Source organism: Streptomyces sp. NPDC014894, from assembly GCF_043080985.1.
Taxonomy (GTDB): Bacteria; Actinomycetota; Actinomycetes; order Streptomycetales; family Streptomycetaceae; genus Streptomyces.
In genome coordinates, this window is the sequence record NZ_JBIBWD010000003.1 from 227,758 (window position 1) to 285,428 (window position 57,671).

General features: G+C 72.8%; 42 protein-coding genes and 1 pseudogene (1 of these 43 running past the window's edge). 31 read left to right on the top strand and 12 right to left on the bottom strand.

Annotated elements, in window-relative coordinates; genetic code table 11:
• The 6 genes from ACF089_RS08980 to ACF089_RS09005 all read left to right on the top strand — a co-directional run.
• A protein-coding gene (locus ACF089_RS08980) for a GntR family transcriptional regulator (protein ID WP_392023867.1) crosses the window boundary here: on the top strand, window positions 1-130 show its 3' end. It extends 629 nt beyond the left edge of the window; 130 of the gene's 759 nt are visible here — the last part of the coding sequence; its start codon lies beyond the left edge, outside the window; its stop codon occupies window positions 128-130.
• Window positions 131-310: 180 nt separating this feature from the next.
• The gene (locus tag ACF089_RS08985) at window positions 311-1,150 is read left to right on the top strand and encodes a serine hydrolase (protein WP_392023870.1); all 840 of its coding nucleotides are present in this window, start codon (window positions 311-313) and stop codon (window positions 1,148-1,150) included.
• Between the two features lie 175 nt (window positions 1,151-1,325).
• Window positions 1,326-2,279 carry a serine hydrolase gene (locus ACF089_RS08990; RefSeq protein WP_392023872.1) on the top strand — a complete coding sequence of 318 codons (954 nt, stop codon included), beginning with the start codon at window positions 1,326-1,328 and terminating at the stop codon, window positions 2,277-2,279.
• Window positions 2,280-2,302: 23 nt separating this feature from the next.
• On the top strand, window positions 2,303-6,166 hold the full coding sequence (locus tag ACF089_RS08995; RefSeq protein WP_392023875.1) for an ABC transporter ATP-binding protein: 3,864 nt from the start codon (window positions 2,303-2,305) through the stop codon (window positions 6,164-6,166).
• 129 nt (window positions 6,167-6,295) lie between these two features.
• Window positions 6,296-6,820 carry a hypothetical protein gene (locus tag ACF089_RS09000; protein WP_392023878.1) on the top strand — a complete coding sequence of 175 codons (525 nt, stop codon included), beginning with the start codon at window positions 6,296-6,298 and terminating at the stop codon, window positions 6,818-6,820.
• 138 nt (window positions 6,821-6,958) lie between these two features.
• Window positions 6,959-8,416: an aminopeptidase gene (locus ACF089_RS09005; RefSeq protein ID WP_392023881.1), complete on the top strand. Its 1,458-nt coding sequence runs from the start codon at window positions 6,959-6,961 to the stop codon at window positions 8,414-8,416.
• Window positions 8,417-8,553: 137 nt separating this feature from the next.
• On the opposite strand, the gene ACF089_RS09010 is transcribed toward ACF089_RS09005, so the two are convergent.
• Window positions 8,554-10,386, bottom strand: a complete 1,833-nt coding sequence (locus ACF089_RS09010; protein WP_392023884.1) for a glycoside hydrolase family 3 protein — start codon at window positions 10,384-10,386, stop codon at window positions 8,554-8,556.
• Between the two features lie 531 nt (window positions 10,387-10,917).
• A complete protein-coding gene (locus tag ACF089_RS09015; RefSeq protein ID WP_392023887.1) occupies window positions 10,918-11,823 on the bottom strand; it encodes a LysR substrate-binding domain-containing protein in 906 nt (301 codons plus the stop codon).
• An 88-nt stretch (window positions 11,824-11,911) separates the two neighbouring features.
• Here ACF089_RS09015 and ACF089_RS09020 point away from each other — a divergent pair.
• Window positions 11,912-12,862, top strand: a pseudogene (locus ACF089_RS09020) (EamA family transporter); the annotation flags it as partial.
• Here the strand turns inward: ACF089_RS09020 and ACF089_RS09025 are convergent.
• Together ACF089_RS09025 and ACF089_RS09030 are read right to left on the bottom strand one after the other, a co-directional pair.
• Window positions 12,744-13,529: a sugar phosphate isomerase/epimerase family protein gene (locus ACF089_RS09025; RefSeq protein WP_392023890.1), complete on the bottom strand. Its 786-nt coding sequence runs from the start codon at window positions 13,527-13,529 to the stop codon at window positions 12,744-12,746. The pseudogene ACF089_RS09020 and the gene ACF089_RS09025 overlap by 119 nt on opposite strands.
• A 761-nt stretch (window positions 13,530-14,290) precedes the next feature.
• Window positions 14,291-15,349, bottom strand: coding sequence for a LacI family DNA-binding transcriptional regulator (locus ACF089_RS09030; protein WP_392023892.1), 1,059 nt, complete (start codon window positions 15,347-15,349; stop codon window positions 14,291-14,293).
• Window positions 15,350-15,454: 105 nt separating this feature from the next.
• Here ACF089_RS09030 and ACF089_RS09035 point away from each other — a divergent pair, with 105 nt between their 5' ends.
• From ACF089_RS09035 to ACF089_RS09065, 7 genes are all read left to right on the top strand, one after another.
• On the top strand, window positions 15,455-16,615 hold the full coding sequence (locus ACF089_RS09035; protein WP_392023895.1) for a Gfo/Idh/MocA family protein: 1,161 nt from the start codon (window positions 15,455-15,457) through the stop codon (window positions 16,613-16,615).
• Window positions 16,612-17,775, top strand: coding sequence for a dihydrodipicolinate synthase family protein (locus ACF089_RS09040; protein ID WP_392023897.1), 1,164 nt, complete (start codon window positions 16,612-16,614; stop codon window positions 17,773-17,775). Before ACF089_RS09035 ends, ACF089_RS09040 begins: the two co-directional genes overlap by 4 nt.
• The gene (locus tag ACF089_RS09045; protein ID WP_392023900.1) at window positions 17,772-18,602 is read left to right on the top strand and encodes a sugar phosphate isomerase/epimerase family protein; all 831 of its coding nucleotides are present in this window, start codon (window positions 17,772-17,774) and stop codon (window positions 18,600-18,602) included. The genes ACF089_RS09040 and ACF089_RS09045 overlap by 4 nt, the downstream gene beginning before the upstream one ends.
• A 427-nt stretch (window positions 18,603-19,029) precedes the next feature.
• Entirely contained in the window at window positions 19,030-19,584 is a 555-nt protein-coding gene (locus ACF089_RS09050; RefSeq protein ID WP_392023902.1) for a SigE family RNA polymerase sigma factor, read from the top strand.
• A complete protein-coding gene (locus ACF089_RS09055; RefSeq protein WP_392023905.1) occupies window positions 19,581-20,303 on the top strand; it encodes a hypothetical protein in 723 nt (240 codons plus the stop codon). The genes ACF089_RS09050 and ACF089_RS09055 overlap by 4 nt, the downstream gene beginning before the upstream one ends.
• 311 nt (window positions 20,304-20,614) lie before the next feature.
• Window positions 20,615-22,822, top strand: coding sequence for an ATP-dependent RecD-like DNA helicase (locus ACF089_RS09060; protein ID WP_392023907.1), 2,208 nt, complete (start codon window positions 20,615-20,617; stop codon window positions 22,820-22,822).
• 285 nt (window positions 22,823-23,107) lie between these two features.
• On the top strand, window positions 23,108-24,397 hold the full coding sequence (locus ACF089_RS09065) for a citrate synthase (RefSeq protein WP_392023910.1): 1,290 nt from the start codon (window positions 23,108-23,110) through the stop codon (window positions 24,395-24,397).
• Between the two features lie 1,086 nt (window positions 24,398-25,483).
• Here the strand turns inward: ACF089_RS09065 and ACF089_RS09070 are convergent.
• Window positions 25,484-25,804: a heavy-metal-associated domain-containing protein gene (locus ACF089_RS09070; RefSeq protein WP_392023913.1), complete on the bottom strand. Its 321-nt coding sequence runs from the start codon at window positions 25,802-25,804 to the stop codon at window positions 25,484-25,486.
• A 158-nt stretch (window positions 25,805-25,962) separates the two neighbouring features.
• Window positions 25,963-26,601: a TetR family transcriptional regulator gene (locus ACF089_RS09075; RefSeq protein WP_392024747.1), complete on the bottom strand. Its 639-nt coding sequence runs from the start codon at window positions 26,599-26,601 to the stop codon at window positions 25,963-25,965.
• A 676-nt stretch (window positions 26,602-27,277) separates the two neighbouring features.
• Here ACF089_RS09075 and ACF089_RS09080 point away from each other — a divergent pair.
• A complete protein-coding gene (locus ACF089_RS09080; protein WP_392023916.1) occupies window positions 27,278-29,647 on the top strand; it encodes an MMPL family transporter in 2,370 nt (789 codons plus the stop codon).
• A gap of 249 nt (window positions 29,648-29,896) precedes the next feature.
• On the opposite strand, the gene ACF089_RS09085 is transcribed toward ACF089_RS09080, so the two are convergent.
• Both ACF089_RS09085 and ACF089_RS09090 read right to left on the bottom strand, forming a co-directional pair.
• Window positions 29,897-30,094 (bottom strand): helix-turn-helix transcriptional regulator, encoded by a 198-nt coding sequence (locus tag ACF089_RS09085; protein ID WP_392023917.1) that lies wholly within the window; start codon window positions 30,092-30,094, stop codon window positions 29,897-29,899.
• Between the two features lie 215 nt (window positions 30,095-30,309).
• Window positions 30,310-31,221, bottom strand: coding sequence for a sugar phosphate isomerase/epimerase family protein (locus ACF089_RS09090; protein WP_392023920.1), 912 nt, complete (start codon window positions 31,219-31,221; stop codon window positions 30,310-30,312).
• 134 nt (window positions 31,222-31,355) lie between these two features.
• Here ACF089_RS09090 and iolC point away from each other — a divergent pair, with 134 nt between their 5' ends.
• From iolC to mmsA, 5 genes are all read left to right on the top strand, one after another.
• A complete protein-coding gene (gene iolC, locus ACF089_RS09095; RefSeq protein WP_392023922.1) occupies window positions 31,356-32,462 on the top strand; it encodes a 5-dehydro-2-deoxygluconokinase in 1,107 nt (368 codons plus the stop codon).
• Window positions 32,459-33,343, top strand: a complete 885-nt coding sequence (locus ACF089_RS09100; RefSeq protein WP_392023925.1) for a deoxyribose-phosphate aldolase — start codon at window positions 32,459-32,461, stop codon at window positions 33,341-33,343. Before iolC ends, ACF089_RS09100 begins: the two co-directional genes overlap by 4 nt.
• A gap of 86 nt (window positions 33,344-33,429) precedes the next feature.
• Complete coding sequence (gene iolB / locus ACF089_RS09105; RefSeq protein ID WP_392023928.1) at window positions 33,430-34,335, top strand: 5-deoxy-glucuronate isomerase; 906 nt, start codon at window positions 33,430-33,432, stop codon at window positions 34,333-34,335.
• On the top strand, window positions 34,332-36,398 hold the full coding sequence (locus ACF089_RS09110) for a 3D-(3,5/4)-trihydroxycyclohexane-1,2-dione acylhydrolase (decyclizing) (RefSeq protein WP_392023930.1): 2,067 nt from the start codon (window positions 34,332-34,334) through the stop codon (window positions 36,396-36,398). The genes iolB and ACF089_RS09110 overlap by 4 nt, the downstream gene beginning before the upstream one ends.
• Window positions 36,399-36,484: 86 nt before the next feature.
• On the top strand, window positions 36,485-37,987 hold the full coding sequence (gene mmsA, locus ACF089_RS09115; RefSeq protein ID WP_392023932.1) for a CoA-acylating methylmalonate-semialdehyde dehydrogenase: 1,503 nt from the start codon (window positions 36,485-36,487) through the stop codon (window positions 37,985-37,987).
• A 98-nt stretch (window positions 37,988-38,085) separates the two neighbouring features.
• Here the strand turns inward: mmsA and ACF089_RS09120 are convergent, their stop codons facing one another.
• Window positions 38,086-39,279 carry a S8 family peptidase gene (locus ACF089_RS09120; protein ID WP_392023935.1) on the bottom strand — a complete coding sequence of 398 codons (1,194 nt, stop codon included), beginning with the start codon at window positions 39,277-39,279 and terminating at the stop codon, window positions 38,086-38,088.
• A 360-nt stretch (window positions 39,280-39,639) separates the two neighbouring features.
• Here ACF089_RS09120 and ACF089_RS09125 point away from each other — a divergent pair, with 360 nt between their 5' ends.
• Entirely contained in the window at window positions 39,640-42,402 is a 2,763-nt protein-coding gene (locus ACF089_RS09125; protein ID WP_392023938.1) for an alpha/beta fold hydrolase, read from the top strand.
• A complete protein-coding gene (locus ACF089_RS09130) occupies window positions 42,399-43,259 on the top strand; it encodes an ABC transporter permease (protein WP_392023939.1) in 861 nt (286 codons plus the stop codon). The genes ACF089_RS09125 and ACF089_RS09130 overlap by 4 nt, the downstream gene beginning before the upstream one ends.
• Before the next feature lie 199 nt (window positions 43,260-43,458).
• On the opposite strand, the gene ACF089_RS09135 is transcribed toward ACF089_RS09130, so the two are convergent.
• The gene (locus ACF089_RS09135) at window positions 43,459-44,169 is read right to left on the bottom strand and encodes a DNA-binding response regulator (RefSeq protein WP_392023941.1); all 711 of its coding nucleotides are present in this window, start codon (window positions 44,167-44,169) and stop codon (window positions 43,459-43,461) included.
• A gap of 261 nt (window positions 44,170-44,430) precedes the next feature.
• Here ACF089_RS09135 and ACF089_RS09140 point away from each other — a divergent pair, with 261 nt between their 5' ends.
• Complete coding sequence (locus tag ACF089_RS09140; protein WP_392023943.1) at window positions 44,431-46,236, top strand: von Willebrand factor type A domain-containing protein; 1,806 nt, start codon at window positions 44,431-44,433, stop codon at window positions 46,234-46,236.
• Between the two features lie 221 nt (window positions 46,237-46,457).
• A complete protein-coding gene (locus ACF089_RS09145) occupies window positions 46,458-47,003 on the top strand; it encodes a DUF1772 domain-containing protein (RefSeq protein WP_392023945.1) in 546 nt (181 codons plus the stop codon).
• Here the strand turns inward: ACF089_RS09145 and ACF089_RS09150 are convergent.
• Window positions 46,984-47,775, bottom strand: a complete 792-nt coding sequence (locus ACF089_RS09150) for a class I SAM-dependent methyltransferase family protein (RefSeq protein WP_392023948.1) — start codon at window positions 47,773-47,775, stop codon at window positions 46,984-46,986. The genes ACF089_RS09145 and ACF089_RS09150 overlap by 20 nt on opposite strands.
• Before the next feature lie 461 nt (window positions 47,776-48,236).
• Here ACF089_RS09150 and ACF089_RS09155 point away from each other — a divergent pair, with 461 nt between their 5' ends.
• The 7 genes from ACF089_RS09155 to ACF089_RS09185 all read left to right on the top strand — a co-directional run bounded on the left by ACF089_RS09155 (window position 48,237) and on the right by ACF089_RS09185 (window position 56,449).
• A complete protein-coding gene (locus ACF089_RS09155; protein ID WP_392023950.1) occupies window positions 48,237-48,713 on the top strand; it encodes a hypothetical protein in 477 nt (158 codons plus the stop codon).
• A gap of 47 nt (window positions 48,714-48,760) precedes the next feature.
• Window positions 48,761-50,239 (top strand): sensor histidine kinase, encoded by a 1,479-nt coding sequence (locus tag ACF089_RS09160; protein WP_392023953.1) that lies wholly within the window; start codon window positions 48,761-48,763, stop codon window positions 50,237-50,239.
• A complete protein-coding gene (locus ACF089_RS09165) occupies window positions 50,142-50,801 on the top strand; it encodes a response regulator transcription factor (protein ID WP_392023956.1) in 660 nt (219 codons plus the stop codon). The genes ACF089_RS09160 and ACF089_RS09165 overlap by 98 nt, the downstream gene beginning before the upstream one ends.
• A 465-nt stretch (window positions 50,802-51,266) precedes the next feature.
• Window positions 51,267-51,869: a carbonic anhydrase gene (locus ACF089_RS09170; protein WP_392023959.1), complete on the top strand. Its 603-nt coding sequence runs from the start codon at window positions 51,267-51,269 to the stop codon at window positions 51,867-51,869.
• 119 nt (window positions 51,870-51,988) lie between these two features.
• On the top strand, window positions 51,989-54,100 hold the full coding sequence (locus tag ACF089_RS09175; protein ID WP_392023963.1) for a SulP family inorganic anion transporter: 2,112 nt from the start codon (window positions 51,989-51,991) through the stop codon (window positions 54,098-54,100).
• Complete coding sequence (locus ACF089_RS09180; RefSeq protein WP_392023964.1) at window positions 54,097-54,438, top strand: hypothetical protein; 342 nt, start codon at window positions 54,097-54,099, stop codon at window positions 54,436-54,438. Before ACF089_RS09175 ends, ACF089_RS09180 begins: the two co-directional genes overlap by 4 nt.
• Before the next feature lie 421 nt (window positions 54,439-54,859).
• Window positions 54,860-56,449, top strand: coding sequence for a flavin-containing monooxygenase (locus ACF089_RS09185; protein ID WP_392024749.1), 1,590 nt, complete (start codon window positions 54,860-54,862; stop codon window positions 56,447-56,449).
• Between the two features lie 133 nt (window positions 56,450-56,582).
• Here the strand turns inward: ACF089_RS09185 and ACF089_RS09190 are convergent, their stop codons facing one another.
• Window positions 56,583-57,503, bottom strand: a complete 921-nt coding sequence (locus tag ACF089_RS09190; RefSeq protein WP_392023966.1) for a diiron oxygenase — start codon at window positions 57,501-57,503, stop codon at window positions 56,583-56,585.
• Between the last annotated feature and the right edge of the window lie 168 nt (window positions 57,504-57,671).

Sequence of the window (57,671 nt, forward strand, 5' to 3'; positions counted from 1 at the left end):
CCTGCCGGCGGGCACCCCCGTCGTCCTCATCTGCCGTACCGCCTTCACGGCCGAGGGATGGGCCGTCGAGGTCAACGACATGATCCTCGACTCCTCCGCCTACATCCTGGAGTACGACTTCACGCCCTGAGCCCGGCCGCCCGGGCGGGCCCCCGCCCGGACCGCCCCGCCCGGACCGGATCGTCCAGCCCCCGGACCCGGCCACCCCGCCCAGTCCTCGGACCCGGCCCCCGCTCACCCCGCCCCGCCGAACCCCCGCGCGTTCACAGGTACCCGTGCGTCAATGTCCCTCCGACCCGAGGGGGGACCCATGACACACCGGTACCGGTTACCGCGCACCGCCGCCCTGTTCCTCGCCGCTCTCCCGTTCGCCCCGCTGCTCACACCCGCCCCCGCCGCCGCCGCGGAACAGCTGGAAGTCGCCTGCACCTCCATGGACGTCGAACTCGCCTACCGCCTCGGGCGGGACATACTCGCCGCCGTCGGCGACCATGCCTCGACCACCGCCGTCTACGTCCACGACCGGGTCACGGACACCAGCTGCGAGGTGGGGGCCGACCGCCCCTACGACTCGGCCAGCGTCGTCAAGGTCACCGTCCTCGGGGCGCTGCTGCTGGACGCCGAGAAGCAGAAGCGGAAGCTGACCACGAGGGAGCGGGCGCTCGCCCGGTCCATGATCACGGCGTCGGACAACGCCTCCACGGCCGCCCTGTGGCAGCAGCTCGGGACCGCCCGCGTCCAGCGCTTCCTGGACGCCGCCGGGATGACGGCCACCTCGCCGGGCGAGGGGGGCTACTGGGGGCTCACCCGGATCACCGCCCGCGACCAGGGCCGGCTGCTCGATCTGCTGGCCGGCGCGAACGACGTCCTCGGCGACTCCTCCCGGGCGTACGCGCTGGGGCTGATGGGCGAGGTGATCCCCGCCCAGCGCTGGGGCACCCCCGCCGGAGCCCCGGCCGGGACCGCCGTCCATCTCAAGAACGGCTGGCTGCCGCGCGCCGCGCACGGCTGGCGGGTGCACAGCGTCGGCGCCTTCACCGGCCCCGGCCGTGACTACACGATCACCGTGCTCACCCAGGACAACGCGGCCATGAACGACGGCGTGACGACCATAGAGGCCGTCTCCCGGGCCGTGCACCGCCATCTCTGACCGGCCGGCCCGCCGGGTCGCGTATTCACGTGTCACCGGACACGTGTCACCGATCCGTAACCGTTCCCCCGGGCCGGGGATTGTCGTACAACCATCTCGTCCCTCGCGAGTCATGAGTGGCGGGTGCACCGAAATGGCGCGCCCGCACCAGGCACCAGGGGACGAGGAACCCGCCATGACTCACCACCGAACGGCCGTGCGCGGACGGGCCGTCGCCGCCGTGCTCGCCGCGGCCGTGCTCGTACCGACCGCCGTGGCCGCCGCGCCCGCCGCCGCCGCGGCGCCGAAGGTCAGCTGCACCTCGAAGAAGGCGGGGCTCGCCGCCAAGCTCACCAAGGACCTCACCGCCGCGCTCAAGAACCGCAAGGGCACCATCGCCTTCCAGGTCGACGACGCGACGAGCGGGACCAGCTGCGCGCTGCGCGCGACCCAGAAGTTCGACTCGGCCAGCGTCGTCAAGGTCACCGTCCTCGGGGCGCTGCTGCTGGACGCCGAGAAGCAGAAGCGGAAGCTGACCTCGCGCGAGCAGTCGCTCGCCAAGGCCATGGTCGGCAAGTCCGACAACGCCGCCACCTCCACCCTGTGGAAGCAGCTCGGCACCACCAAGATCAAGCGCTTTCTCACCGGCGCGGGCATGACCCAGACCACCCCGGGCGCGGGCGGCTACTGGGGACTGACCCAGATCACCGCCCGTGACGAGCAGCGGCTGCTCCAGCGGCTGACCACCAAGAACACCCTGCTCAACGACGCCTCCCGGGCCTACGCCCTCAAGCTCATGCGCGAGGTCGTCTCCTCCCAGCGCTGGGGCACCCCGGCCGGCGCCCCCTCCGCCGCGACCGTCCAGGTCAAGAACGGCTGGTTGCCCCGGAAGACCCACGGCTGGCGGGTCCACAGCATCGGCGCCTTCACCGGCAAGGGCCACCACTACACGATCACCGTCCTCACCCATGGCAACAAGTCCATGCAGGACGGGGTCAACACCATCCAGGCGGTCTCCCGCGCCGTCCACAAGGGCCTCAACCCGAAGGCCCCCGCGCGCACCGCCTTCGTACCCCCCGCCGTGCCGCACGAGTCCGTCCCGGCCACCCCGGAGCGGGCCGCGAAGGAGGCCCTCCCGGCCGCGGGCTGAACCTCGGGTTTTGTTACGGCGGGATGAAATCCGCCGCTCACGGCGTTGGTGCCTTCCGGTGGGACAGAACCGACGGGAGGCACCACGTGGCGGCGGCGAAGACGGCGGAACCGGCAGGGAGCGCGGAGAGCGCCGGGAGCCCTGACGGCCCCGGGCGCGGCTGGGCGCGGAGGCTGACCGGATACGCCTGGCGGTACAAGCGCAATGTGATCCTCGCGCTCGGCTCGTCCCTCGCCGGTATGGCCGTCATGGCCCTGGTCCCCCTGATCACCAAGGTCGTCATCGACGACGTGATCGGCTCCGGGACCCGCTCCCTCGCCGTCTGGACCGGTCTGCTGCTGGCCGCGGCCGTCGTCGTCTACGTCTTCACCTACATACGCCGGTACTACGGCGGCCGGCTCGCCCTCGACGTCCAGCACGATCTGCGTACCGAGATGTACGCGACGATCACCCGCCTCGACGGCCGCCGCCAGGACGAACTCTCCACCGGACAGGTCGTCGGCCGCGCCACCAGCGACCTCCAGCTCATCCAGGGCCTGCTCTTCATGCTCCCGATGACCATCGGGAACATCCTGCTCTTCCTGATCTCCCTGGTGATCATGGCGTGGCTGTCGCTGCCGCTCACCCTGATCGCCCTGGCCGTCGCCCCCGCCCTCTGGTGGATCGCCGGGCGCAGCCGCCGCAGGCTCCACCCCGCCACCTGGTACGCGCAGAGCCAGGCCGCGTCCGTCGCCTCCGTCGTGGACGGCGCGGTCTCCGGCGTACGCGTCGTGAAGGGCTTCGGCCAGGAGGAGCAGGAGTCCGGCAAGCTGCGCGCCGCCGGCCGCAAGCTCTTCGCCGGGCGGCTGCGCACGATCAAGCTCAACGCCCGCTACACCCCCGCCCTCCAGGCCGTGCCCGCCCTCGGCCAGGTCGCCATGCTCGCCACCGGCGGCTGGCTCGCCACCCGGGGGCAGATCACCCTCGGCACCTTCGTCGCCTTCTCCGCCTATCTCGCCCAGCTCGTCGGCCCGGTGCGGATGCTCGCCGTCGTCCTCACCGTGGGCCAGCAGGCCCGGGCCGGCGTCGATCGCGTACTGGAGCTGATCGACACCGAGCCGACCCTGCGCGACGGCTCCAAGGAGCTGCCCGCCGACGCCCCCGCGACCGTCGAGTTCGACGCGGTGACCTTCGGTTACGACCCGGAGCGGCCGGTCCTCGACGGGTTCTCGCTGGAGATCGGCGAGGGCGAGACCGTCGCCGTCGTCGGAGCCTCCGGCAGCGGCAAGTCCACCGTCTCGCTGCTGCTGCCCCGCTTCTACGACGTGACCCACGGCGCGGTCCTCGTCGGCGGCCACGATGTGCGCGAACTGACCACCGCGTCGCTGCGGGCCGCCATCGGACTCGTCCCCGAGGACAGCTTCCTCTTCTCCGACACCGTCCGCGCCAACATCGCCTACGGCAAGCCCGACGCCACCCGGGAGGAGATCGAGGCCGCCGCCCGCGCCGCCCAGGCGGACCGTTTCATCGCCGATCTCCCCGCCGGGTACGACACCGAGGTCGGCGAGCAGGGCCTCACCCTCTCCGGCGGCCAGCGCCAGCGCATCGCGCTCGCCCGCGCCATCCTCACCGACCCCAGGCTGCTCCTCCTCGACGACGCCACCTCCGCCGTCGACGCCCGCGTCGAGCACGAGATCCACGAGGCCCTGCGCGCGGTCATGGCCGGGCGCACCACCCTGCTGATCGCCCACCGCCGCTCCACCCTGAACCTCGCCGACCGGATCGCCGTCCTCGACGGCGGCCGGCTCGCCGACATCGGCACCCACGAGGAGCTGACCGCCCGCTCCGCCCTCTACCGCAAGCTGCTCACCGACCCCGACGAGCTGGGCGCGATCTCCCCGGGACACGCCCCGCAGGCCGCGCCCGGCGCACCCGGCGACGACCGCACCGTACGGGAGGAGCTGGACGCCGAGTTCGACGCCGAGCGCGGGATCACCCCCCGGCTCTGGGTCCGCGGCGAGACCGTCCCCGAGTCCGCCGCGCCCGGGGCCACCCCCGAGCTGCTCGCGCAGGTCGAGGCCCTGCCGCCCGCCGACGGCACCCCCGACGTCGACGAGGTCCGGGCCACCGCGGCCGAGCACACCCGGGGCGAGGGCGGCGGGCTGCGGATGCTGCTGCGCGGCTTCGGCCCGCCGCTGCTGCTGAGCCTGCTGCTGGTCGCGATCGACGCCGGCATGGGTCTGCTGCTGCCGGTGCTGATCCGGCACGGCATCGACCAGGGCGTGGAGCAGGCGGCGCTCGGAGCCGTGTGGGCGGCCTCGCTGCTGGCCCTGGTCACCGTGCTGGTGCAGTGGATCGCGCAGACCGGCGAGATCCGGATGACCGGCCGCACCGGCGAGCGGGTGCTGTACTCCGTACGCCTGCGGATCTTCGCCCAGCTCCAGCGGCTGGGTCTGGACTACTACGAGCGCGAGCTGACCGGCCGGATCATGACCCGGATGACGACGGACGTGGACGCGCTGTCGACGTTCCTCCAGACCGGGCTGGTCACGGCCTTCGTGTCGGTGGTGACCTTCCTCGGCATCATGGTGGTGCTCGTCGTCATCGACGTCTCGCTGGCGCTGGTGGTCTTCGCGACGCTGCCGGTGCTGATCGTCGGCACCTGGTTCTTCCGCCGGCAGAGCGTGAAGGCGTACGAGCTGGCCCGCGACCGGGTCAGCGTGGTCAACGCCGATCTCCAGGAGTCCGTCTCCGGGCTGCGGATCGTGCAGGCGTTCCGCCGGGAGGGCGAGGGCAATCGCCGTTACGCGGCCGGCAGCGACAGCTACCGGCAGGCCCGGGTCCGGGGCCAGTGGCTGATCTCGGTCTACTTCCCCTTCGTCCAGCTGCTGGCCTCCGTGGCCGCCGCCGCGGTGCTGATCGTCGGCGCGAACCGGATCGAGGCGGGCACCCTCACCACGGGCGCGCTGGTCGCCTATCTCCTCTACATCGAGCTGTTCTTCGCCCCCGTCCAGCAGCTCTCGCAGGTCTTCGACGGCTATCAGCAGGCGGCCGTCTCGGTGAAGCGCATCCAGGAGCTGCTGGCGGAGGAGACCTCCACCCGGGACGCCCGGCGGCCCGCCGACGTCCGCTCGCTCCGGGGCGAGATCGCCTTCGAGGACGTCGACTTCGCCTACGGCGACGAGGAGACCGCGCTGCGCGGCATAGCGCTGCGGATACCGGCCGGCCAGACCGTCGCCTTCGTCGGCGAGACCGGTGCGGGCAAGTCGACGCTGGTCAAGCTGGTGGCGCGGTTCTACGACCCGACCCGGGGGCGGGTGACGGCGGACGGCCAGGATCTGCGCGAGCTGGATCTGACGGCCTATCGGCACCGGCTCGGCGTGGTGCCCCAGGAGTCGTATCTCTTCGCGGGCACGGTCCGCGACGCCATCGCCTACGGGCGGGCCGGGGCGAGCGACGCCGAGGTGGAGGCGGCGGCCCGCTCGGTCGGCGCGCACGACATGATCGCCACCCTCGACGGCGGCTATCTGCACGAGGTCGCCGAGCGCGGGCGCAATCTCTCGGCCGGTCAGCGCCAGCTGATCGCGCTGGCCCGCGCCGAACTGGTCGACCCGGACATCCTGCTGCTGGACGAGGCGACCGCCGCGCTGGACCTGGCGACCGAGGCCCAGGTCAATCAGGCCACCGACCGGCTCACCGGCCGCCGCACCACCCTGGTCGTCGCCCACCGGCTCACCACGGCCGCGCGCGCCGACCGGGTGGTGGTGATGGCGGACGGCCGGGTCGCCGAGGACGGCACCCACGCGGAGCTGCTCGCCAGGGACGGCCGGTACGCGGCCCTGTGGCGCACCTTCACCGGCGCGGACGAGCGGCCGCCCGAGAGCACCCCGGCGCCCGTCGCGAGCTGATCCGGCGCGGGCGCGGCCCAGGGCGCGTTCCCGGCCGCGCCGCCCCGACTTCGGCGCGTTCCGGGGCCAACCGAACGGCCCGCCGACGCGTGTACGTGGGTACGGGGACCGAGTCGGAGGGGACTGACGATGGCGCTCAGCGGGGCGGGGTCCGGAACGGGACGTGCCGGGGAACGACGAGGCGGGGAACGGCGTCCCGAGGCCGGCGGGGCGCGCGGGTCGGGCGGGACGGGCGGGTCCGGGGAGGGGCGGAGAACGTCGGCGGTCGCCCGCGGCGGCCGGCTGTCCGGCCGGATCCTCGCGGTCCTGCTCTCGCTGGCCGCCCTGGGCGCGGTCGCCCCCGGCGGCGCCGAGGCGAACGCCGCCCCGGCCGTGTGCTCCGGAAGACCGGACAAGGTCCTGGAGTTCGCCACCGGTGAGCTGCGGGTCTACAAGAAGCACCGCTACGCGTGCGCCGTCACGGTCGCGAAGAACCCCGGTGCGCGACGGTCGATGTACGTCTCCCTCCAGCCGCGCGGCGGACATCCCCGGGTGGACGAGGGCCGCTTCACCCACCGGGCCGGCCCGGTCACCGTGCACGCGCTCCACCGCTGCGTACGGGCCTCCGGAAAGGTTTCCGGAGTGGGTCGCTCCACGGGTTGGATCCTCTGCTGACCACCTTGATCACTTTGGTCCCTTCTGTCGCGTGGCCGTCTCGCGGATTCGGGAGAGTCGCGGACATGAGGGGCTGGCGGGTCGGGCGTTACCACCGCTAGGTTCGCCGCGACCCACAGAAGAGTCAGGGGAGGGTTCATGCGCAAGGCGCTCACAGGCGTGCTGTCGTTCGCGATGCTCGTCGGCACCGCGACCGCGGCCGGAGCGACCACGACCGCGGCCACCGCCGCGGAGTCCGCTACCGGCACACAGGCGGGACAGCGGGCCGCTCAGGACATCAAGGACCGGATCCTCGCGATACCGGGGATGAGCCTCATCGAGGAGAAGCCCCACCCGGGCTACCGTTTCTTCGTCCTCAACTACACCCAGCCGGTGGACCACCGGAGACCGGGCAAGGGCACCTTCCAGCAGCGGATCACCCTGCTGCACAAGGACACCACCCGTCCCACCGTCTTCTTCACCTCCGGCTACGGGCTGAACACCAACCCGCGCCGCAGCGAGCCCACGGCGATCATCGACGGCAACCAGGTCTCCATGGAGTACCGCTTCTTCACGCCGTCCCGTCCCGACCCGGCCGACTGGTCCAAGCTGGACATCTGGCAGGCCGCCGGCGACCAGCACCGGATCCACACCGCGCTGAAGCGGATCTACGACCGGAAGTGGCTGTCCACCGGCGGCTCCAAGGGCGGGATGACCGCCACCTACTACGAGCGCTTCTACCCGCGCGACATGGACGGCGTCGTCGCGTACGTCGCCCCGAACGACGTGGTGAACAACGAGGACAAGGCGTACGACCGCTTCCTCGCCCAGGTCGGCACCGAGGAGTGCCGCACCCGGCTGAACAATGTGCAGCGCGAGGCGCTCATCCGCCGGGGCCCGCTCCACGAGCTGTACCGCAAGCAGGCGGCCGAGCGGGGCTACACCTTCAACACCATCGGCTCGATGGACAAGGCGTTCGAGGCCGTCGTCCTCGACTTCACCTGGGGCTTCTGGCAGTACAGCCGGGCCGCCGACTGCGCCGCCATCCCGGTCGCCGCCGACAGCACCGACCAGGAGCTGTTCGAGGTGATCGACACGATCTCCGGCTTCTCCTTCTACACCGACCAGGGCCTCGCCCCGTACACGCCGTACTACTACCAGGCCGGTACGGAGCTGGGCTCGCCGGACATCGAGCAGCCCCACCTCAAGGGACTGAGCCGGTACGGCTACCAGCCGCCGCGCAACTTCGTCCCGCAGGACATCTCCATGCGGTTCAAGCCGAAGGCGATGAAGGACGTCGACCGCTGGGTGCGCCACCACGGCACCCGGATGATGTTCGTCAACGGACAGAACGACCCGTGGAGCGCCGAACCGTTCCGCCTGGGCAAGGGCAGCCGTGACAGCTATGTCTACACGGTGCCCGGGGCCAACCACGGGGCCAATGTCGCCGGTCTGCCCGCCGAGGAGAAGGCCGCCGCCACCGCCTCCATCCTGAAGTGGGCGGGCGTCGCCCCGGCCTCGGTCCAGCAGAACGAGTCCAAGGCGAAGCGGCTGACGCCGTACGACTCCAAGCTCGACAAGCGCGACCTGGAGCGGGAGCCGACCCTGCGTCCGTGACCGCCGACCCGGTCGTCCCGCCGCAGCCGCAGGCCGGCGGCGGCGGGACGACCGGGGCCGGTCGGCCGCGGACCTGCGGCGGCGGGCTGCCGGGGGCCGGTCGGCCGTCGGCCCGCTCCGGCGCCGACCGGGGCCGGTCAGTCGTCGTAGCCCAGCCCGTGACCGACCGGGAAGAGCGCCGTCGACGGATCGTCGGCCCGGGGCACGGGAACCGGCAGCCTTCCCTCCGGCTCCACCCGGCCCGCGATGACCCGCGCGGCCGCCGTCAGCTCCACCTCGCTCCAGCCGTACGAGGCCAGCGCGGCGGGCACGTCGCCGAGCTGCGCGATGTCGTACGGATTGCGCACGGCCAGCGCGACGACCGGGACCCCGGTCGCCATCAGCCGTGACACCAGCGCCCGCTGACCGCTCGCCGCGTCGACGTTGTACGTCACCACGACCACCGCGTCCTTGCCGACCGCCGCCGCCACCGCCTGATCGACCTGGGCCGGGGTGGGACTCTTCTCGAAGGGCAGCGCCGTCGCGCTGAAGCCCAGATCGGCGAAGGCTCCGCGCAGCGCGGCGATCGGCCGCGGGTTGTACTGATTGGGCGGCCGGGAGTCGAGGCCGACCACCAGCAGATTCTTGTGCCGGCGCCGGTTCAGCGGCAGCAGCCCGTCCTTGTTGACCAACAGCGTCGTCGTCCGCTCGGCGATGCGTGCGGCCTCGGCGAGATGCCGGGGGACGCCGACGGTGCGGTCCACCTCCCGGTGGGTGACATAGGGATCCCGGAACAGCCCCAGCTTCTCCTTCAGCCGCAGAATCCGCAGGATCGATTCATCGAGGCGGGCCTCGGTCAGCTCGCCCTTCCGCACCGCCTCCAGCACCGCGTTCCAGGCCAGCGCCAGATTCTCCGGGTAGAGCAGCTGGTCCACCCCGGCCTTCAGCGCGAGCACCGGCACCCGGGCCTCGCCGTACTTGGTGCGCACCCCCTGCATATTGAGGGCGTCGGTCACCACCACCCCGTCGAAGCCCAGCTCCTCGCGGAGGATCCCGGTGAGGATCGGCCGCGACAGCGTGGCCGGGTCGTTGCTCGGGTCCAGCGCCGGGAACTGGATGTGCGCCGTCATGATCGAGTCGATCCCGGCGGCGATCGCCGCCCGGAACGCCGGGGCGTCGATCCGGTCCCACTCCTCCCGGGTGTGGGAGATGCTCGGCAGGTCGGTGTGGCTGTCGACGCTGGTGTTGCCATGGCCCGGGAAGTGCTTGGCGCAGGCCGCCACATCCGCGCTCTGATAGCCGCGGACCTGCGAGGAGACCATCCGGGCGGTGGCGTTCGGGTCCGATCCGAAGGAACGGATGTTGATGACCGGGTTCGCCGGGTTGACGTTCACGTCGGCGACCGGGGCGTAGTTGTGGCGCACCCCCATCGCCGCCAGCTCCGCCCCCGCGATCCGCCCGGCGCTCCGGGCGTCCCCGCGGGACCGCCCCGCCCCCAGCGCCATCGCCCCCGGAAGCTGCGTCGCCGGCTTCCCGATCCGGGCCACCACCGCCCCGTGCTCCTGGTCCACCGAGACCAGCAGCGGTACGGGAGTGGGCTGGGCGAGCCCGGCCCGCTGGATGCCGTTCGAGAGATCCGCGATCTGGCGGGGCTCCCGGGCGTTGTCCGCCCAGGCGAAGTAGATGATGCCCCCGACGTGGTACTTGGCGACCATCTCGGCCGCCGACCGCACGCCGAAGTCCCTCAGATTCAGATCGACGTACGCCTGCTCCGGTTCGGTGGCCGAGTGCCCCCACACCCGCGAGACGAAGAGCTGGCCGACCTTCTCTTCCAGGCTCATCCGAGAGATGAGCCGTTCCAGCCGGTCCCGGGACGCGCCCGCGTCCTCATCGGCCGAGGCCGACCCCGATCCGGCGGCGACCGCCGCGGTGGCCGCGGTGGCGGTGGTGGCGGCGAGAAGGGTGCGTCTGGAGAGACTCCGGTCGTTCATGGTGCTCCTTCCGTCCTTGCCTGACAAGCGAGTTGAAGGAAACTTCCAAGGACAAACGGATAACCGGAAAATAACTACCAGGTCAAGGCCCCCGCACCGGATTCCCCGCGCGTCCCCCCAAACGTCACCGGTACGGCGGGATATGCGCACCACACCCACGACCGGCCCCTCTCAAGCTCAGCCCACCCCGCGCCACCACGAAATCCAGCCCCACCACCCGAGCACATCCATCCGCCCCCTCCGCCCACCGACCGCAAAACCCAGCCCGGAAGACTCAGCCCGCCGCGCAGACCCTCCGGCGGTTCTGCTCCCCGGCGAGCGCTGATGGAGCTGGGCCGGGCAAATTCAGCCCCGCCGGCGTTTGAGGCGCGGGGGCTCGGGGGCGGAGCCCTCGACAGGGAGCCGCGCCGGACCGGGCCCGGGGGGCAGGGGCCGGGGCCCGAGGGTCAGGGCCAGGGGGGCCAGGGGGGCCGGAGCCCGAGGGGCAAGGGGCCGAGGCGCGGGGCCCATGGGGCGAGGGCGCCCGGGCCCTCACCCCAGGCCCTCCCGGTACCGCTCCCGCATCACCCTCACCGCCGCCGCGATCGACGGCCTCCTCGAAGCCCCCACCCGCCACAACGCGTACACCCTCCTCCTCGGCACCGGATCCAGCTCCACCGCCACCACCCCCGCCGGCAGCGCCCCCCTCCCCATCCGCGGAATCACCGCGATCCCCAGCCCCGCCGCCACCAACGCCAGTTGGGTGTGATTGTCCTCCGCCAAATGCACCAGATCGGGCTCACACCCCACCGCCCGCAGCGTCCGCAGCAGCCAGTCGTGACACACCGTCCCCGGCGGCTGGCTGATCCAGCGCTCCCCGGCCAGCTCCTCCCGCCGCACCGCCCCCCGCCCCGCCAGCCGATGCCCCTCGGGCACCAGCAGATCGCACAGATCGTCCCCGATGAGCACCTGCTTCACCCCGCTCGGCGCGGGCAGCGGCGCGATGTCCCAGTCATGGGCGACCGCCAGATCCGTCATCCCCCGGACCACCAGATCCACGGAGAGATGCGGATCGACCTCGGTCAGCCGCGCGTCCAGCCCCGGATGCACCCGCCCCAGCTCCGCCAGCACCCCCGGCAGCAGCCCCCGCGCCGCCGAGGAGAACGCGGCGATCGTCAGCCGCCCCGTCGGCCGCCCCCGGCGCTCCTCCAGCCTGACCTCGGCCCGTTCCACGATCGCCAGCAGCTCCTGCGCCGTCGCCGCCAGCAGCCGCGCCTCGTCGGTGAGCGCGATCCCCCGGCCCCGCCGCTCCAGCAGCGTCGTCCGGGTCTCCCGTTCCAACTTGGTGATCTGCTGCGACACCGCCGACGGGGTGTACCCGAGCGCGGTGGCCGCGGCGGCCACCGAACCGTGCACCGACACCGCGTGCAGTGCGCGCAACCGCCCCAGATCGAGCATCCCCCACCCCATTCATAAGCAGCGCTCAACTCCACCCGGTAGAAATCAGCGCTGGTGCTACATGATCCCCTCCGGTGATTCTCGGTCCATGCGCCCTCTTCACACCACCCTCGCCATCCTGGTAGCCGCCGTCTGGGGGGTGAACTTCGTCGTCATCGAGGTCGGCCTCGATCATTTCCCGCCGCTCCTCTTCTCCGCGCTGCGCTTTCTGGCGGCCGCGCTGCCCGCCGTCTTCTTCGTCGGCCGCCCCCAGGTCGCCTGGAAGTGGATCGTCGCGGTGGGGCTCACGCTGGGGGTGGCGAAATTCGGGCTGGTCTTCGTCGGCATGGACCGGGGGATGCCGGCCGGTCTCTCCTCGCTGGTCCTCCAGATCCAGGCCGTCTTCACGGCGGTCGTCGCGGCCGTCGTCCTCGCCGAACGCCCGGGCAGGGTCCGTGTCCTCGGGATGACCGTCGCGCTCGCGGGCATCGCGCTCGCCGCGGTCGACGAGGGCGCGTCGGGTCCGATGCTCGGCTTCACCCTGGTCGTCGCCGCCGCGGCCTGCTGGGGCGTGGCGAATGTGCTCACCCGCAAGGCGGCCCCGCCGGACGCGCTGAACTTCATGGTCTGGGTCTGCGCCGTTCCCGTACTGCCCCTGCTGGGACTCTCCCTGCTGTTCGAGGGGCCGAGGGCGGACATGGCGGCGCTGCGGGCGCTGGACTGGGGCGGCGTCGGGGCTCTGGCGTATGTCGCGTGGGTGTCGACGGTCTTCGGATTCGGGGTCTGGGGGCATTTGCTGCACCGCTATCCGGCGTCGGTGGTCGCGCCCTTCTCCCTTCTGGTGCCGGTCTTCGGGATGTCGTCGGCGGCGCTGCTGCTGGCGGAGCCGGTCAGTCCGCTGCGGTGGGCGGCGGCGGTGCTGCTGGTGGGCGGGGTCGCGCTCACGGCGTGGCCGCGAGGAGGCTCTCCAGGTGCCGCCGTCCCGGCTCCAGCAGCGCCGGCAGCTCCGGCGCGCCAGGATGCCAGCGTTTCTCGTACTCCCAGCTCAGCCAGGTCCCCGGGGTGAGCCCCGACAGACACTCGGCCAGGGGGAGGGCTCCCGCGCCCAGGGGGAGCGGGGCGAGGTCGTCACGCGAGGCGACATCCTTGACCTGTACGTATCCGAGGAAGGGGGCGAGGGCGGTGTGCGCGGCGGCCGGCTCCTCGCCGCCGAGCCAGGGGTGCAGGACGTCCCAGATCGCGCCGGTGTGCGGGTGATCGACCCGGCGCAGGACCCGGGCGACGTCGGCGCCGGCGGGGTGCGAGTCATGGGTCTCCAGGAGGATCCGTACGCCGAAACCGGCCGCGGTCTCGGCGGCCGCGCCGAGCCGGCGGGCGGCGGCGGCGTCCGAGACGGCGCGGTCCCGGCCGCCGCCGGGGAAGACCCGTACGAAGGGCGCGCCCAGATCCGCGGCCAGCCGGAGCAGTTCGCGGATCTCGCGGAGCACGGGGGCGTCGTCGCCCTCCGCCGCGATCCGGGCGTAGCCGCAGACGGCGAGCACCTTGACGCCCGCCCGCCCGAACTCCGCCGCCACCCGCTCCCGTTCCCGCCGCCCGAGCCCGGCGTGCACCGGCTCGTCCTCCGCCGCCCGCAGCTCCACCCCCTCGTACCCACTCCGCACCGCCAGCCCCACCACCTCCTCCACACCCATCCCCGGCACCCCCAACGTAGAAAACGCGTACCTCATCCCTCTCCTCCCGCCTTCCCCGCCCCCACCCTCACAACCCCCGCCCAACTCCCTCAACTTCCCCCCCCCACCGCGCCCCCGCATCCCCAACCGCGCCCGCGCCATCTCCTGCTCGCGCCCCGGGCGATCTCCTTCCCGTGCCGGGGCATTTCCAGCCCGTCCGGCGTTTGAGGACGTCCCTGAGCCCGGGGTTCTCGCGCGGTCCCAGGCGCGCCATCTCCTGCTCGCGCCCCGGGCCATCTCCTGCCCGTGCCAGGGCATTTCCAGCCCGTCCGGCGTTTGAGGACGCCCCCGAGCCCGGTGTCCCTCCGTGGTCCGGAGGCCGCCAATCTCCAGCCTGTCCGGCGTTTGAGGACGCTCCTGATCCCGGGGTTCTCGCGCGGTCCCAGGCGCGCCATCTCCTGCTCGCGCCCCGGGCCATCTCCCGCCGCGCCCCGCGCCATCTCCTGCCCGTGCCGGGGCATTTCCAGCCCGTCCGGCGTTTGAGGACGTCCCCGAGCCTGGTGTCCCTCCGTGGTCCGGAGGCCGCCAATCTCCAGCCCGTCCGGCGTTTGAGGACGCTCCTGAGCCCGGGGTTCCCGCGCGGTCCCAGGCGCGCCAAGTCCCGCCCGTGCCCGCATCATCTCCCGCCCGCGCCCGCACCATCTCCCGCCCGCGCCCGCGCAACCTCCCGCCCGTCCGGCGCTCGAGGACACCCCGGGCCCGGGCCCCCGCACGCCCCCAGGCACCCCACCCCCAGCTCGTCCGCCCCGCGGACCACCTCACCGCACCCGCCCCGTCGACCCCCGCACCACCACCACCCCGCCCACCACCGCCACCCCCCCCTCCGGCGCCGCCTCCTTCCCCACCGCGAGCCGCCCCGCGCGGGCCCCCGCCTCGGCGAGGGGCAGCCGTACGGTGGTCAGCGCCGGCCCGGCGTCCGCCGCGAACGGCAGATCGTCGAAACCGGCCACCGAGACGTCCTCGGGAATCCGCAGCCCCCGCTCCCGCAGCGCCGCGCACACCCCCAGCGCCACCGTGTCGTTCGCCGCCACCACCGCCGTCAGCTCCGGCTCCCGCGCGAGCAGCTCCACCGTCGCGTCGTACCCGGCGCTCCGGGTGTACGCGCCGTGCACCGTGAGCCGGTCCTGCCCCTCCCCGAGCCCCGCCGCCGCGAGCGCCGCGCGGTGCCCCTCCAGCCGGTGCCGGGTGGTCGTGCGCTCCGGCGGCCCCGCCACGTATCCGATCGTGCGGTGCCCGAGCCCGAGCAGATGGTCCGTCAGCAGCCTGGCCCCGCCCCGGTTGTCGAAGGCGAGGGTGGCGAGCACCGGCTCGCCGCCGGGCATCGGGGGCCGCCCGCACAGCACCACCGCCGTCCCCGCCCGCACCAGCTTCCCGAGCTTCGCGGACATCGCCGCGAGGTGCGCGGGGTCCTCCAGCGCGCCCCCGGTGAGCACGACGGCCGCCGCCCGCTGCCGTTGCAGCAGGGTGAGATAGGTCAGCTCGCGCTCCGGCGACCCCCCGGTGTTGCAGATCACCGCGAGCTTCTCGCACCCGGCGCGCGCCGATCCCTCGGGCCCGCCGATCTCCGTCTGCACCGCCCCGGCCATGATCCCGAAGAAGGGGTCGGCGATGTCGTTGACGAGCACGCCGACGAGGTCGGAGGTGGCCGCGGCGAGCGAACTGGCCGGCCCGTTCAGCACATAGTCCAGCTCGTCCACCGCGCGCAGCACCCGCTCGCGGGTCGCCGCCGCGACCGGGTAGTTCCCGTTGAGCACCCGGGACACGGTGGCCGGGGACACCCGGGCGCGTGCCGCGACATCCGCCAGGGTGACTGTCATCGCTTCCTCCGCGGGAGAAGGACCGGGACCCTTGTCCGGCCGCTGTCGGGCAGGCTAGCGTCATACCCCTTAGAAAGCGCTTGCTATCCCGAGGAGGCTGCCCTCGTGACACGCAGGACCGTGCGGATCGCCATGAACGGCGTCACCGGACGCATGGGCTACCGACAGCATCTGGTCCGCTCCCTGATGGCCATCAGGGAGCAGGGCGGGGTGGACCTCGGCGACGGCGACGTCCTGTGGCCCGAACCCGTACTGGTCGGCCGCCGCGCGGACGCCCTGCGCGCCGTCGCCGAACGCCACGGCCTGGCCCGCTGGTCGACCGATCTCGACGCCGTGCTCGCCGCGCGCGGCGACGACGCCGTGGACGTCTACTTCGACGCCCAGATCACCGCCGCCCGCCCCGACGCCCTGCGCCGCGCCATCGCCGCCGGCAAGCACGTCTACACCGAGAAGCCGACCGCCGGCGGTCTGGCCGACGCCCTGGAGCTGGCCCGGCTCGCCGACGCCGCCGGCGTCCGCCACGGAGTCGTCCAGGACAAGATCTTCCTGCCGGGGCTGCTCAAGCTGAAACGCCTGATCGACGGCGGTTTCTTCGGCGAGATCCTCTCCGTGCGCGGCGAGTTCGGCTACTGGGTCTTCGAGGGCGACTGGCAGGACGCCCAGCGCCCGTCCTGGAACTACCGCGCCGAGGACGGCGGCGGGATCACCGTCGACATGTTCCCCCACTGGGAGTACGTCCTGCGGGAGCTGTTCGGCGGCGTGCGGAGCGTGCTGGCGCACACCGCCACCCATGTCCCCCGCCGCTGGGACGAGCGCGGCAAACCGTATCCGGCCACCGCCGACGACGCCGTCTACGCCCTGTTCCAGCTGCCCGGCGGGGCCGTCGCCCAGATCAACTCCTCCTGGGCGGTCCGGGTGATGCGCGACGAGCTGGTGGAGTTCCAGGTCGACGGGGTCGAGGGCTCCGCCGTCGCCGGGCTGCGCCGCTGCCGCGCGCAGCATCGTTCCGCCACTCCCAAACCGGTGTGGAATCCGGACCTCCCCGCCACCGAGTCCTTCCGCGACCAGTGGCAGGAGGTCCCGGACAACGGCGAGTTCGAGAACGGCTTCAAGGCGCAGTGGGAGCTGTTCCTGCGCCATGTGGCGCTCGGCGGGCCCTACCGCTGGGACCTCATGGCGGGCGCGCGCGGGGTGCAGCTGGCCGAACTCGGACTGCTCTCGTCGGCCGAGGGCCGCCGGGTCGAGGTGCCGGAGCTGACCCTGTGAGCATCCGGCTGCCGGACGCGGCCGGACGCCTGCGTACGTATGAGCCGCGCGCCGACGCCGTGCTCCCCGCGCCCCGCGGGCGCGCCCCCGTCTCCCGTACGGCCTTCGCCGCCGCGCACGTGGTGGCGGACCGCCTCGCCGCCCCGGACCCCGGCGCGCCCCCGGCCGTCGACTGGGACGCCACCCTCGCCGTCCGCCGCCGGCTGTGGGCGTACGGACTGGGCGTGGCCGAGGCCATGGACACGGCGCAGCGCGGCGCGGGGCTCGACTGGCCGGCGGCCGCGGAGCTGATCCGGCGCTCGTCGGCCGAGGCGCGGGCGGCGGGCGGCGCGATCGTCTGCGGCGTGGGCACGGACCAGCTCGCCGCCGGCCCCGTCCACTCGCTCGCGGCCGTCCGGCGGGCGTACGAGGAGCAGTTGGCGGTCGTGGAGGAGGCGGGCGCGCGGCCGGTGCTGCTGGCGTCCCGGGCGCTCGCGGCGGCGGCCCGCGTCCCGGACGACTATCTCGGCGTCTACGGCCCGCTGCTGCGGCGGTCGAGCCGGCCGGTGATCCTGCACTGGCTCGGCCCGATGTTCGATCCGGCGCTCACCGGCTACTGGGGGAGCGCCGATCCGGAGCGCGCGGCCGAGACCCTGCTGACGCTGATCGCCGAACACCCCGGCCGGGTCGACGGGGTCAAGATCTCCCTGCTCGACGCCGGCCGCGAGATCGCGCTGCGGCGTCGGCTCCCGGCCGGCGCGCGGCTCTACACGGGCGACGACTTCCACTATCCGGAACTGATCGCGGGCGACGGCGAGGGTTTCAGCCACGCCCTGCTGGGCGCCTTCGGCCCGCTGGCGCCGAGGGCCGCCGAGGCCCTGCACGCCCTCGACGCCGGGGACGCCGCGGCCTTCCGCGCGCTGCTCGATCCGACCGTCGCGCTCTCCCGCCATCTCTTCGAGCCGCCGACCCGGCACTACAAGACCGGAGTGGTGCTGCTCGCCTGGCTGGCCGGCCACCAGCCGCACTTCTCGATGCTCGGCGGACTCCAGTCGGCCCGCTCGCTGCCGCATCTCGCGCGCGCGTACGAACTCGGCGACGGCCTGGGCCTCTTCCCGGACCCGGCGGCCGCCGAGGCCCGTATGCGGGCGCTGCTCGCGGTGTACGGGATCGACGGATGAGCGCCGGGGCGCTGGACCGGCTGAGCGTCAACCAGATGACCGTACGCGGGATGCCGCTGCCCGAACTGACCGCGGACTGCGCCCGGCTGGGCGTCCCGGGCGTCGGACTCTGGCGCGAACCGGTGCGCGCGTACGGGCTCGCCGCGACCGCCCGGCTGGTGCGGGCCGCCGGGCTCGCCGTCACCACCCTGTGCCGGGGCGGCTTCCTCACGGACGCCGACCCGGCCGCGCGGTCCCGCGCGCTGTACGACAACCGGCTCGCGATCGAGGAGGCCGCGGTGCTGGGCACGGACACCCTGGTGCTGGTCTCCGGCGGGCTGCCGCCCGGCGGCCGGGATCTGGCGGGGGCGCGCGAGCGGGTCGCGGACGCCCTGGGGGAGCTGGCCCCGTACGCGGCGGAGCGGGGCGTACGGCTGGCGATCGAACCGCTGCACCCCATGTACGCGGCGGACCGCTGCGTGGTCTCCACCCTCGCCCAGGCGCTCGCGCTCGCCGAGCGGTTCCCCGCGGACCGGGTGGGCGTGGCGGTGGACACGTACCACGTCTGGTGGGACGACACCGCGCCGGACGCGGTGGCGAGGGCGGGCGCGGCCGGCCGTCTGTACGCCTTTCAGCTGGCCGACTGGATCACTCCGCTGCCCGAGGGAGTGCTCACCGGGCGGGGCCAGCTCGGCGACGGTTCGATCGAGCTGCGCCGCTGGTGGGAGCGGATGGACGCGGCGGGGTACCGGGGCCCGGTCGAGGTGGAGTTGTTCAACGAGGGGCTGTGGAGGCGCGAGGGGAGTGAGGTGCTGGAGGAGACGATCACCCGGTTTGTCGCCCTGTGAACGGCCGTCCCGGAGATTCGCGGAAAAATCTTTCGCCGACATGACATAGATCCGGAGCGCCGGGCCGTCTGAAGAGATGTGGGCGTGTGGACGGCGGGTCGGATGCGCCGGATCCATGGGATCCATGGGGGAGTCCGGGAACTTCGGGAGCTTCGGGAGGCAGCATGGGGGCAGCGCGACCCGGCGGGGTCGACGGCATTGTCGGGAGCTGTGTCGGCGGCGGCATCGGGGGCGGTGCCGGGGACGGTGTCGGCGGTGGGTCCGGCGCCGGCCCGGGATTCGGCGCCGGCCGGGGATCCGGCGTCGGGGGCCGCGCCGGGGAGACGGTCTCCGGGGCCGGGCCGCCGCCGGGGCGCGCGGCGCCCCGTACGGCGTGCCGTGTGACGAGCGGACGGTGAACAGCGGCCCCTGACATGAGGACTCGGTGGTGAAGACGAGCGCGGAGGTCGAGTTCAAGGCGTTCGTGGTCAGTCGCTGGCCGCGGATGCTGCGGACCGCACGCCTCCTCACGGGCAACCACCACGACGCCGAGGACCTGGTGCAGGCGGCCCTGGCCAAGGCGTACGTGAAGTGGGAGCGGGTGCAGCGCGCCGATGACATCGACGCCTACGTCTGGCGCATCATGATCAACGCCAACGCGGACCGGCTGCGGCTGGTCCGGGTCAGGGAGTGGCTGACCTCCGGTTTCCCGGAGACCGCCGCGCCGGACCGCACGGACGGCATCGCCGACCGGAGCGCGCTCTCCGCCGCGCTCCGGGGACTGCCGCCCCGGCAGCGGGCGGTGGTGGTGCTCCGGTACCTGGAGGACCGGAGCGAGACGGAGGTGGCCCGGATGCTCGGAACGCGGGTGGGGACGGTGCGCAGCCATACGGCCCGGGCCCTGCGCAGACTCCGTGAGCAGCCGGGTGTGACAGAAGCTTGGGCGGGTCTCCCGCCGGCCCGCACGGGGGTCGGGCCGGTGTCCGGGGAGGCCCGCCCATGAAGGACGGCAGGCGCGCCGATTCGGTCGAGGCCCTGGAGGCCGAGCTGCGCGCGATGCTGCGCCGGGAGGCGGACTCCGCTCCGGCGGACCGCGTCCCGGTGCAGGCCGTGCTCCGGAAGGGGCGTGAGGCGCGCCGCCGCAGGTCCGAGGCGAGGACGGGGCTGGCGATGGCGGCGGGGGTGATGGCGGTGGTGGCGGTGGCGGTGTTCGGCAACGGCGGGCCGGCCGGCGACGCGCTCCCCGCCGACCGGCCGCAGAGCGGGGTGTCGCTGACCGCGCGGAAGGTCGAGCCGTATCAGGCCATCCCGATCGGACGGGGGGTGCGGCTGGCGCTGGTGCCGGACGGGGAGCACTTCTACGTGGTGAACAAGGACGAGGGCGACATCACCGAACAGATCGCGAAGAGCCGCGCCAAGACGGGCGGAATGCTGGAGGCGGACTCCGTCCACTGCTCCTACAGCCCCGACGCCGGTCTGGTGAGCGGGGTGTTCAGGACGACGGACGAGGCCGCCCGGATCGAAGTCTGGGCGAAGGATCGCAAACGGGTCTTCGCGGCGGATACCGTGCGGCTGAAGGACGACACCAGTTGGGGCGTCTTCTACGCCTTCGTCCCGAAATCGTCTGTGAGCTTCGACTACGGGGTGGTGGCGTACGGGGAGGACGGCAGCGTCCTGGCGGCGGGGGAGGGGAGCCACGAGGGCTCCTCGGATCCGCCGTAATGAGGCGGATCCGCCGCGTCGGCCGGATCCGCCGCGCGACCGCCGCATCGAGCCCGCCCCGCCGTGCAACCATTCGGCGGCGAGGCGTGTCTTCACTGTCGTCAGGGCCCTACGGGGGAACGGTTCGGGGGGACCGCGAGAGCCCTGGCGGGAGGGGAAGACGAAGGGGCCCGGTCATCCGTGACCGGGCCCCCTCGATCGTCCTCGGGCGGTCGGTGCGCCGTGAGCCGGCGCGGGGCGTCCCGGGTGCGCGCGGGCGCGGTTGTCCACAGGCCGCACGGGATGTCCGACCTCGGCGGTAGCGTCGGGTCATGTCCAATCTGGCAGTGCTCGAAGGCGTCCTTGAGCGGATCACCTACGCCAACGAGGAGAACGGGTACACGGTCGCCCGTGTCGACACCGGCAAAGGCTCCGGCGACCTCCTCACGGTCGTCGGTTCGCTGCTCGGCGCCCAGGTGGGCGAATCCCTGCGGATGGAGGGCCGATGGGGCTCCCACTCGCAGTACGGAAAACAGTTCACCGTCGAGAACTACACGACGGTCCTGCCCGCCACCGTCCAGGGCATCCGCCGCTATCTCGGCTCCGGTCTGATCAAGGGCATCGGCCCCAGGATCGCCGAGCGGATCGTGGAGCACTTCGGCACGGACACCCTCGACGTCATCGAGACCGAGCCGAAACGGCTGATCGAGGTCCCCGGGCTCGGCCCCAAGCGCACCAAGCTCATCGGCGCGGCCTGGGAGGAGCAGAAGGCCATCAAGGAGGTCATGGTCTTCCTCCAGGGCGTCGGCGTCTCCACCTCCATCGCCGTGCGGATCTACAAGAAGTACGAGGACGCCTCGATCTCGGTGGTGCGGAATCAGCCCTACCGGCTCGCGTCGGACGTGTGGGGCATCGGCTTCCTCACCGCCGACCGGATCGCGCAGGCCGTCGGCATCCCCCACGACAGCCCGGAGCGGGTCAAGGCCGGCCTTCAGTACGCCCTCTCGCAATCCACCGACCAGGGGCACTGCTTCCTGCCCGAGGAGAAGCTGATCGCGGACGGCGTGAAGCTGCTCCAGGTCGACACCGGCCTGGTCATCGACTGCCTCGCCGAACTGGCGGGGGACGAGGAGGGCGTCGTCCGCGAGACGGTCCCCGGGCCCGACGGCGGCGAGCCGCTCACGGCGGTCTATCTGGTCCCCTTCCACCGGGCGGAGCTGTCGCTCTCGGCCCAGCTGCGGCGGCTGCTGCGGGCGCCGGAGGACCGGCTCCCCGCCTTCCAGGACGTCGCCTGGGACAAGGCGCTGACCTGGCTCGCCCAGCGCACCGGCACCGAGCTGGCGCCCGAGCAGGAGGCGGCGGTCCGGCTCGCGCTGACCAGCCGGGTGGCCGTGCTCACCGGCGGCCCCGGCTGCGGAAAGTCCTTCACCGTACGGTCGGTGGTCGAGCTGGCCCGCGCCAAGCGGGCCAAGGTGGTGCTCGCCGCCCCCACCGGGCGGGCCGCCAAGCGGCTCTCCGAGCTGACCGGGGCCGAGGCGTCCACGGTCCACCGGCTGCTGGAGCTGAAGCCCGGCGGGGACGCGGCCTACGACCGGGACCGGCCGCTCGACGCGGACCTGGTGGTGGTGGACGAGGCGTCGATGCTCGATCTGCTGCTCGCCAACAAACTGGTCAAAGCGGTCGCGCCCGGGGCCCATCTGCTGCTGGTGGGCGATGTGGACCAGCTGCCGAGCGTCGGCGCGGGCGAGGTGCTGCGGGATCTGCTGGCGGACGGCGGCCCGGTGCCCAGCGTCCGGCTGACGAAGATCTTCCGGCAGGCCCAGCAGTCCGGAGTCGTCAGCAACGCCCACCGGATCAACGCGGGCGAGCAGCCCATCACCACTGGTCTGACCGATTTCTTCTTCTTCGCGGAGGAGGAGACCGAGGACGCGGGACGGCTCACGGTCGATGTGGCCGCCCGTAGGATTCCGGCCAAGTTCGGGCTCGATCCACGGCGGGACATCCAGGTTCTGGCCCCTATGCACCGGGGCCCGGCCGGCGCGGGCACGCTGAACGGCCTGCTTCAGCAGGCGATTACGCCCGCGCGCCCCGATCTGGCCGAGAAGCGTTTCGGCGGCCGGGTTTTCCGCGTCGGCGACAAGGTCACCCAGATCCGTAACAACTACGAGAAGGGGGAGAACGGGGTCTTCAACGGCACGGTGGGCGTGGTGACCTCGCTTCACCTGGACGATCAGCGGCTGACCGTGCTGACCGACGAGGACGAGGAGATTCCGTACGACTTCGACGAGCTGGACGAACTGGCCCACGCCTACGCGGTGACCATCCACCGTTCCCAGGGCAGCGAGTACCCGGCGGTGGTGATCCCGGTCACCACGGGAGCCTGGATGATGCTGCAGCGGAATCTGCTCTACACGGCGGTCACCCGGGCCAAGAAGCTCGTCGTGCTGGTCGGGTCCCGCAAGGCGATAGGCCAGGCCGTGCGCACGGTTTCCGCAGGCAGGCGCTTCACCGCGCTCGACCACCGGCTCGCCGGCGGCTGACCGCCGGACCGCCCGGGGCCGGGCTCCCGCACCGGGCGCGCCCCGGCTCCCCCGGGTCCGCCCGGCGCTCCGCCGGGCGGGGGAAGCCCCCCGTCGCGAGCGTGGGAAATGACACCCGGACTTCCGGAATCAGGGCGAACGGGGCAGGATGAGCAGGTTGGCGGCACTGAGTGCCGCCAAAGGGCCCAACGGTCGACCCCGAGTGCACTCTCCTGAGCCAGATGGGGGATGGTGGAGACAGTCAGGGCACCTCGAAGAAGAGGCACTACGTCGGTGAGGGATGACGTGAGCGAGAACTCTGTAGTACTGCGGTACGCGGACGGTGAACACACCTACCCGGTGACTGAGAGCACCGTCGGTGACAAGGGCTTCGACATCGGGAAGCTCCGAGCCCAGACCGGTCTGGTGACCCTGGACAGCGGCTACGGCAACACGGCCGCCTACAAGTCCGCGATCACCTACCTCGACGGCGAGGAGGGGATTCTGCGATACCGCGGCTACCCCATCGAGCAGCTGGCCGAGCGTTCCAGCTTCATCGAGGTGGCGTATCTGCTCATCAACGGTGAGCTTCCGACCGTCGACGAGCTGGCCGCGTTCAAGGGCGAGATCACCCAGCACACGCTGCTCCACGAGGACGTCAAGCGGTTCTTCGACGGATTCCCGCGCGACGCCCACCCGATGGCCATGCTGTCCTCCGTGGTCAGCGCGCTGTCGACGTTCTACCAGGACAGCCACAATCCGTTCGACGAGAAGCAGCGGCACCTCTCCACGATCCGGCTGCTCGCCAAGCTGCCGACGATCGCGGCGTACGCCTACAAGAAGTCGATCGGCCACCCCTTCGTCTACCCGCGCAACGACCTCGGGTACGTGGAGAACTTCCTGCGGATGACCTTCTCGGTCCCCGCGCAGGAGTACGACCTCGACCCGGTCGTGGTGGCCGCGCTCGACAAGCTGCTGATCCTGCACGCGGACCACGAGCAGAACTGTTCGACGTCCACCGTGCGCCTGGTGGGCTCCTCGCAGGCGAACATGTTCGCCTCGATCTCCGCGGGCATCTCCGCGCTGTGGGGCCCGCTGCACGGCGGCGCCAACCAGTCGGTTCTGGAGATGCTGGAGGGCATCCAGAACTCGGGCGGCGACGTCGACAGCTTCATCCGCAAGGTGAAGAACAAGGAGGACGGCGTCCGCCTGATGGGCTTCGGCCACCGGGTCTACAAGAACTTCGACCCCAGGGCCCAGATCATCAAGGCGGCGGCGCACGATGTGCTCTCCGCGCTCGGCAAGTCCGACGAGCTGCTCGACATCGCGCTCAAGCTGGAAGAGCACGCCCTGTCCGACGACTACTTCGTGGAGCGCAAGCTCTACCCGAACGTCGACTTCTACACGGGCCTGATCTACCGCGCCATGGGCTTCCCGACCGAGATGTTCACCGTGCTCTTCGCGCTCGGCCGGCTTCCCGGCTGGATCGCCCAGTGGCACGAGATGATCAAGGAGCCGGGTTCCCGTATCGGCCGTCCGCGCCAGATCTACACGGGCGTCGTCGAGCGCGACTTCGTTCCGGTCGAGGCTCGCTGATCCGACCGTTCCAAGGCTGTCGGCGGCTCTTCGGGGCTCCGGCGGCCTGGACGGCCGGGCCGGGACCTCTTCCGGCGGCCCGCCCGTCGGCCGGGCCACGCCGACACCGGGCGCGGTGCGCGATCTCCACTCGTGCCGCGCCCTGTACGGCCCTGAGACGGGCGAGCGCCCTCGGACGGACCCAGGAACACTCGGAGGCCCCGTTCGGGCCCGCAGACAACGAAAGCGCCCCGCCGCCGATCCCCCCACGGGTCGACGAGCGGGGCGCTTCCCATTTCCCCGGAGCGGATTCCCCCCACGGGATCCGGCCGGGCGTCTGTTCGCCGCAAGCTTCTCACGCGGTCTGCCGGGGTACGTACGCACGGGAGGGCCGCTCAAAGCTCCCCGGGCACGTGCCCCGGCCAACGCTTGCCTGGGATGTCCCCCAAGACATCCCATGAACGTCCCCCAAGACGTCCCTGGCATCAGCCACTAAGACTCGCGAAGAGCCTTAATGGTTACCCCCAAATATCTGTGATCTAGGTCTCCTTGTGAAGGTCTTGTGCGTCACATGTAGCCCCGCGAAAGGCCTTGGGGGTGGGTTCTCCGGCACCGCAAAAATGGACGAAAAGGCCATGGTAAAGCGAGTGATCATGGCCTTGAGCAGGCGCGATGCGGAAATCGACGGCGCGGCCCGGTGATTGTCAAAGGCACGGAAAAGATTGTCCGGGCGTCCGCCGTGCGAGACGGACGGCATACGCGCGAGCCCGAATCGCCCCTTACGGGAGTGGTGTGCGACGCCGACGGCGGCGGAGGGTGCGGGGAGGCGGCGACGGAGGTTCCGCGCCTGTGTCCGCCCTCGCGGCCGGTCCGGTCCGCGCCGGGGTGTGAGGGACGTCATTCCGGCTGCGGCCGACGAACGGCGGGGGCGGCGGCGGGGGCGGCCGACGAACGGCGCGGTGGCCGGCGGGGCGTGGGGTGTGGCGCCGGGCGGGGCGGGGTGGCGGCGCGGGCGGTCCGGAAACGGCGCCGGGCCGTGCGCGACCGGTGTCGGACCGGTCGGGCACGGCCCGTGCGGGGCGTCGTCCCTCGATGGGCGGGGCGTCCTCAGGCGGCCTGGCCGACCAGGTCGTAACCGGCCTCGTCCACGGCGGCGCGCACGGCCTCGTCGTCCAGCGGGGCGGCGGAGACGACGGTCACCTTGCCGGTCGAGGCGACGGCGGTCACCGACGTGACGCCGGGGATCGCGGAGACCTCGGCCGAGATCGCGCCCTCGCAGTGACCGCAGGTCATGCCGGAGACGTCGTAGACGGTGGTGACGCCCTGGGCGGCCGGCTCCTCGGCCGCGTCGGTGCCGCAGGAGCTGCCGCCGCAGCAGCTGGAGGCGGGAGCGGTCTCGGTGATCTCGAGCTCGGTCTTCGCGGTCATGTCGGTCTCCTCGCGGGACGTGTGGGGTGCGCTCGTGGCGGCGCACTCGTGGAGTGCCAGGGGTGTCCGGACTGCCGGGCCCTGCGGCACCGACCATACAATACCCCTAGGGGGTATGGCGAGGCTGTATCGCGTGTCGGTCGGCGGAATTGGCGGTATTAGCGGGCATTGGCGGCATCTGTGGTGCCGGTACTGGCTGCCGCGCTCGCCGCGATGACGCACTCGCCGGTGCCGGCCCCCGGGAAGAGCGGCTCCAGATAGCGGAAGAGGACGGTCTTGATCTCCCTGACGTACCCCTGCCGCTCCTCGCCCTGGTGGGCGAGGGCCAGGTCCAGACCCGCCTTGAAGATGGTGAACGTGGTGTTCGCGATCCGGGAGAGTTCGGCGGACGGGGTGTCCGGGAGGTAGTCGCCGAGGATCGACTCGATCCGGGTGAGCAGGCCCTGGTGGATGGTGTCGAACTCCTGGGCGAGATGCCCGGGGGTGTCGGGGCCGTGGATCAGCACCGCGAAGGCCGGGTTCTCGTAGTTGAAGAGGAAGAGCGGGTCGAGCACCGAGTCCAGCAGCTCGTCGAGGGGGAGTTCGAGCCCGGCGGCCCCCAGGGCGGCCCCGTGGGACTCGCGCCACCGCTCCAGGAGCCGGCCGCCCAGCTCGATGGCGATCGCCTCCTTGTTCGGGAAGAACTGGTAGAGGGTGCCGGGGGAGACGCCCGCCTCGCGCGCGATGGCGTTGGTGCTGGCGGCGGTGTAGCCGGTCGCGGTGAAGACGTTCGCGGCGGCGTCGAGGAGCTGGGCGATCCTGCGCTCCCCGCGCGCCTGGCGGCGGCGGGGTCTGGCGGGGGGCGCGGGGTGGTCGTCGGCGGTCGCGGCGGACTTCGCCCCGGCCCGACGGCTCCCGGCGGCCGACCCGGTCGCGGGCTCGGGCCGGGTGTCGGACCCGGGCTCGGTTCGGGCTTCGGCGCCGGTCCCGGTCTCGGCCCCGGGCTCGGGTCTTGTGTCGCCGCCGCCGCCGGTGCCGGCGGTCGGTCCGGTGCGTGCTCCGGGCCCGGCCTCGGGACCGGTCCGGGCGTCGGCCCCGGCGGACTCGCGGGCAGCGGTCTCGGCGGCTACGGCGGCTTCGGCGGTCTCGGGGGCTTCGGGGGTCTCGGGCCCGAGGGGCCCGGCCCCGGCTCGGGCCTCCGCCCCGGGCTCGGCTCGGCTCCCGGGCCGGGCCCGGCCCCCGGCCTCGGGGCCGATCTGGGCGTCGGGACCGGAGGAGGTGCTTCCGGTCGTACGCGGGCTGTCTCCGGCCGCTGCTGTCGGCTCCGGCACTGAAATCCCCAGCTTCCTGGCGCGGTTGACAAACGCGAGTGGTCGCTCGCATTCTTGATTAATGCGAGCGATTGCTCGTGTTTGCCAAGTCTATGGCAATGGCCGACCCATGCTGCCTGAGCGGAAGCCTGCGTATGGGCCACGGTGAAGGGGACACCGCACCATGTCCGAAGTCAACAGCCCGCAGGAGCCCCGGGGGAGGGGCGGCGGGTGGACGCGTTTCGTCACGGCGCGCCCGAGGCTCTCGCTGCTCGCCGCCCTGGTGCTCACGGCGCTCGCCGTGTTCGCGGGCAGCGGGGTCGCCGACCGGATGGGCAGCGGCGGCTGGGAGGATCCGGCCGCCGAGTCGAGCTATGCGACCAAGGCGCTCCAGCGGGAGTTCCCCGCGTCCCAGCCCAATCTGCTGCTGCTGGTCGACGCGGGCGAAGGCGCCGGCGCGGACGGCGGAGCGGTCCGGGTGGACAGCCCGGAGGTCGCCGCCGAGGGCAAGCGCCTGGCGGAGCGGCTGGCCGCCGAGGAGGGCGTCGTCGGCGTCGGATCGTATTGGCAGACCCCGTCCCCCGCGCTGCGCGCCGAGGACGGCGGCCAGGCGCTGATAGCCGCCCGGATCCAGGGCGACGAGAAGACCGCCCACGAGGTGCTGAAGCGCATCGCGCCCGACTACCGGGGCGCGCACGGCCCGGTGGAGGTCTCGGTGGGCGGCCCCGTCGCCGTGCAGCAGGAGATGACGACGATCATCCAGGAGGATCTGCTGCGCGCCGAGCTGATCGCCCTGCCGGTGACGCTGATCCTGCTGATCATGGTTTTCGGCAGCGCGGTCGCGGCGGTGCTGCCGCTGGCCGTCGGCATCGTCGCCATCCTGGGGACCAACGCGGTGCTGCGCGGCCTCACCGAGTTCGCGGACGTCTCCGTCTTCGCGATGAATCTGACCACCGCGCTCGGACTCGGCCTCGCCATCGACTACGCCCTCTTCATCGTGCGCCGGTTCCGCGAGGAGCTGGAGGCCGGGGCCGAGGTGCCCGAAGCGGTGGGCACCACACTGCGCACCGCCGGGCGTACGGTGCTGTTCTCCGCGCTCACGGTCGCCGTGTCGCTCGCCGCGATGCTGGTCTTCCCGATGTACTTCCTGCGCTCCTTCGCCTATGCGGGCATCGCGGTGGTCGTCCTCGCGGCGGGAGCCGCGCTGGTCCTGCTCCCCGCCGCGCTGATGCTGCTGGGACACCGGGTCAACGCCCTGGACCTGCGCCGCCTCTTCCGCCGCCGGGACCGCGCCGCGAAGGATCCCGCCGCGTCCGGCACCGCGTCCGGTGCCGCGTCCGTCCCCGCCGGGCGGGAGAGCGGGGCCGGCTGGGGTCGCTTCGCGGATCTGGTGATGCGCCGCGCCCCGCTCTTCGCCTTCACCACCATCGCCGCCCTGCTCCTGCTCGGCCTGCCCTTCCTGGGGGTGAAGTTCGGTACGCCGGACGACCGCCAGCTGCCCCCGACCGCCGAGTCCCGTGTGGTCCAGGAGCAGATACGCGACGGATTCCCCGGCAGCCCCGACGGAGGCGTGGAGGTGCTCGCCGAGGCCGAGGGGGACACGCCCGTCGACCCCGCCGCCCATCAGGAGTACCGGGAGCGCCTGGCCGCGCTCCCCGGGGTGCTGCGGGCCGACGGGCCGATCTTCCCCGGCGGCGCGGGGAAGCCGGGCGGGGTCGCCTACTTCACGGTGCAGCCGGAGGGCGAGGCGGTGGGCGAGGGCGCCCAGCGGCTGGTGCACGAGGTCCGCGACGTGCCCGCGCCGTTCGAGACCTCGGTGACCGGACGGGCCGCGATCCTGGAGGACTCCAAGTCGGCGATCGGCGACCGGCTGCTCCTGGCGCTGGTCATCATCGCGGTGGCGACCTTGATCCTGGTCTTCCTGCTCACCGGCAGTGTGCTGATACCCCTTCAGGCCGTGGTGCTCAACGCGCTGAGCCTGACCGCCATGTTCGGGGCGATGGTCTGGATCTTCCAGGACGGGAATCTCTCCGGGGTGCTGGGCTTCACCGCCACCGGGGACATCGAGACCAATCTGCCGGTGCTGATGTTCTGCATAGCCTTCGGCCTCTCGATGGACTACGGAGTCTTTCTGCTCTCCCGGATCAAGGAGGAGTACGACCGCACCCACGACCACGACCAGGCCGTGCGGTTCGGGCTCCAGCGCACCGGCGGGCTGATCACGGCCGCCGCGGTGATCCTCGCGGTGGTGATGGTCGCCATCGGCACCTCGCGGGTCACCAGCACCAAGATGCTCGGACTCGGCATCGCGCTGGCCGTGCTGATGGACGCCATGGTGGTGCGCGGGCTGCTGGTGCCCTCGGTGATGAAGCTGATGGGGCCCCGGAGCTGGTGGGCGCCCGCGCCGCTGCGCCGCTTCCACGAGCGGTTCGGTCTCAGCGAGGGCGAGTCGCCCCGGCCCGCCGCGCCGCAGGCGCCCGCCGCCGGGAAGGAGGCCGACACCGCCCCGGAGCCCGAACCCGAGCCCGGCCCGAGGGACAGAGCGGGGGTGTAGCCCGCGCGCGGCCCGCCCGCTCCCGAGGCCCCGCCCGCTCCCAAGGCCCCGCCCGGTCCCAAGGCCCCGCCCGGTCCCAAGGTCCGTCAGGAGTCAGAGGCCCCGCCCAATCCCAGGGTCCGTCAGGAGTCGGAGGCCCGCCCGGTCCCGGTGCTCGGCCCGGTCCCGAGGCCGCGCCCGCCGGCTCGGAGCGCCGCCGCCCGGTCCCGTACCCCCTCCGCGGGGTGCGGGACCGGGCGGGCGGCTCGGTCAGTCCCTTCTGCTGCGGTTTCCCGGACGGTTGGCCGCCCAGACGCGAATGGTCTCCGCGTACCAGTGGGGCCTGCCGTCCTCCACCCGGTCGGGCGGAGGGAGGAGGCCGTGTTTGCGATAGGAGCGGACGGTGTCGGGCCGCACCCGGATATGAGCGGCGATGTCCTTGTACGACCAGAGCCTTCGGTCCGTCATCTGTGTGACACCTCTCCCTGCGCGCGCGGCAGCGGCGGCCGGGGAGACCGCCGGGCGCCTGCCGCGCGAGCGTCGGCGATCACTGAGCCTGGGCCCGGGCGGCGCCGGCGGGGAGAGGGAGGGACGTGATGTCGAACGGCTGTGACGGAAGCCCCGGGTCATGAAGACATGGGTGATGAGCGGGCGACAATCATGACGGATCCGGCACGCGCCCCTCAGGCCCCGCAGGAGCGCAGAAAGCGGCGGGTCCGCCGGGCGATCGGGAGCGGCTTCTCCGGCGGGCAGGGATACATGTCCTGCTCGACGATGGCGAAGAGATCCACGTCCAGGGCGTGCGCGGCCCTCAGCACCGGCTCCAGCGCGGGCACCCCGGAGGGCGGCTCGCACATCACGCCGCGCCCGACGGCCGGCCCGAAGGGCACCTCGTCGGCGATCACCCCCGCGAGGACGTCCGGGTCCACCTGCTTGAGATGGAGATAGCCGATCCGCTCCCCGTAGGTCTCGATCAGTTTCACGCTGTCGCCGCCGCAGTAGGCGTAGTGGCCCGTGTCCAGACAGAGCGAGACCAGCCCGGGGTCGGTGGCGTCGAGGAACCGGCCGACGTTCTCCTCGCTGTCGACATGGGTGTCGGCGTGCGGATGGACCACGATCCGCAGCCCGTACCGCTCCCGCACCTCGTACCCCAGCCGCTCGGTCTGAGCGGTCAGATCGCGCCACTGTGCGGGCGTCAGCTCACGGGGCTCCAGCACCTGCCCGGTCTTGTCGTCCCGCCAGAAGGACGGGATGACGACCAGATGCCCGGCCCCCGTCGCCCGGGTGAGCGCCGCCACCTCCGCGACATGCGCCCAGGTCTTCTCCCACACCGCCGGACCGTGGTGCAGCGCCGTGAAGACCGTGCCCGCCGAGACCCTCAGCCCGCGCCGCGCGGTCTCGTCCGCCAGCACGGCGGGGTCGGTGGGGAGATAGCCGTGGGGGCCGAGTTCGATCCACTCGTAGCCCGCCTCGGCGACCTCGTCGAGAAACCGCCTCCAGGGGACCTGCTGAGGGTCGTCGGGAAACCACACCCCCCAGGAATCGGGGGCCGAGCCGACCCGGATGCGGTTCAGGGAGGGGACGGGGGAGGTCATGCCCCGAGCTTTCCGGCCGCCTCGGAAGGGTGTCAAGCATTGGTCCGAATGTAAGGACAAAATGTTGACAGGGTTCGGGAACGAGCATTAGACCTGAGGAGAGCCGGGCCGGGCGTCGAACCGAAGGGACGGGCATGACACAGCCGTACGACCCTCAGCCGTACGACGTGATCACGATGGGCCGGATCGGGGTGGATCTGTATCCGCTGCGGACCGGGGTCCCGCTGGCCCAGGTCGACACCTTCGGCAAGTTCCTGGGCGGCTCGGCCTCCAATGTCGCCGTGGCCGCCGCCCGGCTCGGCCGCCGCACGGCGCTCATCACCCGCACCGGCCAGGACGCCTTCGGGGACTATCTCCATCAGGCGCTCGGGGAGTTCGGGGTGGACGACCGCTGGGTCACGCCCGTGCCCGCGTACCCCACTCCCGTCACCTTCTGCGAGATCTTCCCGCCGGACGACTTCCCCCTCTACTTCTACCGGCAGCCCACCGCCCCCGATCTGGAGATCCGCGCGGACGAGCTGGATCTGCCCGCGATCCGCGCCGCGCGCGTCTTCTGGATGACCGGCACCGGACTCTGCGCCGAGCCCAGCCGCGGCGCGACCCTGGCCGCGCTCGACCACCGCGACCGCGCCGGGACCACCGTCTTCGACCTCGACTGGCGGCCGATGTTCTGGCGGGACCCCGACACCGCCCGGCCGTACTACCGCCAGGCGCTCGACCGGGCCACCGTCGCCGTCGGCAACGCGGAGGAGTGCGAGATCGCCACCGGCGAGCGCGAACCCGAGGCGGCGGCCCGCGCGCTGCTCGCCGCCGGGGTGGAGCTGGCCGTCGTCAAACAGGGCCCCAAGGGCGTCCTGGCCCTGCACCGCGACGGCTCCCGGGCCGAGGTCCCGCCCGTCCCGGTCGACGTGGTCAACGGCCTCGGCGCGGGCGACGCCTTCGGCGGAGCCCTCTGCCACGGACTGCTCGCCGGCTGGGAGCTGGAGCGGATCATGCGGTACGCCAACGCGGCCGGGGCGATCGTCGCCTCCCGGCTCGCCTGTTCGGCCGCGATGCCGTACGCGTCCGAGGTGGACCAGGTCGTCGCCGGCGGCCCCGTCCCGCCCGCCCCGCCCCTCCCCGGAGCCCCGGCCCACAGCACCCCGGCCCACAGCACCCCGGAACCGCCCTCGGCGCCCGCTCCGGCGCCCGCCCCCGGACACACCCCCCAGCACGCCCCCGAGCCCGGAGCGACCCCGTGACCCGGGTCGACATCGCCGAGCTGGTCGGCATCCGCACCCGCCACCCCGAGGCCGTCGCCGAGGCCGCGACCCGCCGCCGCAGACGCTCGGGTCTCCTCGGCGAGAGCGGCCGGCTGATGATCGTCGCCGCCGACCACCCCGCCCGCGGCGCGCTCTCCGTCGGCGACAGCAGACTCGCCATGGCCAACCGTCTCGACCTGCTCGAACGGCTCTGCCTCGCCCTCTCCCGCCCCGGCGTCGACGGCGTCCTCGCCACCGCCGACATCCTCGACGACCTGCTGCTCCTCGGCGCGCTGGACGACAAGATCGTCGTGGGCTCGATGAACCGGGGCGGCCTCGCCGGAGCCTCCTTCGAGCTGGACGACCGCTTCACCGGCCACCGCGCCCAGGATCTGCACCGGCTCGGCTTCGACGCGGGCAAACTCCTGCTCCGCATCGACTACCAGGACCCCGGTTCGCTCGACACCCTCCACTCCACCGCCCGCGCCGTGGACGAGATGGCCGAGCGACGGCTCCCGGTCTTCATCGAGCCGTTCATCTGCCACCGGATCGACGGCCGCCTCCGCAACGATCTCGGGGCCGACGCCGTCACCCGCTCCATCGCCATCGCCTCCGGGCTGGCCGGGACCTCCGCGTACACCTGGCTGAAGGTCCCCGTCACGGAGAACCCCGACGACATGGCCGCGGTGATGGCGACCTCCACCCTCCCCGCCGTCATCCTCGGCGGGGAGATCGGCGACGATCAGCACGGGGCGTACGAGAAATGGCGGAGTGCGCTGCGACTGCCCACCGTGCAGGGCCTGGTGGTGGGACGCTCGCTGCTCTACCCGGTCGGCGGGGACGTCGCCGGAGCGGTCGACACGGCCGTGGGACTGCTGTAGACGACGACGCCCCGGCGCCGCCGGAGAGACGGAGGAGCCGGTGCGCCGGGAGACCGGAAACCGGTTATCGGGTATACGGAGAGGTCATGAGCACCGACGAATCGCGTCAACCGGTCGACAGCGGCCTGTACGTCCCGGCGGGCGCCGCGGCGACCGGCCCGTACGCGCTCCGGATCGATCCGGAGCGGGCCGGCTGGACCCACTCCGCCCTCCGCGTGCTGGAGCTGGCCCCCGGCGCGTCCCACACCTTCGCCACCGGCGACAGCGAATGGATCGTGCTGCCGCTCAGCGGCGGCTGCACCGTGAGGACGCCGGACGCGTCCTTCGAACTCCTGGGCAGGGAGAGCGTGTTCGGCGGAGTCACCGACTTCGCCTATCTCCCGCGCGACGCCCAGGCACAGATCGCCTCCGGCGCGGGAGGCCGCTTCGCCCTGGCAGGAGCGAAGTGCGGGCGACGACTCCCCGCCCGCTACGTCCCCGCGCCGGAGGTATCGGTCGAGCTGCGCGGCTCCGGCCCCTGCTCGCGGCAGGTCAACAACTTCGCCGCCGCCGGAGCCTTCGACTGCGACCGGCTGATCGCGGTCGAGGTGCTCACCCCCGGCGGGAACTGGTCCTCCTACCCGCCGCACAAGCACGACCGGGACGTGCCCGGCGTCGAGTCCGAGCTGGAGGAGATCTACTACTTCGAGATCGAGGGCGGCGGCGCCGGCTACCACCGCGTCTCGCCGTCCCGCGCCGGCGGCGCCGATGTGCTCGCCGAGGTGCGCACCGGGGACGTCGTCCTCGTCCCCGACGGCTGGCACGGCCCCTCCATCGCCCCGCCAGGACGGGACATGTACTACCTCAATGTGATGGCGGGCCCCGGCGACACCCGGGAATGGCTCATCAGCGACCATCCGGACCACGGCTGGATCCGTGACACCTGGCCGGGACAGCCCGCCGACCCGAGACTGCCGCTGTACGGGCCGGCCGGTGCGGAGGCCCGCCGATGACCGGCGTCCGACGGCTCACCGTCGCCCAGGCCCTGGTCGCCTTTCTCAGCCGTCAGTACACCGAGCGGGACGGGCGCCGCCACCGGCTGATCGCCGCCGCCTGGGGCATCTTCGGCCACGGCAATGTGGCCGGTCTCGGCCAGGCCCTGCTGGAGTCCGGCACCGGCCCCCACCCGGCCGCCTCCCTCTCCGTCTCCGCCTCCCTCTCGGCCTCCGCCTCCGCCCCCGGCGGCCCGCGGTCGCCTTCCGGCCCCCCGCTCCCGTACCTCCAGGGCCGTAACGAACAGGCCATGGTCCACGCGGCCGTCGGCTACGCCCGCCAGAGCCGTCGGCTCTCCGCGCACGCCGTCACCACCTCCATCGGCCCGGGCGCGACCAATCTGGTCACCGGCGCGGCGCTCGCCACCGTCAACCGGCTGCCCGTCCTGCTGCTCCCCGGCGACGTCTTCGCCACCCGGCCCGCCGACCCCGTGCTCCAGCAGCTCGAAGCCGTCCACGCGGGCGATATGACGGTCAATGACACACTGCGCCCGGTATCGCGCTACTTCGACCGCGTCACCCGCCCCGAGGCCCTGATCCCCGCCGCGCTCCAGGCGATGCGCACACTCGCCGACCCCGTCGAGACGGGCGCGGTGACCCTGGCGCTGCCGCAGGACGTCCAGACCGAGGCGTACGACTGGCCGGAGGAGTTCTTCGCCGAGCGGATCTGGCGCGTCGCCCGCTCCCGGCCCGATCTGGACGCGCTGGCCGAGGCCCGGCGCGCGCTGACCGCCGCGCGCCGGCCGCTGATCGTCGCGGGCGGCGGCGTACGCCACAGCGAGGCCGAGGAGGCGCTGCGCGCCCTCGCCGACGCGACCGGCGTCCCCGTCGCCTCCACCCAGGCGGGCAAGGGATCGCTGCCCCACGACCACCCCGCCGACGTCGGCGGAATCGGCCACACCGGCACCGCGACCGCCGACGATCTGGCCCGTACGGCGGATCTGGTGATCGGCGTCGGCACCCGCTGGTCGGACTTCACCACCGCCTCCTCCACCCTCTTCCAGAACCCGGCCGTCCGGTTCGTCAACGTCAACGTCGCCTCGTTCGACGCGCACAAGATGGCCGGGCTCTCCGTCGTCGCCGACGCCCGCGCCGCCCTCGCCGAACTGACCGCCGCCCTCGCCGGACCGGCCCCCGCCGGACAGCCCGCTCCCGCCCCCGCCGGACCGACCGGCACCCCCGCCGGGCAGTCGGCCCCCGCCCTCGCCGGACCGACCGGCCGCGTCCCGCGCGTCCACCCCGCGTACGAGGCCGAGTACCGGGCGGCCAAGGACCGCTGGGAGCGCCGGGTCGACGCGGCGTACGCGGCCGACGACCCGGCCGCCGTCCCCACCCAGCCGCAGGTGCTCGGCCTCCTCGACTCCCTCGTCACCGGCGACGACATCGTGATCAACGCGGCGGGTTCGCTCCCCGGCGACCTCCACAAACTGTGGCGCGCCCGCTCGGCCGACCAGTACCACGTCGAGTACGGCTACTCCTGCATGGGATACGAGATTCCGGCGGCCGTCGGCGTCGGGATGGCCGCGCCCGGCCGCCCGGTCTGGGCGCTGGTCGGCGACGGCACCTATCTGATGAACCCGACCGAGATCGTCACCGCCGTCCAGGAGAACGTCCCCATCAAGGTGGTGATCCTCCAGAACCACGGCTACGCGTCGATCGGCGGTCTCTCGGAGTCGGTCGGCGGCGAGCGGTTCGGCACCGCCTACCGCCACCGCGCCCCCGACGGCTCCTACACGGGCGATCCCCTCCCGGTCGACCTCGCCGCCAACGCCGCCTCCCTCGGACTGCGCGTCATCCGCGCGAGGACCGTGGGTGACCTGCGGGAAGCCCTCGCCGAGGCCCGCGCGTCCGAGGTCCCCACAGGTGTCTACATCGAGACCGCAACGGCAGACACTGTGTCGGGCGCGCCCCCGGCGCAGGCGTGGTGGGATGTTCCGGTGGCGGCGACCGCGACCCGTCCGGCCGCCGTCCGGGCCCGGGAGGAGTACGAGCGGAGCCTCGCGGCCCGGCGCCGGCATCTGTGACGCCGGGGCGCCGCACGCCGGGAGGAGCCGCTCCCCGCGACATGTGAAGAAGCCCGGCATCTGGATCTCTGAAGGAGCCTTCCGTCATGACGAAGACCGTCAACCACTGGATCGGCGGCAGGACCGTCGAGGGCGCGTCCGGGAACTGGGGCCCGGTCACCGACCCGGCGACCGGAGAGGTCACCACCCGGGTGGCGCTCGCCTCGGCCGGCGAGGTGGCCTCGGCCGTCGCCGCCGCGAAGGAGGCGTACGCCGACTGGGGCGTCTCCTCGCTCGCCCGCCGCACCGCCGTCCTCTTCCGCTACCGGGCGCTGCTGGACGCCCGCCGGGACGAGATCGCGGAGCTCATCACCGCCGAGCACGGCAAGGTGCACTCCGACGCGCTCGGCGAGGTGGCGCGCGGTCTGGAGATCGTCGAGCTGGCCTGCGGGATCACCACCCAGCTCAAGGGCGAGCTGTCCACCCAGGTCTCCAGCCGGGTCGACGTCGCCGCGATCCGGCAGCCGCTCGGGGTGGTGGCGGGCATCACCCCGTTCAACTTCCCCGCCATGGTGCCGATGTGGATGTTCCCGCTGGCGATCGCCTGCGGGAACACCTTCGTCCTCAAGCCCAGCGAGAAGGACCCGTCGGCGGCGAATCTGCTGGCCGAACTGGCCGCCGAGGCCGGGCTGCCGGACGGGGTGCTCAATGTCGTCCACGGCGACAAGGTCGCGGTGGACGCCCTGCTCGAACACCCGGACGTCGCGGCGGTGTCGTTCGTCGGCTCGACCCCGATCGCCCGCTACATCCACACCACCGCCTCCGCCCACGGCAAGCGCGTCCAGGCGCTCGGCGGGGCCAAGAACCACATGCTGGTCCTCCCGGACGCGGACCTGGACGCGGCGGCGGACGCGGCGGTCTCGGCCGCGTACGGCTCGGCGGGCGAGCGCTGCATGGCGATCTCGGCGGTCGTGGCCCTGGAGTCCGTCGCCGACGAGCTGGTCGAGAAGATCCGCGAGCGCGCCGAGAAGATCAGGATCGGCCCGGGCGCCGATCCGTCCTCCGAGATGGGCCCCCTGATCACCAAGGCCCACCGGGACAAGGTCGCCTCCTATGTGACGGGCGCGGCGGCCCAGGGCGCCGACGTCGTCCTCGACGGCACCGGACTCACCGTCGAGGGGTACGAGGGCGGCCACTGGATCGGGCTCTCGCTCCTCGACCGCGTCTCCCCGGACTCCGACGCCTACCGCGACGAGATCTTCGGCCCGGTGCTGTGCGTGCTGCGCGCGGAGACCTACGACGAGGGCCTCGCCCTCATCAACGCCTCGCCGTACGGCAACGGCACCGCGATCTTCACCCGCGACGGCGGCGCGGCCCGCCGCTTCCAACTGGAGGTGGAGGCGGGCATGGTCGGCGTCAACGTCCCGATCCCCGTCCCGGTCGGCTACCACTCCTTCGGCGGCTGGAAGGACTCGCTCTTCGGCGACCACCACGTCTACGGCAACGACGGCGTGCACTTCTACACCCGCGGCAAGGTCGTCACCACCCGCTGGCCCGACCCCTCCGAGCCCCACTCCGGCGTCGACCTGGGCTTCCCCCGCAACCACTGAGCCCCACCGCTCCCACCGCCCGGGGCCGCCCTCCGGCCCCGGGCGGGCCGGTGGGAGGCGGGGAGCGCCCGGGGCGGGGGTGTTCGGGGGCGGGTGGGCTAGAAGGGCGAGAACAGCAGGCGGTTCGGGGAGCCGGTGCGCGGGTCCTGGACCTTGTCGGGCGTCGCGTTGGTCACGACGGCGTCCCGGACCTGGGCCGGGGTCGCGCCCGGGTTCGAGGCCAGGTGGAGCGCCGCGACGCCCGCCACGTGCGGGGCGGCCATCGAGGTGCCGGAGATCGTGTTGGTCGCGGTGTCGTTCGTCCGCCAGGCGGAGGTGACGCTCACTCCGGGGGCGAACAGGTCGAGACAGGCGCCGAAGTTGGAGAAGGAGGCCCGGCGGTCCGCGCTGTCGGTCGCGCCGACGGTGATGGCCTCGGGGACGCGGGCGGGGGAGTAGTTGCAGGCGTTCTGGGGCTGGCCGAAGATGTTGCCGTTGCCCGCGGCGACGGCGTAGCTGATGCCGGAGGCGATGGAGCGCTGCACCGCGGCGTCCAGCGAGGAGTTGGCTCCGCCGCCCAGGCTCATATTGGCGACGGCGGGCTTGCGGGCGTTGGCGGTCACCCAGTCGACGCCCGCGATGACGCCGGCGTTGGTGCCGGAGCCCTGGCAGTTCAGTACGCGGACGGCGATCAGGTTCACGTTCTTGGCGACGCCGTAGGTCTTCCCGCCGACGGTGCCCGCGACATGGGTGCCGTGGCCCTGGCAGTCCTGTCCGTTCTGCCCGCCGCCCACGGTGTCGACTCCCACGCCGGCCCGCCCGCCGAACTCGCTGTGGCTGGTGCGGATGCCGGTGTCGATGATGTACGCGTTCACCCCCGCGCCGGTCGAGTTGTAGGTGTACGTCGTCGACAGCGGCAGATTGCGCTGGTCGATCCGGTCGATGCCCCAGGTCGCGTTGGTCTGGGTGGCGGAGAGGCTCACCCGCGCGTCCTGTTCGACATGGGAGACGCGCGGATCGGCGGACAGCTTCCGCGCCGTCGCGGCGGACAGCTTCGCGGAGAAGCCCGTCAGGGCGCTGCGGTAGGTGTGCTTCGGGGTGACGCCCAGATCGGCGGCGCTGGTGGAGCCGTCCTTGAGGACGACGATCCAGCTGTCGGGCACGGCGGTCGCGGCGGGGGCGAGACGGAGATCGCCCGCCGGGCGGTCCGGCGCGGTCGCGCCGGAGGCGGCGGGTGAGAGGGCGAACTGGAGGCCGGCCGTGAGGAGTAACGCGGGGAGCAGCGCGGCCGTGCGTCGTGCGGTGGAGCCCATGGTGTGCACCTGAACCTTTCGTTGACCGGATCGCGGGCAAGTACGGGTGTGTGTGCGTGTGCCTGGGTGCGAATGCGCCGACAGGGTCTCGTGACATGAAACATGACACAAGAGTCATGCGGGACCCGTTCGAGCCCGCGGCCGCTTCGCCCACTCGTCCGCCCGTACGGGGCCGGGGCGCGCGGTCGCGCCCCGCGCGTCTGAGCCCCGGACCCCGCGCCCCGCCCGCCTGGTCGCCCAGGCCCGCCCGCCGCGTACCGCACCTGGTGCAGCGCCCCGGGGCGCGTACTCCGGGGGGAGGTCACCGGCTCCGACCGGAGGCAGCCGAGAGCCGAGGGCGGCTCCGCATAGGGTTTCCCCATGCAGATCCGACTTCCCCGGCCCCGCCGCCGAGGCCGATGGCTCGCGGGCGCCGCCGCCCTGGCCGTCCTCGCGGGCGCGGGCACCTGGACCGCGGCGGCCGACGACAGCGCCCCGAGAGTGCACCGTGAGGACCAGGTGCGGCAGATGCCGGGGGCGAAGATCGACACCTCCTACTTCACCTCGGGCGACAAGGACCGCCGCCGCCCCGCCGTCCTCCTCGGACACGGCTTCGGCGGCAGCAAGGCCGATGTCCGCGCCCAGGCCGAGCGGCTCGCCCGCGACGGCTACGCCGTGCTGACCTGGTCGGCCCGCGGCTTCGGCGCCTCCACCGGACAGATCGGCCTCAACGACCCCGAACACGAGGTCAAGGACGTCTCACGGCTGATCGACTGGCTCGCCGGGCGCCCCGAGATAGCGCTCGACGCCGACGGCGACCCGCGCGTCGGCGTCACCGGAGCCTCCTACGGCGGAGCGGTCTCCCTGCTCGCCGCGGGCCACGACCCGCGCGTCGACGCGATCGCTCCCTCCATCACCTACTGGAACCTCGCCGACGCCCTCTTCCCGGACGGCGTCTTCAAGAAGCTCTGGGCCGGCATCTTCTTCTCCACCGGCTCGCCCGCCGCACCCGGCAGGCCCCCCGCCGCCGACAGCCCGGCCGGCGTCCCCGCCGACCCGCCCGCGGGCGCCGCCTCCGCACCGGCCGGCGCCCCGGCCGAGGAACGCCCCGTGAACCCGGCCGGCTGCGGAGACTTCCAGCCCGTGCTCTGCTCCCTGTACGAGCGGGTCGCCGTCGCCGGAAAGCCCGACCGGGCCGCCCGCGAACTGCTGGAGAGCCGCAGCCCCTCCGCCGTCGGCGACCGCATCAAGGTCCCGGCGCTGATCATCCAGGGCCAGTCCGACTCCCTCTTCCCCCTCTCCCACGCCGACGCCATGGCCAAGACGATCAGCGCCAACGGCGCGCCGGTCTCGGTCGACTGGATCGCGGGCGGCCACGACGGCGGCGAGAGCGAGAGCGCGCGCGTCGAGAGCCGGGTCAACGCCTGGTTCGACCGCCATCTGAAGAAGGACGCCGGCGCCGACACCGGACCCGCCTTCCGCGTCAGCCGCACCGGAGGCGTCGACTCCACCGACGGCCAGGCCCTGCTGCGCGGCGCGCACGGCGGCCGCTACCCGGGACTGGACGGCGAGGAGACCCGGACCGTCCCGCTCACCGTCGGCGAGCAGAGCTTCTCCAACCCGGCGGGAGCCGCCCCGCCCGCCATCTCCGCCGTCCCCGGCCTCAGCGGGGGCCTCGGACAGTTCTCCTCCTTCGGCGTGGGGCTCTCCCTCGACTTCCCCGGGCAGCACGCCCGCTTCGACTCCCGTCCGCTGCCCCGGTCCCTGCGGATCACCGGCTCGCCGACCGTCCGAGTCAAGGTCGCCTCCACCTCCGGTGAGGCGGTCCTGTTCGGAAAGGTCTACGACGTCGGGCCCGACGGCCGCGAACAGGTGCTGCCCTCCCAGCTCGTCGCCCCCGTCCGGGTCGAGGACGCCCGCGGCGGCAAGGAGGTCACCCTGACCCTGCCCGCCGTGGACCACGAGGTCGACGCCGGACACCGGCTGCGGCTGGTGCTCTCCGCCACCGACCTCGGCTACGCCTCCCCCACGGCCCCCGCCCGCTACACCGTCGGCCTCACCGGCGCGGGCGAGCTGTCCGTGCCCACCGCCCCCGGTGTGAAGACCCGGGCCGCCGGACTGCCCTGGTGGACCTGGGGACTGCCGGCCGGGGCCGCGGTCGTCGCCGCCGTACTCCTGCTCACCGCCCGCAGGCGCACCGTCGCCCCGCCGCCCGAGCCGGAGCTGGCCGAGGTCCCCCTGGAGATCACCGGCCTCAGCAAGCGGTACGCCAAGTCCTCCGAGCGGTACGCCGTACGGGAACTCTCCTTCCGGGTCGAGAAGGGCCAGGTGCTCGGTCTCCTCGGCCCCAACGGCGCCGGCAAGACCACCACCCTGCGGATGCTGATGGGGCTGATCCGCCCCGACGAGGGCGAGATCCGGGTCTTCGGCCACGCCATCCGTCCCGGCGCCCCGGTCCTCTCCCGGGTCGGCGCGTTCGTGGAGGGCGCGGGCTTCCTCCCGCATCTGTCGGGCCGGGACAATCTGGAGCTGTACTGGCGCGCCACCGGACGCCCCGCCGAGGACGCCCATGTCGAGGAGGCCCTGGAGATCGCCGGGCTCGGCGACGCCCTCGCCCGCGCCGTCCGCACCTACTCCCAGGGCATGCGACAGCGCCTCGCCATCGCCCAGGCCATGCTCGGCATGCCGGATCTGCTCATCCTGGACGAGCCGACCAACGGACTCGACCCGCCGCAGATCCGCGAGATGCGGGACGTCATGATCCGCTACGCCGCCGGCGGCCGCACCGTCATCGTCTCCAGCCACCTCCTCTCCGAGGTCGAGCAGTCCTGCACCCATCTGGTCGTCATGGACCGCGGCCGGCTGGTCCAGGCCGGACCGGTCGCCGAGATCACCGGCGAGAGCGACACCCTGCTGGTCACCACCGACGCCGAGGTCCCCGACCCGGTCGTCGAGAAGATCGCCGCGCTGCCGGGCATCGGCTCGGCCGTGCGGGTGGACGAGGGGCTCCTCGTCCGCCTCGACGGGATGACCGCCCACGCGATGATCGGCGAACTCGTCCGGCTGGACGTCCCGCTGACCGGCGTCGGTCCGCACCGCCGTCTCGAGGACGCCTTCCTCACCCTGATCGGAGGCTCCGCGTGAGCACGCTGACCGAATCGGCCCCCGGCTACCGAGCCCGGCACACCCTGCCGCTGCGCGTCGAGGCGGTGCGCCAGCTGAAGCGCCGGCGGACCATGGCGATGGCGGGGATCCTGGCCGCGCTGCCCCTGGTGCTCATCGTCGCCTTCGCCATCGGCGGCACCCCCGGCGAGGGGGAGGCGAACAACCGCATCACCCTGATGGACACGGCCACCGCCTCCGGCGTCAACTTCGCCGCCACCTGTCTGTTCGCCTCGGCCGGCTTTCTGCTGGTGGTGCCGGTGGCGCTGTTCCACGGGGACACCGTGGCGTCGGAGGCCAGCTGGTCCTCCCTGCGCTATCTGCTGGCCGCTCCCGTCCCGCGCGCCCGGCTGCTCTGGTCGAAACTGGCGGTGGCGCTCGGCTTCAGCGCGGCGGCGATGGTGCTGCTGCCGCTGGTCGCCCTCGCCGCGGGCACCCTCGCCTACGGCTGGGGCCCGCTGAAGCTGCCCACGGGAGGCTCCCTCGCCATCGGCGAGACCCTGCCGAGGCTGGCGCTGGTCGTCGCGTTCATCTTCCTCTCCCAACTGGTGACGGCGGGGCTGGCCTTCTGGCTGTCCACCAAGACCGACGCCCCGCTGGGCGCGGTCGGCGGTGCGGTCGGGCTGACGATCGTCGGCAATGTGCTGGACGCGGTCACCGCGCTCGGCGACTGGCGCGAGGTGCTGCCCGCCCACTGGCAGTTCGCCTGGATTGACGCGCTCCAGCCGGAGCTGGAGTGGAGCGGGATGGTGAAGGGCGCGGCGGTCTCCGTCTCCTACGCGCTGGTGCTGTTCGCGCTCGCCTTCCGGAACTTCTCCCGCAAGGACATCGTGTCCTGACCGCCTGACCGCCTGACCGCCTGACCGCCTGACCGCCTGACCGCGAGACCGCTCGACCGCCGTGGCCCGGGCCCGGGCCCGGGCCCGGCGCCCGGATGCTCCCGGCGCCCGGGCCCAGCTGCCCGACGGCGGGCCCCGGACTCCGCGGGCCGTCGGGAGAACGGACAGCCGGACAGCTCGGCAGCCCGGGCCTCCGGCCCTAGATCCAGCCCCGGCGGGCCGCCTCCGCCCCCGCGCGGAAGCGGCTCGTCGTGCCGAGGTCGGCGAGCAGCTCTCCCACCCGGCGGCTGTAGGTGCGCCGGGACATGCCCAGCTTCACCGCCGCCGCGTCGTCGGTGAGCCCCGCCAGCAGCGCCTGGAGCACCTCGCGCTGAGGCGGGGGCAGGATCCGGGGCACGGTGCGGGGGGCGAGATCCTCGCCCGTCTCCCACCAGGCGCGATGGGTGCGCACCAGGGCCTGGACCAGCACCGGGTCGCGGATCACCAGCATGCCCTTGTGGAAGAGCCCGAGATCGAGCGGGACGGCGGCGACCGAGCGGTCGGCGACGATTATGGGGAACGGGATCGAGTCCGTGACCCGGGCGTCGCCGGGGCAGTGCCAGACCGTGCCCGCGTGCACCGCCCGCGCCAGCCCCCGGCGGGGAGCGATCCACCGGATCGTGGCCGACCGGGGCGCCGACTCGTGCACACACGCGCCGACGGAGGCGGGGAAGTCGTCGGGGACGTCCTGGCCGACCGGGCCGGCGGGATCGTCGAAGCCGAGAAGCTCACGGCCGGCGGACCGGATCAGGCCCTTGAAGACCTCCCCGATGTGCGCGGCCCCGTGCACAGGCCGCCCCGCCGTCTCCCGCAGGACGGACCGCGACGCCTCTCCGCCGAGCACCGTGCCCGGAATCATTGCCAGTGACATGGCACATCACCCCCGCTGTTCCGTGCGGGCGCACAACAGTCCCCCCGGACCCCGTGCGCATACTCCATGTACTCATACGAACGCGCACCGTGACAAGCGGGTTCCCCGGAGTGTGGCGTCTCCGCGCCACGACCCGGATCGACCGGAGCAACTCCCTCCGGACGTTGCGCCATTGAGACGGTTCCGAGACCCGTCCGGCCGGTCCTCCGCGCCTTCCCGTACGTCCCATCGGCACACGCAGACGAACCATGGGGGGACCGGATGAACTTCCGCACCACGGCGTACCGGGGGCACCGGGGAGCGGTCGCCGCTCTGCTGGCCGGCGGCGTACTGCTCACCGCCGCGTGCAGCTCCGACAGCGCGGCCGACCGGACGGCGAGCCACTCGTCCCGGGGCGGCCAGAGCCACGACGAGGACCGGAGCCGGGGCCAGAGCCGGGGCCAGAGCCGGGGCCAGGGTCAGGGTCAAGGCCAGGGTCAAGGCCCTGAGCAGGGCCGGGAGCGGTCCCGGGAGCCGGGCGCCGACCGGGCGCTGCCGGGGGAGGAGCGCCACGGGAAGCGGAAGGCCCCCGTCGACCATCTCTCCACCTTCGCGCTCGACGTGGACACCGCCTCCTACGGCTATGCCCGCCGCACCCTGGCGGACGGCCGGCGGCCCGACCCCGGCGACATCCGGCCCGAGGAGTTCGTCAACAGCTTCCGGCAGGACTACCCGGCCCCGGACGGCGACGGCTTCTCCGTCACCCTCGACGGCGCCCGCCCCGGCGCCGCGGCCGATGACGAGCCGCACGGCGAGGTCAGCGGCGAGGTCCGTGGCGAGACCCGGAGCGAGGTCCGCGGCGAAACCCGGAGCGAGATCAGCGGCACGGCCCGCGAGACCCTGGCCGATTCCTCCGCCCCGGACCCGGACCGCGCCCCGGACCCCGTCCCGGACCCGGGCCTCGGCCGCGACCCCGGCGAGGACTGGTCGCTGGTACGGGTCGGTCTCGCCACCCGCCCCGCCGCCTCCACCGCCGAACGGCCCCCCGCCGCCCTCACCTTCGTCGTCGACGTCTCCGGCTCCATGGCCGAGCCCGGCCGGCTCGACCTGGTCCGGGAGTCGCTCGGCGTTCTCACCGACGAGCTGCGCGACGACGACTCCCTCGCCGTCGTCACCTTCAGCGGCCACGCGGAGACCCGGCTGCCGATGACCCGGATCGGCGGCGGCCGCGAACGGATCCGCGCGGTCGTGGACGGTCTGCGGCCGGGCGACTCCACCGATGTGGAGGCGGGGATGACCGCCGGGTACGAGACCGCTGTCGCCGGCCGCAGGCCGGGCGCGACCAATCGTGTGGTCCTGCTCTCCGACGCCCTCGCCAACACCGGCAGCACCGACGCCGACGCCATCCTCGAACGGATCGGCGACGCCCGCCGCGACCACGGCATCACCCTCTTCGGCGTCGGCGTGGGCAGCGACTACGGGGACGCGCTCATGGAACGGCTCGCCGACCGGGGCGACGGCCACACCACCTATGTCTCCACCGGCGCCGAGGCCCGGGACGTCTTCCGCCGTCAACTGCCCGCCCATGTGGAGCTGCGCGCCCGCGACGCCAAGGCCCAGGTCGCCTTCGACCCGGCGAACGTGGAGCGGTTCCGGCTGATCGGCTACGAGAACCGGGCCGTCGCCGACGAGGACTTCCGCGACGACGGCGTGGACGGCGGCGAGGTGGGCCCCGGCCACACGGTGACGGCGCTGTACGCGGTGCTGCTCCGGCCCGGCGCGAGCGGCCATGTGGCGACGGCGACCGTCCGCTGGCTGGATCCGGTCAGCCGCGCCCCGCGCGAGCGGTCCGGTTCGATCGAGGCGGCCGGGGTCGACGGCGCGCTCTGGGGCGAGGCGTCCAGCCGCCTCCAGGTCACGGCGGCGGCGGCCTACTTCGCCGAACGGCTGCGCGGCGGATCGGCGCCGGGGATGCCGACCCTCGGCGAACTCGGCGGACACGCCCGGACGCTGGCGAGGACCACCGACGACGACGCGGTGGCCGAGCTGGCCGACGCCATCGGCCACGCCCGCCGTCTGACCGGCTGAACAGCCCCCACGCGTGCGGGGGCTCGAAAGCCGAGCCCCCGCACACGAAGGGCCCCGGTCACCGAGCCCCCGCACACGAAGGGCCCCGGTCGCCGAGCCCCCGCCGCACGCACCCGCCCCTGCCGCCCGCACCCGCGCCCCACCCCTCGTACCCCCGTCCCCCCCCCCGCACCCCGTCCCCGGTGATCGCGCGGCCGTCCGGATCAAGCCATGATGTGCGCATGCCCACGCTTCTGCTCGCGCTCGCGATCGTCTCGAACGGCCTCTACGCGGGCTTCATGCTCACCTTCAGGACGGGCGTCATGCCCGCTCTCGCCCGGCTGACCGACGAGCAGTTCCTCGCCGCCATGCGCCGGATCAACGAGGTGGTGCCCCGGCCGCTGTTCCTGCTGACCTTCGTCTCGATCGTGCTCTTCCCCGCGCTGGCGCTGGCCTTCCCCACCGAGGGGCGCACCGCGGCCGAGCGGTGGCTGCTCGTCGGCTGTCTGGTCTGCGCGGTCCTCAACCACCTGGTCACCGTCGCCGGGAACGTACCGCTGAACAACGCGCTCGCGGCGAGCGAGCGTTCCGGCGGCGAGACCGCGGACCGAGCCGCGGACCGAGCCGAGGACCGAGCCGAGGACCGAATCGAGGACCGAGCCGGGAGCCGAGCCGAGGACCGGGCCGCGCGGGCCGCTTTCGAGCCCCGCTGGAACCGGCTCCATCTCGTCCGGACCCTGCTCACGGTCGCCGCCTTCGCCCTGTCGGTCAGCGCCGCGCTGTGGTGACGGTGAAGAGCCCGACCGACTCGCGCCGGCTGGCGACCGAGGCGAAGCCGGCCTCGCGGGCCCACCGTTCGGCCGACTCCACGGGACGGCACTTCATCACCCAGAGCGCGCCGTCCCGGTTGGGCAGCACCCTGGCGATGAACTCCAGCTGCGGATGGCGGGTCTGCGTGGTGAAGACCAGCGACCCGCCCGGCGCGAGCAGTCCGCGCAGCCGGGCCACGGAGGCCGCCACCGCCTCCTCGTCCAGCAGCAGTTCATAGAGCCCGGACACCACGATCACATCGGGCGCCGGCTCGGCGGGAGCGGGCGCGAGCGCGTCTCCGTACGCGTACGAGACGCCCGTCAGCCCCCGCTCCCGCGCCCGGCGCTCGCCCTGCGCCAGGCCGGCCCGGTCCAGATCGCGGCAGACGACGCGGAGGGAGCCCGGAGGGTGCTCCTCCACCAGGTCCTGGAGATAGCGTCCTGGCCCGGAGGCGACATCGAGGATCCGCGCCCCGCCGCCGCGCGCCGCGATCTCCTCGCGCAGCACCTCCTTGAGCAGATCGCGCCGGGCGCGGATCGCCCGCCAGCCGATCGCGTTCAGATAGATCCGGTCGATGACCCGTCCCACGCCGAGCGCGCCACGCGCTTTGTCGACATAGACATAGTCGAGCATCGAGCCGCTGTCGAAGCCGTGCCGGTAGCCGATCCTGATGCCCTCGCTCAGCCGTCCGACCGTCCCCAACAGCAGCCGTACGGCCGCCCAGCGCGCGTTCCCCAGTCGTTTGATCATGCGTTCAGCCTCGGGCCCGGGCGCGGCCGGGGGCATCCGCCCGGATACTCGTTCCGCCGCTGAGTCGCGGTGCGCGCCCCTGAGTACCCCACCCCCTCCGGAGCGACCTCTTCCGCGTATGCCCCGGAGGCTGTTCCCCGTACGCCGCGCGGTCCGGTTCCGCTCCCGCGTACCGCGTATGCCGGCCGTTCCGGACAGGCCGGGGGACGGCCCGGACGGGAGCTGTCCGCAAGCGGACGAATTCGCTGCGTACTGCCCGCGCGGCTGTTGAGTGTTCTGCGGTCCGCGCGCGTATCCCCCCACGACCGACCAGTGATCACGACATCGGCCGACGACCTCAAGAGGGTGCAGAAGAAGGTGACTTACCGGCAGGTTTCCCCAGGTGCGCGCCCGTGCGCGCGAGATATGAGAATCCTCTCCTCTTTCATTCATCTGTTCGATCTAGGAAGCACACTCTCCGCATGACACTGAGGAAATCCCATGCGGTGATCACGGTGGTGTGCGCTCTGGCGGGGGCCGGGCTGCTGGCCGGCCGGGGCTGGGCGGAAGGCCCCGGACCGCTGGATCTCGGCGATCCCGTGGTCGTGGCTCCCCACGAGGGGCCCCTGCCCCCGGCCACGGCGCGCCCGGTGCCGCCGTCCCCGATGACTCCGGCGTCACCGCGCCCCTCGCCGGTGCCGACCAAGTCCGCCTCGCCTTCCGCTTCCGCTTCGGCGTCCGCCTCCGACAGCCCCACCGGGCGTGCCGCCCCGAAGCCCGTCGCCCGGCAGACCGGAGGCCGCCCCGTACAGACCCTGCCGCCGCCGCGCAGCACCGAGGAGGTCGCCGTACCGGAGCTGAGCGAGGACGAGGAGGACGAGGAGGAGGAGGAGGGCGTGGACGGCGGGGGCGGCGGCAGCGGGGACGGCCCGGACGACGACGGTGACGGGGACGACTAGCCGTGGGACGGAGAACGGCGAGCGCCCGATCGCGCATCGTCGGCTGGATGCTGCTCCTCGTGGGAGCGGCGCTGGCCGCGCCGACCGTCGGCATCACGGTGATCTGGCAGGCCCAGCTGGACGACCAGATCGACGAACAGCTCCAGCGGGAGGTCGACAAGCTGCGCCGATTCGCCAAGACCGCGACGGATTCGGACACCGGCCAGCCCTTCCGCGACGGCGCGTCCCTGCTGACCCAGTTCATGACGGTCCATCTGCCCAGCCGGGAGGAGACCTTCTTCAGCATCGTCGACGGCAAGGCGGACCGCCGCAGCTCCGCCTCCGCGCCCGTCTATCTGGACCGCGATCCCGAGGTGGTCCGGAAGCTGGCGAGCGTGGAGGGCACCACCGTGGGCTGGCTCGACTCCCGCGTGGGCAAGGTGCGGTACGGCGTGGTCCCGGTGGAGGTCGCCGGGGACCCCAAGGACGTACGCCTGGTGGTGCTGGAGTTCCGCGACCGCCAGATCGCCGAGGAACGGCGCGTGGCCAAAATGCTTCTTGCCACCGGCTTCGGAGCGCTGATCTGCGCCGGACTGGCCAGCTGGCTGGTGGCGGGGCGGATTCTCGCTCCCATCCGGCTCGTCCGGCAGACCGCCGCGCGCATCGGGGAGTCGGATCTGACCCAGCGGCTCGATGTGCAGGGCGACGACGACGTCGCCGCGCTGGCGCACACCTTCAACCACATGCTCGACCGGCTGGAGCGGGCCTTCACCACCCAGCGGAGATTCCTGGACGAGGTGGGCCACGAGCTGCGCACGCCCATCACCGTGGTCCGGGGGCATCTGGAGCTGATGGAGGACGGCTTCGAGGAGCGGGTGATCACCCGCACCCTGCTGGTCGACGAACTCGACCGGATGAGCCGCATCGTGGACGATCTGCTGCTGCTGGCGAGGGCCGAACGGCCGGACTTCCTCACGGTCGGCGAGACCAATCTCACCGATCTGATCGTGGACGTGGTCGCCAAGGCGAGAGCGCTGGGGAACCGGCACTGGCGGGTGGCGGCCGTCTCCGAGGCGACCGTCCTGGTGGACGGACAGCGGCTCACCCAGGGGCTGATCCAGCTCGCGGCGAACGCGGTCCGGCACACCCTGGACGGGGATCTCATCGAAATGGGCTCGGCCGTCCAGGAGGGCAGGGTGCTGCTCTGGGTCCGTGACACGGGCCTGGGCGTCGGCCCGGTGGACCGCGACCGGATCTTCGGCCGGTTCATCCAGGCCGGCCGGGTCACCTCGCCCGCTCAGGCGGGCACCGGCATCGGCCTCGGCCTCGCGATCGTCCGCGAGATCGCCGAGGCGCACGGCGGCACAGCGTGGGTGGAGGACGCCGAGACCGGCGGCGCCCGGTTCGTCCTGGACTTACCGGCGTTCTACCCGTTGGAGAGAGGACAGCATGCACCGGATTCTGATAGCGGAGGACGAAGCAGGAATCGCCTCCTTCGTCGAAAAGGGCCTGCGCAGCAATGGATTCGTCACCGCCGTCGTCGGTGACGGACTGTCGGCGTACGAGATCGCCCGGGCCGGCGACTGCGATCTGATGATCCTCGATCTGGGGCTGCCCGCGGTCGACGGGCTCACCGTGCTGCGCAAGCTCAGGGAGCTGAGGGTGACCCTTCCCGTGGTCATCCTGACGGCCCGGGACAGCGTCTCGGACGTGGTCGCCGGGCTGGAGGGCGGCGCGGACGACTACATCTCCAAGCCGTTCGCCTTCGAGGAGCTGCTGGCGCGGGTCCGATTGCGACTGCGCGGGGACGCCGGGCCGGAGGCGTCGGTGCTGCGGGTGGGGGATCTCGTACTGGATCTGCGCACCCGCCGGGCCCATGTGGACGGGCGGGTGGCGGAGCTGTCGGCGCGCGAGTTCGCGCTCGCGGAGGTGTTTCTGCGCAACCCCGACCAGGTGCTGACGCGAGAGCAGCTGCTCAGCCGGGTCTGGGGGTTCGACTACGACCCGGGGTCGAACATCGTCGATGTGTATGTGCGGTATCTGCGGCGCAAGCTGGGGCCGGACCGGGTGGAGACCATCCGCGGCGTCGGATACCGGCTCAGGGCGTGAGCGGGGGGCGTACGGGGCAGAGCGCACGCCGGGACCGCCCTCGCGCGGGTCCGGACGCGCCGGTGCGGCACCTGGCCGCGCCGCCCCCGCCCCCGGCCCTGCGCCGCCGTGTACGCCCCCCTTCCGCACCCCGTACGCCCTGGTCCGGGCAGCCGTGACGCCCCGGGGCAGATTGGTATGGACCATCTCGCCGGGCGCGTGCGGATCCTGACAAGTACCTGAATCAGCCCTTGTCCGAGCGGTGACTCTCCGCACGCGCTCGCCTACCGTCATATCGGGCCATAGCCGCTCCAAGCGGTGCCAGTCGGGCTGGCAGACATCGTTGTCATGGCCATGAGAACTCTCTCACGGTGATCTCACAGATGACTCATCACTCGGGCGCATGCTTCCGGGCCAAGACGTCCACCGTCGGACGTCCCCCTCGTTCGGGCTGCCCAGCGGCCCTCCCCGTCAGGAGCGACGACCATGAAACGACTGCTCGACAACGCGCGTAACTTCCGCCACCGGGTCGCCCCGGAGAGCGAGACCTTCCGCCGTTTCGCGGCCGGCCAGACTCCCGGAACCCTCTTCATCACCTGCTCCGACTCACGGGTGATCCCCGCCCTCATCACCGGCGCCGTCCCGGGCGAGGTCTTCGAGCTGCGCAACGCCGGAAACATCATCCCCCCCTACGGTCCGGGCGCGCAGTCGGGGGAGGCGGCCACCATCGAGTACGCGGTGGACGTGCTCAAGGTCCGCGACATCGTGGTCTGCGGCCACTCGCACTGCGGCGCCGTCGGGGCCCTCGCCAGCGACGCCGACCTCACCGCCCTGCCCAGCGTCGCCGAGTGGGTCGCCTTTGCCAGGCCCGCGCTCGCCCCGATGCTCGGCACCCCGCCGGACGACGTGGCCTTCTCCAAGTACGTCCAGTGCCATGTGACCGCCCAGCTGGAGACGCTGCGCCAGTACCCCAAGGTCCGCAACGCCATGGACGAGGGCCGGCTCGAACTGCACGGCTGGTACTACCGCGTCGACACCGCCGAGGTGCTCGAGCTGGACGAACTGCACGGAGTGTTCAACCGGAACTGACTTCTCGGGCTCTCCCGGCCCACCCCGCCCCCCCCACACGCACCCGCCGCCGTGCACGAGCACCCCCCAGCTCTTCGGCGGCCGGATGCGGCGAAAGGATTGCTGTGTCGACTGAACGGATGCGTCTAGGTGCTGGACGGCATGTGAGAAAGGGCGAAGGCACGCCCCCGGTCAAGTCCGGCGCCTCCCCCTCCCTCAAAGGTACGTTCAGCGCGGACTTCACCGCCTCGATCGTCGTCTTCCTCGTCGCTCTTCCCCTCTGCATCGGAGTCGCGGCCGCTTCCGGTGTGAACGTCGCCCTCGGTATCGTCACCGGCATCGTCGGCGGCCTGATCGTGGGCTTCCTGCCCGGCAGCAGCCTCCAAGTCAGCGGCCCCGCCGCCGGACTCGCCGTCCTCGTCCTGGAGTTCGTCACCCATCACGGGGTGGCACTGCTCGGCCCCGTCGTCCTCATCTCCGGCCTGCTGCAAATCGGCCTCGGCATGCTGAGGATGGGCCGGATCTTCCAGTCCATCTCGGTCTCCGTGGTGCAGGGCATGCTCGCGGGCATCGGCGTGCCGCTGATCCTGAGCCAGATCTACGCCCTGGTGGACACCCCCCAGCTCGGCACGGCTCTCAAGAACATCGCAGGTCTCCCCAACCTCGCCACGGACGTCCTCGCCGACCGGCAGAAGCTGCTCGCGCTCTCCCTCGGCGTCATGGCGCTCGCCCTCTGCTTCCTCTGGAAGAAGGTCCCCGCGCCGCTGAGCAAGGTCCCCGCGCCCCTGGTCGCGGTGATCCTCGGCGCCGGCATCGCCGCTCTTCCGGTCTTCGACATCAACAAGGTCTCCTTCGACAACATGCTGAAGGCGATCGACTTCGTCGGCCCCTCGGCCCTGGGCAACGTCATCGACCCGGCCGTGATCACCATGATCATCACCTTCACCGTGATCGCCTCGGCGGAGAGCCTCTTCAGCGCCGCCGCCGTCGACCGCATGCACACCGGTCCGCGCACCAAGTACAACGCCGAACTCGTCTCGCAGGGCGTCGGCAACACCATCTGCGGCTTCCTCGGCGCACTGCCCATGACCGCCGTCATCGTGCGCAGTGCCGCCAACGTCCAGGCCGGTGCCAAGACCAAGGTCTCCCGTATCCTGCACGGCTTCTGGCTGCTGGCCTTCGGCCTGCTGCTGCCCGGACTCCTCGGGCTCATCCCGATGACCGTCCTCGCCGGCATCCTGCTCCACGCCGGCTGGAAGCTCTTCAACCCGCCCGCCTTCGTCCAGATGTGGAAGACGGACCGCGGTGAGGGCCTGGTCATGTTCATCACCACGCTGGCCATCGTGGTCGCCAACCTCCTCGAAGGAGTGCTGGCCGGCCTCGCGGTCGCGGTCATCCTCACCGCCCTGCGGATGTCGAAGATGACCATCCGCAAGACCGTCGACGGCGACAGCGCCCGGCTGGAGCTGAGCGGCAACGCCACCTTCCTGCGCCTTCCCCGGCTGATCGACGCCCTGGAGTCCATCTCCGACAAGAGCCGGGTCTGCGTCGACGCCACCAAGATCTCCCATCTCGACCTCGCCTGCCTCAGCCAGATCGAGGAGTGGGCCGACCAGCGCCGCAAGGCCGGGGCCGAGGAGATCGAGATCCTGCTCCCCGGCGACAAGGCCGCCCGCGAGGCGGAAGAGGCCCGGAACTCGCAAGGTCCCGACAGCCCCGACGACCCCGACAGCACCGACGGCCCCGGGAGCGGCACGCTGGGCGAACCGGTCGCCGCGGGACTCGACCGGCCCGTGCCGGCCGGAGTCCCGGGACAGGGGCCCGCCCGCCCGCACGCCCCCGACTCCGAGCCCGTCTACCAGCACAGCGCGGGCCCGGGACACCCGGTGCACGGCGGCTCCCACCCCCGTCAGCACCAGCATCCCCAGCCCCATCAGCACGGACCGGGACACAACAACACCCGCCCGGTGCACCCGCAGCCGCACCACGCCCAGCCCGCCACACATCTCCCGCACCCGGGACACAGCCAGCCCCATCTGACCCAGGGATACGTCCCGCCGCAGGGCTACATCCCGCCCCAGGGGTACGTCACACCGCAGGGATACGTCCGGCCCGCCGGCCCCCCGCCCCAGACGCCCCCGGCTCCCGCGTACGGCCAGCAGGGATACGACCGGCCCGTGGGCGAGGGCGGTCAGTGGAGGCCCGACGACGGGCGAGGCTCCCAGCCCTTCGGCGAAGGGACGAGGCGATGAAGCCCTTGCGGTCCGCGCTCGCAGACGCGCTGCACTTAAAGGAACTGCGCGATCTGACCCACCACCGCCATCAGTCCCGACACCCCAGGGCCAACCCGGCGGACCGGCACGGGACCGGCCGCCCCCGGCCCGGGCGCGCCGCGGCCGACCGCATAGCGGCCGACCGGATCGCCGACCATCCGACCCATCCCGCCAGGCCCTGTGAGCAGGACCCGCTGTTCGAGTTCCTCCGCTCCATGCACCATTTCCTGACCGCCCCCCAGATCCCCACCGGGACCAGGGAGAAAGCACCGCCCGCGGACGGCGCCCCACCCGGCGCCGAGCCCGGCCCGACGTAGGCCGAGCCGGCGGCGGACCAGACCGCCGTCCGCGGAGCCGGACATCCCGCACGGCTCCGCGGGCGGCTCAGGGCCTCGAGCGACAGCTTCCCCCACTGGGCCCTGGCCGAGCCCCCTCTCCTGTCCCCCGCAGAGAGGGGGCTCCTCCCGTGCGCGGAACTCCCTTCGCGGGACTCCTCCCGCACGGAGGCCCCTTCCGGTACGGGGGACTCCTCCCGTACCGGGCCCGGTGGCGACCGACCGGCCGGGCGACCCGGAATGCGGCCGGGTCGCCCGGTCTCCCTCCCCCCGGCCGGCCGGACCGCCGCCCGGAGTTCACCTTCGTACCGTGACCCGGCCGACTCGCATGGAGTAGCTCTGAGTGTCCATATGGATACTCTGGGTGCCGACGGTGAGCGGCGGCGAGGAGCAGGGGGAAGCGGTGCGGGGTACGGCGGGCGGTTCGGGCGGACGGCATGTGCGGGTGGCGGTCATCGGCGCCGGGTTCAGCGGACTGGGAGCCGCGGTCATGCTCAGGCGCGGCGGCCACCGGGACTTCGTCGTCCTGGAGCGGTCCGCGGGCGTCGGCGGCACCTGGCGGGACAACACCTACCCGGGCTGCGCCTGCGACGTCCCCTCCCATCTCTACTCGTACTCCTTCGCCCCCGGCGCGGAGTGGTGGCCGCGCACCTTCTCCGAGCGCCAGGACATCCGCCTCTATCTGGAGACCGTGGCCGACACCGAGGGCGTACGGCCCCATCTCCGGCTCCGCCAGGACGTCCGCGCCGTCCGCTGGAACGAGGCGCGGCTCCTCTGGGAGATCGCCTCGTCCGGCGGCGACTGGACGGCGGACGTCGTGGTCTGCGCGACCGGCCCCCTCTCCGCGCCGTCCGTCCCGCCGGTCCGGGGTCTCGGCTCCTTCCCCGGCCCGGTGTTCCACTCCGCCCGCTGGGACCACGGCGCCGATCTGCGCGGGAAGCGCGTCGCGGTGATCGGCACGGGGGCGTCCGCCGTCCAGATCGTGCCCGCCCTGGCCGCCACGGCGGCCGGGATCCGCCTCTTCCAGCGGACCCCGCCCTGGGTGCTGCCCCGCCCCGACCGCCGGGTGACCGAGCTGGAACGCCGGATGTACCAGAGGTTCCCGGCCGCGGCGGTCCTGCGGCGGGGAGTGCAGTGGGGCGTACGGGAGCTGGTCACCCATGCCTTCACCCGCTTCCCGCGAGCGCTGTCGGGGTACGAGGCGCTGGCGCGGGCGCATCTGCGGCGCGCGGTCAAGGACCCGGAGCTGCGGGCCCGGCTGACGCCGGACTACCGGATCGGCTGCAAGCGGATCCTGCTCTCCAGCGACTACTACCCCGCGCTCGCGCTGCCCCATGTCGACGTCGTCGCCTCCTCGCTGGACGAGGTGCGCGGCTCGCGGCTGATCGCCGGGGACGGCACGGCCGTCGACGCCGACGCCATCGTCTTCGCGACCGGCTTCAAGGTCACCGACCCGCCGATCGCCGACCGGATCGTGGGGACCGGCGGGGCGACGCTCGCGGAGGCGTGGCGCGAGGGGGAGGGGATGCGGGCGCTGCGCGGCGCGACCGTGCCCGGCTTCCCCAATCTGATGATGCTGCTCGGGCCCAACACGGGCCTCGGCAACACCTCGATGGTGCTGATGATCGAGTCCCAGCTGGCCTATCTCCTGGACTATCTGCGGCTGCTGGAGCCGCGGGGGCCGGGGGAGGGGCGGATTCCGGGGGAAGGGCGGGGCCCGGGGGAGGGGCGGGTCGCGCTCGACCCGCTCCCCGAGGCGCTGCGCGCGTGGAACGAGGGACTCGACGCCCGGCTCGGCCGCAGCGTGTGGAACACCGGGGCGTGCGTGAGCTGGTATCTGGACGCCGACGGGCGCAATACGACGCTGTGGCCCGGGTCGACCCGGCGGTTCCGGCGGGCGGTGCGCCGGGTCGACCCCGGGGAGTACGCCCGGCTCACCGGGAGCGGGGCGGACGACGCCGCGCCGGAGGTGCCGGCGAGGGCGGTCCCGTAGGACCGAAGGGCTCGGGGCGGCGGTCGGCGTGAGCGGCGTGAGCCGGGCGGGCCGAGCGGTCAGGACGGCGGGCCCGCGGTCGCGGCGGTCACGGTCGTCGCGGGGGTGCGGTGCTCGTGCGGAGGCGCGGTGGTCACAGCAGTCCCGCGGAGCGCCAGACCCGGCGGCCCCGGGCGTCGAGCGCGCCCACCTCGCCGAGGAAGTCGGTGAGCCGCCCGGCCCCCTTGCGGAGCACTTCGCGCCGGTGCTCGCTGGACCGGGCCTGCGCCACGGCCTCGCGCCGGTCGATTCCGCACTCCGGGTACACCATCGGGTTGACGAAGACGCGTGCGAAGGCCCGCGCCAGCTCGGCGGTGACGGTACGGGTCACCCGCAGCTCCAGCCGGCCCGCCGCCGCCATCTGCCGGCGCAGCTCCTCCCGCGCGTACCGCACATGGCGCGCCTCCTCGATCACATGGATCCGGGTCACCCCGCGCACCAGGGGCTGCACCCGCTCGTCGCAGAAGGCGAGCCGCTGCATCCAGTCGATGACCTCTTCGCAGAGCAGGGTGAATACCAGTGAACAGGCCGTGTTGGAGCAGGATTTGAAGACCCGGGTCAGATTCTGGGCGAAGGGCGCGACGGGATGGACGGGAGTGCCCGACTTGGTGAGAAATCGGGCGAACATCATCGAGTGCCGGCACTCGTCCGCGATCTCGGTCAGTGCATAGCGCACATGCTTGCTGGTGACCGGCTTGTCGTAGATGTGCCGCAGCAGCAGTTGCATCACCACGATCTCGAACCAGATGCCGATCGAGGCGAGTGAAGCGCTTTCGACGCGGGCGAGCCGGTGGCGCTGCTCGTCGGACATCTCCCGCCAGAGGGGAGTGTCATAGAGGGAAATCAGCTCCGGTGGCCAGAACCATTTGCCGTCCTCGAAGGGGGCGTCCCAGTCGAGTTCCCGGTCGGGGTCGAGGGAATGCCGGAGACTCGCCTGGAGAAGGCGCTCCGCGACCTCCTCCCGGTCCTTCAGTGCGAGCCGTCCTGTCGGGGGGCGAGGCGTCTTCGAGGTCACGATGATTCCTTGAATAAGTCGTACAATCTGACCTGATGGCCAACTGGTTGAGTAACCGGCCGCCATCCGGCAAAGATCTTTATATCGCCCAAGGAAGACCGTTTCGCCCGCTCAGCCTCATGGCGGCGACTTCTTCCGGCATGGAAGCCCGATGATCACTCAAACGAG

Bases quoted from the DNA above. Each gene is read 5' to 3' on its own strand.
- ACF089_RS08985 (WP_392023870.1), top strand. From the start codon at position 311: ATGACACACCGGTACCGGTTACCGCGCACCGCCGCCCTGTTCCTCGCC.
- ACF089_RS08990 (WP_392023872.1), top strand. From the start codon at position 1,326: ATGACTCACCACCGAACGGCCGTGCGCGGACGGGCCGTCGCCGCCGTG.
- ACF089_RS08995 (WP_392023875.1), top strand. From the start codon at position 2,303: ATGAAATCCGCCGCTCACGGCGTTGGTGCCTTCCGGTGGGACAGAACC.
- ACF089_RS09000 (WP_392023878.1), top strand. From the start codon at position 6,296: ATGGCGCTCAGCGGGGCGGGGTCCGGAACGGGACGTGCCGGGGAACGA.
- ACF089_RS09005 (WP_392023881.1), top strand. From the start codon at position 6,959: ATGCGCAAGGCGCTCACAGGCGTGCTGTCGTTCGCGATGCTCGTCGGC.
- ACF089_RS09010 (WP_392023884.1), bottom strand. From the start codon at position 10,386: ATGAACGACCGGAGTCTCTCCAGACGCACCCTTCTCGCCGCCACCACC.
- ACF089_RS09015 (WP_392023887.1), bottom strand. From the start codon at position 11,823: ATGCTCGATCTGGGGCGGTTGCGCGCACTGCACGCGGTGTCGGTGCAC.
- ACF089_RS09025 (WP_392023890.1), bottom strand. From the start codon at position 13,529: ATGAGGTACGCGTTTTCTACGTTGGGGGTGCCGGGGATGGGTGTGGAG.
- ACF089_RS09030 (WP_392023892.1), bottom strand. From the start codon at position 15,349: ATGACAGTCACCCTGGCGGATGTCGCGGCACGCGCCCGGGTGTCCCCG.
- ACF089_RS09045 (WP_392023900.1), top strand. From the start codon at position 17,772: ATGAGCGCCGGGGCGCTGGACCGGCTGAGCGTCAACCAGATGACCGTA.
- ACF089_RS09055 (WP_392023905.1), top strand. From the start codon at position 19,581: ATGAAGGACGGCAGGCGCGCCGATTCGGTCGAGGCCCTGGAGGCCGAG.
- ACF089_RS09060 (WP_392023907.1), top strand. From the start codon at position 20,615: ATGTCCAATCTGGCAGTGCTCGAAGGCGTCCTTGAGCGGATCACCTAC.
- ACF089_RS09070 (WP_392023913.1), bottom strand. From the start codon at position 25,804: ATGACCGCGAAGACCGAGCTCGAGATCACCGAGACCGCTCCCGCCTCC.
- ACF089_RS09080 (WP_392023916.1), top strand. From the start codon at position 27,278: ATGTCCGAAGTCAACAGCCCGCAGGAGCCCCGGGGGAGGGGCGGCGGG.
- ACF089_RS09085 (WP_392023917.1), bottom strand. From the start codon at position 30,094: ATGACGGACCGAAGGCTCTGGTCGTACAAGGACATCGCCGCTCATATC.
- ACF089_RS09090 (WP_392023920.1), bottom strand. From the start codon at position 31,221: ATGACCTCCCCCGTCCCCTCCCTGAACCGCATCCGGGTCGGCTCGGCC.
- iolC (WP_392023922.1), top strand. From the start codon at position 31,356: ATGACACAGCCGTACGACCCTCAGCCGTACGACGTGATCACGATGGGC.
- iolB (WP_392023928.1), top strand. From the start codon at position 33,430: ATGAGCACCGACGAATCGCGTCAACCGGTCGACAGCGGCCTGTACGTC.
- ACF089_RS09110 (WP_392023930.1), top strand. From the start codon at position 34,332: ATGACCGGCGTCCGACGGCTCACCGTCGCCCAGGCCCTGGTCGCCTTT.
- mmsA (WP_392023932.1), top strand. From the start codon at position 36,485: ATGACGAAGACCGTCAACCACTGGATCGGCGGCAGGACCGTCGAGGGC.
- ACF089_RS09120 (WP_392023935.1), bottom strand. From the start codon at position 39,279: ATGGGCTCCACCGCACGACGCACGGCCGCGCTGCTCCCCGCGTTACTC.
- ACF089_RS09125 (WP_392023938.1), top strand. From the start codon at position 39,640: ATGCAGATCCGACTTCCCCGGCCCCGCCGCCGAGGCCGATGGCTCGCG.
- ACF089_RS09135 (WP_392023941.1), bottom strand. From the start codon at position 44,169: ATGTCACTGGCAATGATTCCGGGCACGGTGCTCGGCGGAGAGGCGTCG.
- ACF089_RS09140 (WP_392023943.1), top strand. From the start codon at position 44,431: ATGAACTTCCGCACCACGGCGTACCGGGGGCACCGGGGAGCGGTCGCC.
- ACF089_RS09145 (WP_392023945.1), top strand. From the start codon at position 46,458: ATGCCCACGCTTCTGCTCGCGCTCGCGATCGTCTCGAACGGCCTCTAC.
- ACF089_RS09150 (WP_392023948.1), bottom strand. From the start codon at position 47,775: ATGATCAAACGACTGGGGAACGCGCGCTGGGCGGCCGTACGGCTGCTG.
- ACF089_RS09155 (WP_392023950.1), top strand. From the start codon at position 48,237: ATGACACTGAGGAAATCCCATGCGGTGATCACGGTGGTGTGCGCTCTG.
- ACF089_RS09160 (WP_392023953.1), top strand. From the start codon at position 48,761: ATGCTGCTCCTCGTGGGAGCGGCGCTGGCCGCGCCGACCGTCGGCATC.
- ACF089_RS09165 (WP_392023956.1), top strand. From the start codon at position 50,142: ATGCACCGGATTCTGATAGCGGAGGACGAAGCAGGAATCGCCTCCTTC.
- ACF089_RS09170 (WP_392023959.1), top strand. From the start codon at position 51,267: ATGAAACGACTGCTCGACAACGCGCGTAACTTCCGCCACCGGGTCGCC.
- ACF089_RS09175 (WP_392023963.1), top strand. From the start codon at position 51,989: ATGCGTCTAGGTGCTGGACGGCATGTGAGAAAGGGCGAAGGCACGCCC.
- ACF089_RS09180 (WP_392023964.1), top strand. From the start codon at position 54,097: ATGAAGCCCTTGCGGTCCGCGCTCGCAGACGCGCTGCACTTAAAGGAA.